Genomic DNA, 57,671 nt, shown 5'->3' on the forward strand with positions numbered 1-57,671 from the left:
GGAAGTTACGCTAAATAAAAACCAGACAAGCCTTTCAGATATCAGAGATGCTATCAATAAGGCTCAGGGGGGGGTAAGCGCGAGCCTTATTAAAGCCGATAACGGCACATATTATCTTTCTCTGACCTCACGTGATACGGGAACAGGCAGCGCAATGACTGTTTCCAGTAATGACAAAAAACTTGAAGGCTATCTTGGCTACGACGGTAATGCCTCAAACTCTTCCAATGCAATGAGTCAGAAAGTTGCTCCAACGGACGCAGTTATCAGCGTGAATGGTGTCAAAATTACCCGCAGTAGTAACACCATCACTGATGCACCTGAAGGCGTAGTCCTTAAGCTTAATTCCGTCACTTCAAAACCTGAACTTCTGAAAATTGAGAAGGATAACAGTCAGATGGTGAAAGCTGTTCAGGACTTTGTGGACGCCTATAACTCCTTTCAGACTACTGTCGCTTCGCAGACAAAATTTACCGTGGCCAAAGCGGGGAGCTCACAACAAAACAGCGATAACGGCGCACTGGCAGGCGACAACGCATTACGTAATATCCATACGCGCATCCGAAGCCTTTTGTCTGTTCCTCAGACCGGTGGGGGATTGTCTCTGCTATCTCAAATCGGGATCACGCAGGACGTAAACGGTAAACTCACTGTTGACAGTAAAAAACTTGAGCAGGCGTTAAATGATAAACCGGAGAGTGTCACTAAACTGCTGTCAGGGGACGGCAAAAAAACCGGCTTCGCAACGCAGATGAATGATTTCCTCACCAAAGTCCTTGATACCAAAGGACCACTGAATACAGCTCAGGACGGTATAAATTCGTCTCTACGCCAGCTCGATAAGCAGGCCAGTGCAGTCAATTTGAGTATTGCTTCTAACCTGGCACGCTACAAAGCGCAGTTTACCAAACTGAGCAGCCTTGTATCTGCCATGAATAATACCTCGATTTATCTCTCCAGCCAGTTTGCAAAATTGTGAGAAACAAAGTTGTTCAGTTTCTCTATCCAAATGTAAGTATTCATAAAAGCGTGTGCGTTGGGTTGTTTTTATCGGTCAATGATTCGGGCTATATACCGTCTCAGGTCAGCCCCCTTAATGGAGAATAATGATGAGTATTGCTGTAGGAATTAATGAAAATCTGAAACCCTCTGTACTCACCACTAAGGGAAACTCAGACAAAGGGAATGATGCGCAGTCGCTGCAGAACAATTTCCTGACCATGCTGGTTACGCAACTCAAGAATCAGGATCCCACCAATCCCATGCAGAACAGCCAGCTCACGACTCAACTGGCGCAGATCAGCACGCTGAGCGGAATCGAGAAACTCAACTCCACCCTGGGTTCGATTTCACGCCAGATAAGCAGTTCTCAGTCACTCCAGAGTTCGATGCTGGTAGGTCATGGCGTTATGGTTAATGGCTCTCAAATCCTGGTGGGTAAGAAAGTGACCACTCCGTTCGGTGTTGATCTGTCAGGTGCATCGAACTCAACCCTGTTTACCATCAAAGATTCACGTGGACAGATTGTCCGTACCATTGATGCCGGCCCCCTGAAAGAAGGCATTCATACATTCACCTGGGATGGGACTATGCAGGATGGCAAACCTGCTCCCGACGGTAAATATTCTTTTTCCGTCTCTGCTGCCAAAGGAACCACTGCTGTTGCAGCCAGACCACTTAACTATGCCTGGGTTAACGGAGTTAGCACGGTTAACAACACAGTGATGCTGGATTTGGGGACGCAGGGATACGTCAACCTGAATGACATCCGGAAAATTTGCTGATTATGGCTGCCGGCAGGTAAAGGACTGCCGGGTTTTATCAGGTGCTGTATGTTGGAAACATCATAATACTGACGGGGCGGGCAGGAAAATGACAAAAATAATAAATTCGGCCATGAGCGGTCTTCTGGCCGCACAGGCTGCGCTGAATAATACCAGTAACAATATAAGTAATTATACTGTGTCGGGATACTCCAGGCGAACACTTCTGTTAGCTGAAGCGAATACAACCCTCAACGGTAATGCTAATTACGGTAACGGTGTCACCATCTCAGGAGTACAGAGGGAATATGATGCCTTCATCATTTCACAGCTCCGGGATACATCAGCCGCATACAATGCTGCTAACACTCAGCACTCTCAGATTTCCCGCATAGACGATTTACTGTCCCGTACAGCTGGAAATCTCTCCTCTTCTTTACAGATTTTTTTCGCAAATGTGCAGAACGTTGTCAGCAATGCTGGTGATCCGGCTGCGCGTCAGTCCCTGCTGAGTAATGCCCACAGTCTGGTGAACCAGTTTCGGGTCACAGGGCAGTACCTTTCCGGATTACAGGACAACGTTAATGCTGATATTACCGCTCAAGTTAATCAGATAAACACCCTCACCAGCCAGGTTGCAAACCTTAATGTTCAGATTTCGAAACTCTCGACGTCAGGCGGGGCAAAACCCAACAATCTGCTCGATCAACGTGACCAGTTAGTGAATACGCTCAACAACCTTATTGGTGTAAAAGTTTCTCAACAGGATGGAAAGTATAATGTGTCTACGGTCAGCGGCCTTTCCCTGATTAACGGTAACAGTGATAATTCCCTGGTGGCTATGCCATCAGAAAGCGATCCCAGCCGTATCTCAGTGGGTTATGTCGATAAACAGGCCGGAAAGGTTCTGATTCCTGAGTCTCAGTTGGGTATGGGCTCCTTAGGAGGGCTTCTGAATTTCCGGAATCAGGATCTTGATCTCGCGCAAAACCAATTGGGTCAGCTGGCTGCGGTCTTTACCTCCCGTTTTAACACCATCCATAAACAGGGCTTTGACAGTAAGGGGAACCCCGGCAGTGATTTCTTCACAATCGGTAACCCGACCACTCAGGGCAACAGCAAAAATACTTCTTCAGCGACACTGACAGCCACCTGGAACAACTCTGGCGCACTGAAAGCTTCGAATTACACGGTCAGCTATGATGGCAATAAATGGACCGCAATTCGTGCCTCGGATAATGCGAAGATAAACCTGGCCCCCGTTACGTCAGACGGCAAGACTACATTCAATCTGGACGGGTTGACCCTGACCGTTAGTGGCAATCCTGATGCCAGAGACAGCTTTCTTGTTAAACCATTACAGAATGTAGTGAGCAGGATGTCGGTGGCGATCACAAATGAATCGCAGATAGCAGCGGCGGGAGCAAAAGTGGGGGAAAGCGACAACCGGAATGCCCAAAAATTACTGGCAATTCAGGATGCCCGCTTAGTTAACGGAAATTCTACTCTTTCTCAGGCTTATGCTGGTATGTTGAGTGAAACAGGTAATAAAACCAAATCACTTGAAACATCTGCCAAGACTGAAAAAAACGTAATGACTCAGCTTATAAAACGTCAGCAGTCTGTGTCCGGTGTGAACCTCGACGAGGAGTACGCAAACCTGACACGATACCAGCAGTATTACATGGCAAACGCGCAGGTCCTGAAAACCGCCAGCAGCCTGTTTGATGCTCTGCTCAGTATACGCTGAATTTGAAAATTTCGCAGGAGCGGTCCCGAATGTCACTACACTGGTTGAGCGCCCATTATACCTCACGGGCTGCCTCAAGGTTTAATGTTAAAGGAATCGTTACAGGCTCTGGAAAGAGGGCAGAGGCAAGTCAGTTCCACCGGTTAAAGTTTTATAATTAAATAAAGAGGGAAGATCTATGTCAACAGCAAAAATGGTTATGGCGAGCATGATGATGGTTATGGCTGTTTCGTCTGTAGCATCAGAAAAAGTCACAGAGATTGAGGGAAAACAGGGTAAAGAAGTCAGTTTCTCTGTTGAAAGTAATCCCACTACCGGTTACAGCTGGATGATTAAGAGGCTACCGGAACAACTGATGCTTGTGTCCAGTAGTTATGAGCAGTCTGCAGACTGTAAAAAAGGGGCTGTGGGATGTTCAGGTAAAGAGACGTTCACTTTTATCGCACAGAAACCCGGTAAAGGTGAACTGAATCTGATACACGGACAGGCTTTTGACAAGAGCTCCTGGAAAGAGACCATCGTAAAAGTAAATATAAATTAAACAAAGTGGCGGGCCGGGAAATATTGGTGACGAAGGTCCGTTGCATTAAGCGATAAGTCAGACATGTAAACTTACTGAGGGCCTGCACGGGTTACTTTGCGAGCCAAGTGCTTATTATATTCAGGGCATACACTGAGCACATTACAGTTAAGCCAGGCGTTCAGGCCGATGGCTGCCAGAGCTCTCATGTAGTTCACCCTTCTGTAAGAACATGCTCATGACATGCAGGCGATGAGTTATCTCAACAGCGCCACGCTTAATCTGAACACTGCGTGTGAAATGAATCCAGAAATGTTGTGCCATCGAAAAGCAAATACTGCTTCAGCTTAAGCTGAATGGCAAGAAAGGCGATTCCCACTTTAAACCAGATCAAGCTTTTTCTGGCTGATGACACAGAGCCAATTTGATACGAAGTAATGACAAGGGAAATTATGTATCTTTTAAAAACCACAAAAGCAGTAAACCGCCGGCCCGGCGTTGCGCTCTGGGCTGGGTTGTTGGGTGGAAATATTGCAAGCTTCGTTAAGTGGGGTACAGAGATACCGTTACCCCCTCGCACGCCTGATCGTGCCATTCCACCGGCAGAAATATTGCAGGTATGGGGATCACTGTCAGCCGTCTGACTTATGAATATTCCGGTCATGTAATTAATTGGGGTGTTGCAGGTGTACATCATCTGTTTTCTTTGATTTTTGCATTGTTTTACTGCCTTGTTGCTGAATATTTACCAGGCATAAAACTTTGGCAGGGAGTGGCATTTGCCCTTGTAGTTACGGCAGGTTTTCATGGTGTTTTACTTCCGCTGGCGGGCTGGGCTCCGCCGGTGTGGAAACTGCCGCCTGCCGAGATTTTCTCCGAGACGCTCGGGCACATTCTCTGGATGTGGACAATTGAAGTATTCAGGCGCGATATCCGCAGTCGCCTGACGGGAAGATCTGACGCGGAATTTACGAACGCATAGACTGGCGTATTTATATTCGCCAGAGGCACGTATACCCGTATGGTATACGTGCCGGACAGCCCTTATCTGCGTGGTTCTGCCCCCCGGACAGCCCTTTGCCGGCTTCGCTGACTTTAACCGGCTGGTGCATCACCAGATTAGCCGCGGTGACATACAGCCACTTTCTACTGTCTGTCCCTTTACACAGCGCCAGGTTGCCGGTGTCTGAATTGTCACTTGAATCGCCACGGATAATCTAGATGACTTCTAAGTCGTTGATAATAATATTTTTAATATTCTGTCGGTGACATCTGTTCGCCCGAACCATGCCGACGTTTACTGTTATAAAACATTTCGATGTAATCAAAAATATCACTGCGGGCTTCTTCCCGCGTTCCGTAGATTTTTTTCTTTATCCATTCGCGTTTCAGCAACTGGAAAAAGCTTTCTGCAACCGCATTATCGTGGCAGTTACCGCGACGGCTCATGATGCCTTCCAGGCCGTGTGATTTCAGGAACGACTGCCGCCCATGGCTTGTGTACTGGCTGCCCTGATCCGAGTGAACCAGCACCTTTTTTTGAGGATTACGCCGCCATACAGCCATCAGCAATGCGTTCAGGACAATGTCCTTTGTCATCCGGGATTGCATTGACCAGCAAATAATTTTGCGTGAGAACAGATCAACTACCACAGCAGGATAAAGCCAGCCTTCGTGGGTCCTGATGTAAGTTATGTCCGTTACCCAACGCTCATCCGGAGCATCCGGATTGAACTGTCGCCGGAGCCTGTTGGACGACACGATACTGGCCTCGCCTTTATGTGCCCGCGGGATCCGGTAGCCGAGCTGAGCCTTTATTCCGGCACGTTTCATCAGTCGCCAGACTCTGTTGACTCCGCACTGTTGCCCGCTGTCCCGCAGATCCAGATGGATTTTGCGATAACCTCAGACACATCCCGATTCCAGCCAGAACTGTTTAATCTGTCCTGTCAGTCTCAGGTCTGCCTGATGGCGTTGTGAATGCGGCTGCTGAAGCCAGGCGTAAAAGCCACTGGGATGCACATCCAGAACCCGACAGAGCAGACGAACAGGCCAGCAACAGGTGTGTTATCACGGATAAAGGCGTACCTCAGTCGGACAGCTTTGCGGAGTACGCCGCGGTTTTTTTTAATATGTCCCGTTCGTCGGTAACCCGCTTCAGCTCTTTCTGGAGACGGCGGATCCCGGACCCATTCGCGCAGTGGCGCCACAGTCAGTTCTTTTTTGGCAGCATATCCTGCATCATGGCCTTGTCGGGGCTCAGATCGGCAACCCGCTTCATCAGCCTGAGATTCTCTTCCTCAGGCTGTCGCATGTCCTTCAGTTCAGATGGAGAAATCCCGCCGTACTTCCTTCGCCATGTACAGAATGTGGCATCGGAGATACCCAGCCTGCGACAGACCTCCGGTACTGATGTACCCGGTTCAGCCTGCCTGAGGGCAAAGGCAATCTGTTCTTCAGTGAATCGTGACTTTTCATCGGCTCAACCTCCGCCAGGGGGAAGTATTAATCATGCCGGAATTCTGTTTCTGAACGGAGCAGGATCTTGGGGCAGGGTCAATCAGATATAAACTGCCACTGAGAATCCTCATCCTGTGGGCACGTCCTGTAAGGCATCCTGGCGATGAAGCGTGAAAATGTCCCTTTCACGGTGGCAGCCATCGCTCGCAGCTGATAAGTCCGGACAGGCCGGTTCTGATATCCGGGGGTATTACAGCCTTCATGCAGAAACGTTGATCTCATCGCTTATTCGTTTATAGTTAAGCACCAGCTCTGATAAGAGCTGGTTTCGTTGCCGGCACACACCATGCGTTCCAGCTGGCTTATTTCAGTCCTGAAGGTGACCTGTTGCCGTAAAGGAGAATTTTAAAAATCATGCGTCTTACGCCACCCTGAGTCGTAACCCTCCCCGTCGCACTGAGTAATCTCAGTCGCGCATCCTTAAACATCCCGTCTGCGGATGTGCTTTTTCGCACCTGAAATTTTTGCCCTCACGGGCTGACTGTATTCAAAATCTGAGAAATTATTATGCTGCTGTCCTCGACGCGTAAGGACTGGCTCGGTAACGTCCGTGGTGACGTCCTTGCCGGTATTGTTGTCGCGCTCGCGCTGATTCCCGAAGCGATCGCTTTTTCCATCATTGCCGGAGTCGACCCACAAGTCGGCCTCTACTCGGCGTTCTGCATTCCCGTGGTGATGGCCATCTTTGGCGGACGCCCGGCCATGATATCCTCGGCAACCGGCGCCATGGCGCTGCTGATGATCACTCTGGTCAAAGACCACGGCCTGCAGTATCTGCTGGCGGCAACAGTGCTTACCGGCCTGCTGCAAATTATCGCCGGTTACCTGGAGCTGGGCACTCTCATGCGCTTCGTTTCGCGCTCGGTTGTGACGGGCTTCGTTAACGCGCTCGCCATCCTGATATTCATGGCGCAGTTGCCTGAACTGACCAACGTCACCTGGCATGTCTATGCGTTAACCGCCGCAGGCCTCGCCATCATCTACCTTTTTCCGTATCTCAATAAAACCCTCCCCTCGCCGCTGGTCTGTATCGTGGTGCTGACGGCCATCTCCATGTATCTGCATCTGGACGTGCGCACCGTGGGTGATATGGGCAAACTGCCCGACAGCCTGCCGGTGTTCCTTATTCCGGACATTCCGCTGAACCTGGATACGCTGCTGATTATCCTGCCTTACTCTGCCGGCCTCGCCGTGGTGGGGCTGCTGGAGTCAATGATGACCGCGACCATCGTCGATGATATGACGGATACACCCAGCGACAAAAACCGTGAGTGCAAAGCGCAGGGTATCGCTAACGTCTGCACGGCGTTTATCGGTGGCATGGCGGGCTGCGCCATGATTGGTCAGTCCGTGATTAACGTAAAATCCGGCGGCCGCGGGCGACTTTCCACCCTCACTGCCGGTGTGGTGCTGCTGTGTCTGATCATCTTTCTGCGCAGCTGGGTATCACAGATTCCCATGGCGGCCCTGGTTGCGGTGATGATTATGGTATCGATCGGCACCTTCTCCTGGCGCTCCATTACGGATCTGCGTCGCCATCCGCTTTCGACCAGCGTGGTGATGCTGGCAACGGTGGTCATGGTGGTGGCGACCGACAACCTGGCGTTTGGCGTGCTGACCGGCGTGCTGATTGCCTCATTAAATTTTGCCACCAAAGTGGCGAGATTTATGACGGTCGAATCAGTCCTTGAGGACGGTGTCCGGACCTACACCGTAACCGGGCAGGTCTTTTTCGCCTCAGCGAGTCGTTTCATGAACTGTTTTGACTTCCGCGAAGCTACTGAGCGCGTGGTTATTGATGTCACCCACGCTCACTTCTGGGACATAACCTCCGTCAGCGCGCTGGATAAAGCCGTGATTAAATTCCGGCGCGAAGGCTCTGCGGTGGAAATACGCGGCATGAATGATGCCACCTGCACGATCGTCGACCGGTTTGGCGTGCATGACAAGCCGGAAGAAGTGGAAAAACTCATGGGCGGACACTAACCGAAAGGAGCAACAGTGATGAAAAATAACGTTATTGGATGCGTGGATGGCTCACCATCAACCGGGGCGGTCTGCGACTATGCAGCCTGGGCTGCTGCCGGCCTCTCGGCACCGCTGACTCTGCTGCACGTTGTGGAAAAAGACGGCCATCCGGCCGTCTCTGACCTGAGCGGCATCATCGGCATTGACAGCAAAGAGCTGCTGACCGAAGAACTGGTCCGGGTCGAGGGCGAACGCAACCGGCTCCTCAGGGCACAGGGAAATGTCATCCTTTCAGGGTGCGCCGGGCGGCTGGCGCTTGCAGGTCATTCAGCGGTGCGCCAGCTGCAGATGCACGGTGTTCTGGATGAAATCCTGACGGAGCTGGACGATGTCAGGCTGATGGTGATGGGCCGTCGTGGATCTGAACACCAGGTAGGCAGTCACCTGGAAAGCGTCATCCGCCTGCAGAAACAACCCGTTCTGGTGGTGCCGGAAACGTTTACTGCGCCCTCGCGGGTGCTCTTTGCCTGGGACGGCAGTGAGGCAAGTCGCAAAAATCTGACCAGACTGACTCTGAGTCCGCTGCTGCGAGACCTGACCTGCCATGTCGTGATGGTTAACGGCGACGAGGCTTCGCTTCTTGATGCCCGGTTGATTCTTGAAACGGCGGGTATCCCTGCAGAAGCCCGGTTACTCAAAGACGATTCTGTCCCGCATGCCTTAGGTCTTTACGCGGAAGAGAATGAAATTGATTTCATCGTGATGGGAGCATGGGCACACACGCGGCTTCGTCAGTTCTTCATCGGAAGCAACACTTCTACCATGCTGGCTGAGAGTCGTCAGCCCTTACTGATGCTGCGTTAAACCACACTGGCCTGCGACCGCGGGCCGCTTTAATCATTATGCTACGGAACCCGGATAGAGGCTTCGTAGCAACGGCTTAGCACGGTACCTTCGTAAACCGTGCTCAGGGAATATCATGCGTCAGTTGTTTCGCTTTATACATCAGCACGGCAGCCATCTCGGCTTTGGCGCCATACTGATGGCCATGTCGAGTTTTGGACAGACTTACTTTGTGTCGCTTTACGGACAGGACTGGCGGCAGGCTTTCGGGCTCAGCGACGGTGCGCTTGGCGGCCTTTATGCAGCCGGTACGGTGATGAGTGCCCTCACCCTGACGTGGGCCGGCCGGCTGATTGATTACACCACCACACGGAAGTTTACGCTGGCCGTCACCTTTCTGCTGACGGTGGCCTGCTTTCTGGTTTCAGGTGCTCAGACTACATGGATGCTCTGCGCCGGCTTTTACCTGCTCAGGCTGGGTGGGCAGGGGCTGATGGTTCACACCGCCCTGACCGCGACTGCCCGGCAGTTTCCACTGGACGCGGGCAAAGCGCTGGGCGCCATCGCACTGGGCCTGTCGCTGGCGCAGGCGTTTTTTCCTCTGGCGGCCGTGCGGGTCGGCCACCTTACTGGATGGCGCACGGCCTGGCTCATCAACGCGGTGATACTCATCGTGGGCGTTGCGCTGGCGATATCCTGCCTGCCACGCCGCGCCGAAAAACCACTCCGTACGTTCAGAAAGTGGGGAGACAGAAAAGTCCGAGCCCCCTCCATATGGAAAAACCGTAACCTGCTGCTGGCCCTGCCGGTGGTGCTTGCATCACCCTTTATTACCACCGGCTTCTTCTTTCACCAGGCGCGCCTCGCAGAAGAAAAGGGGTGGGCACTGTCATGGGTTGCCGCATGGTTTATCGCCTACGCCCTGACGCAGGCAGTCTCGCTGCTGTCATTCGGCCCGCTGATTGACAGACTGACGCCACGCAGGCTGCTGCCCTGGTTCCTGATGCCGCAGGGGGCTGGAATGTTTGCACTGTGGTTCAGCAACGGCCTGTGGGTGACGCCGTTCTACCTCATCATGACCGGTATCTCGTCGGCCATTTCCTCCACGCTGGCCACCGCGCTGTGGGTCCAGCTCTTTGGGCCGGCCCTGCTGGCAAAGGTGCGTTCGGCTGTTGAGGCCGGTACGGTTATCGCCAGCGGTGCCTCACCGGTCATCATGGGCGTCCTGATTGACCATCATGTCTCTGTGCGGTCGCAGGCGTTGATGTGTCTGATATTCATCATTGCAGCCAGTCTGACAGCAAGCCGGATTAAAACGGCAAAACAGAGCCTCATCAGGCATGAGAACGGGACGGCTGACTGATTCAGAAAGCGCCCCGTATGAAAATACTGTTGAGCGAGACGGCCTGCCGTTATGGCCCAGGAGTCGTCTCGCTGAAATGGTAAACTGTAAACACATCGTTTTGTGGAGATTTCATGGGTTCCATTGAGGACACCAACGAAAACGCGCTTGAGTTGATTGGCAGTATCACCCGCCATATTTTACTTAACTCGCCCAAAGTCAGTAAAGAAGACCTGATAAATGCACTGAATAAGCTCAGCAGTGATACCGACGACTGGTACGTAAAAGCTGCCTGCCTGAGGGCACTGCAGATGTTGAAACACCGGTTACACTGACCTAGGGCAGGGTGCTGTGTATGTCAGCCCGATTGTTTTAATACCGGAGCTTTCTTTTGTGACGACGTTTTTTTGTGATGAGGGCCCGCAAGGTTGCCTTGTCATAACTGAGCCATCCGGGGAATATACTGCCCTCCCGAAAAGCCGGTCAAACTGTTCGACTGCCTGTCTGATTGTTCTGCGACGGGACTCGTCAGTCTCAGCTTGCAGCATCTGATTCAGTTGTTTCGATATCATTTCATTACTGACGTCAGTGTCATTACGAATCAGCGCCATGATTGCTTCGCCAGTCACAATATTCACTTTTTCTGGTTCGCTCCTGAACATGTAAACCTTCTTTTTTCCTGGGGGTAAAAGTCCGTTGTAACGGACAAGAAGTGCTGTCTTGTTGCGTTGGTGTCTTTTTGTACACGCTCTCAGTGTAGTCTCGCATCAGAGGAAAAGCACAGCTAAAACATGCTATGTAACCATATAAATTATAATCGCTTTGGTCTGATTTAACTGCACGGTTTTGTGTCTATCCCCCTGCAGTATCCTTCTGTCTCAGGTGCTGGTTTAATCGCGCAATGCACACCGCTGAGCCATTATGTTTTTATCCTGAGACGTATTTTGTGTTTGTGCCTTTAGCGGATATTAAAAGATGTGCTTTGCTTTGCCGTGCAACTCATCCGTCTGAGGTCTAAAACGACTTCCCGGATTAACCCGGGTAAAGGAAATGTTTATTTCCTTTATTTATTGCAGAATTAACGTCAGTTGCCGATAGTTTTTATAGTGGATGCGGGGGAGCCGGACACGCCGACACCAGGACAAAACGCTCCGGTTCCCCTGCGGTGCTTCAATACCGCCAGCAACCACGTTGAACAGGCCGTCGCCCGGTTGGTCTGATTACGCCAGTTCCTGCGATTTGCTGAAACGCGCCATGCAACGGTCCTCACACAACGATTGTGGCTGTTACGCTGAAATTTATATTGTGTTTAGCGCCGGGCGGGGCGTTACACCTTCCCTCAGGGCGTTGTTCTGCACCCGCGCCGTCCGGCCTGTTCGGTAAACAATGTTAAGCTCCGGCTTTCCCAGATGAGATTTTGCGCCAGCAGCATTTTTGACCCTGCTTTTTAAAGAGTTCATCAGGGCAAAATTTTTATTAATATCAAGGTAATGTCCGCTCCTCGCTCGAAACGATCATTGCGGCATAGACATATCCGCGCGTAATAAACTGTTTGTCTTATCTTCTGTCACCTGAGGTATATCTGTTCAGGAAAAGCCGGAAGGACCAAGGGGCACGAGGTTAAGTCAGATCCGTTTATCCGGAACACACTGATGCGATGAGCTGTGACGGGCCTGAGGGGAATTCCGGGTTTTGTCATTGTGCCGAGAAGGCAGCGAGGTAATGATGCTCCTGGCTGTACAAAAGCCACATAAAAAATAGCTGGCGGCTTGGTAAAGCCGCCAGCATAAAGTAACTAGTACAACTTTTTCTCAGAAGTTAGTGCGCGTTACAGAGACAGTTATCGTCTCGCTTATCCGAAACTTTATATGTTACGTATCTCAATACAGAGGATCCGAATCAGCCCCATCTTTTTCCGCAAACTCCTTGAATCTCCAGCCAAGTCCGCTTTGTGCCAAAACCCGACGTGGATGCTTTGAATTAATACGGATGTCGGTGTTGCTATCAGGCGCGCTGTACGCAAAAATCACTCAGCAGGACGGCTGATATTTTAGCCATAATGGCATCTACCATTTACTGCAACCAGTACTATCAATTTAACCATCCCAGACTCGCTTCCAGGCATAACAGGTAATACAACTTGAATATCAATAAATATAGTCAGCCTGTAGGTTTCCCTCTTCCAGACTGGCAGCCTCTTTGCTTTCCTCCCCGGAGTCAGTTAAGCGGCCTGCACTGTAACCTTTTGCCTCTGGAAATTAGTCATTGCGAGGCATTGTTTCAGGCATATTCGCTGGCCAGAGATGACAGGGACTGGACCTGGCTCGGCGCAGAAAAGCCCGTCGGTTTGCAGGACATGATGCTTTGGATTACCAGTAAAATCAACGATCTCAGCCTGGTTGCATGGGTCGTGACAGACATAAAAAATAACCGTCCGGTCGGAGTGGTCTGCTACAGCAATATTGATCCAGTAAACGGGGTGCTGGAAATAGGGCATGTTACCTGGTCGACGCTAATGCAGAAAACCAGCATGGGAACGGATGCTCTCTTTATTCTACTTAGAAATGCTTTCAACCTGGGTTACAGGCGAGTTGCATGGAGATGTGACTCGCTCAATAGGGCATCAAGAAACGCCGCTGAAAGAATAGGATTTACTTTTGAAGGGCGATTTCGTCAGGCCATGACCCGCAAGCAACGCAATCGAGACACCGACTGGCTCTCAGTCATTGACACAGAATGGCCGGTTATTGAAAAAGCCTTGTTGGGGTGGCTTTCGCCGCAAAACTTCCATCAGAACGGTGTGCAAAAGCGCAGGCTTGAAACATTCTTCCTGAACGGTCAGCAGCAGGATTGCTAGCGGTAGCTAAGCAATCTCATGCTCAATTCATACCGATTACGCAAAGTATGTCTACATTTCGAAGCTGACAGACACACCATATACTGTCTGAACGTTGTGTCCGCTTCTCGCTCATAGCGGACATTGGCCTGACGCCAGTCCGCTTTGTGCCAGAAGCGGACATGGCAAACATCCCACCGTTAATCAATCGGGAGCAGGTCAATAGTGAGAGAGCTACATATACATTGATATCCTTCATTGCATTACACCGATACTTACAGTTCTGCCAGCAGTGATTTTAAGCGGTTGAGCCAGGCCTCGGTATCGTTCAGCAACGCACAACTGAGATTTTCAATGGTCATGTGTTGTGCCATTGAGGCGCGGCGCAGCAGGCTATAGGCATCGTCCTCGTCCAGACTGAGCGCATTCATAACCCGCAGCTGTGCGGAAAACAGAAACTTACGTGCCCGAAGTCGCTCCTCCTGCCGCCGGAGTTGCGCGTCGAGCTGGTTGATATGCGCGGCATTGTTAAGCGCCAGGGTAAACGCGGTCATCACGCCATCAAAGCGCACCGGTTTACGCATGTAGCTGTCGATCTTCTGTTCGGCAATCCACTGTAAGCGCGAGGGCGTTTCAACGGCGGTAAGCGCAATCTTAGGTAACGCGGGCCAGGGGAGCGGGTTTGTGGGGTGAAACAGGGTTGAGTTATCGCCGTCGAACACCAGTAACTGCCGATCGGCAAGTTGATGCTCGTCCGGAAACATGGCACAGAACAGGCCCTCAATCCCTATGCGGCTGAACTGCTGTGCCAGATGATGGTTATCGCGGTCGGAACAGCCGATCACACACACTTTTAATCCGCGTAACTGTACGTTTTTTCGGCTCATGCGCCACCTCCGCGCGGCATGAGGCTCGCAAGATCCACCCTGGCCAGCCAGGGATCGGGTTTCACAGCGGCATCTGCCTGCCAGAAACTCTCCAGCCTGCCGTTGTGGCATCGTGCCAGATGCGGGGTCAACCAGCAGTGATTGTTGTCGGCGTCGAGGCGGATCCGCCCGGCTGGCGAATCCATTTCATCCTGCAATACCGCATTGCGCACACCTTCAACATCCCCGTTACCGTGGCGCGCAATGGCTCTCGCCAGCAAATGTCCGGCCAGCCAGGCACTCTCGCTGTCCACTGACGGCGAAACATGCTCCCCAAAGCGCTGATGATAGCTGCTCAGAAAGCGCCGGTTGGCGGCGCTGTCAATCGACTGAAACCAGCTTGCAGAAACCAGGTATCCCTCTAACGCCTCTGCGCCAATTAACTGAACTTCCGGTTCACACAGCGTCAGACTGAGCTTCAGCACCTCGTTTAACCACGGTTGCTGCTGGCAGGCCTGGTGCCAGGCGCGGTAAAAACTGTAGGCACTTTTGCCGACCATGGTATTGAGGAGGACTGTCGGGCGGCAGGCGATAATATCCGCGATTAACGTCTCCACATTTTCGTCACCCATGGGCAGTAATTTACTCTGCAGCACGCTGCCGCCCGCAGGGATCACAGCTTCACGGGTGATGCGATCCATCTCCCATGACCAGACATAGTTAGAACCGATGTGATAGATCTCCGCCGCCTGCTGCTGTAACAGCCAACTGAGCATCGGCAGAATGTGCTGGTTGGGGGAGGCACCAAGGTAAATCACGCTATTACTGCTCTCAAAGCCCTCATAGCGTGCAGAGTGCCACAGTAGCGCGTTGGCGCCTTCGATCAACGGAAGAATGGTCTTCCGCGCTGCAGACGTATAGCAGCCAATCACATGACGCACACCATGGCGATAGAGTAAGTCGTGGCAATAGTCGTAATAGAGGTCCAGCGATCCCTGCGGATCGCGGATCACGGGCGCAAGGGTAAATTGATGGGCAGGATTGGCGTTTATCTCCTCAATCGCCAGCAGAATGCCGTTGAGCATCTCGCGCCCGATAACCGCATAATCGCCTGAAACTGAATAGAGAATACCGACCGGAATAACGCGTTTAGGCAGCGGTTGAGTGGCAGTCATCATAGCTCCTGAATCAACGCGGCCCGCAGGCCGCGTCTGTGGCTCATCGTGGTGGCTGAGCAATCAGCGCAGTGTAGTAATGCGGCTGACGCATCAGCACCAGGTCTTTACGCCTTACCACATGGCCGGGATAAGGGGTTCCGGCTGAACCCGTAGAGATAGCCAGCACCGCCAGCCCTTTCGCACCGATCGCTTTCGCTTCCTTACGCGGAAAAGAAAAGGTTTCCGGACCAAATATCCCACTCAGGCCAAAGCTTTCGCCTTCCGCAGCGGGCCAGTTGGCAAAAGCCAGCCAGACATTATTCTCCCCCGCACGGACGCGCGGCAGCAGCCAGTGGTGAGGATCGGCGCCGCGCGGAATCGGCCAGACATGCGGTATCGCCGTGCCCGCGTGCGCCATTGGCACAGGGGAATAAAGCTGCGCCGGGCAGGCAATGATGTCGCAGCCTTCCAGCGCCAGAATCCGGGCGGCTTCCGGCACCAGCAGATCTTCACCCAGCAAAATACCAACGCGTCCGCAGGGCAGATCGCATGTCACCCACTGATTGCCTGCGCAGGCCCAGTGCCGATCCTGTTCGCTCAAATGAATCTGGCGATAGTGCGCGTTGACCCCTTCACTGCTCACCAGCACCGCGCTGTTATAGCACCGCTCGCCTTCCCGCTCGGCGAACCCTGCGAGCAGCGCGATATTCAGTTCTATCGCCAGCGCGATCAGCGCCTGTACAGGCGCATCCTCCCGCGTCAGTGCAAAGCGGCTACCGTCACTACCGGTCAGCGCGCGCTCCGGCAGGACCAGCAGTTCCACGCCATCTGATTTCGCCTGTTCGGCCCAGTGCCGAATCTGTGCCAGATTGGCATTCACCTCGTTTTGCGGGCGAAACTGCGCCACCGCGATACGGGATACTTTGCCGTCGGGCAGGGGATCACGCCCATATAAGCCAAAAAAGTCCATTGGATTCCAGTGGTAAGTGTTGGTCATCAAACGCTGATAGAGCTCAGGCCGCCGCTTATTTAGCTGCGGATTTTTCTCAGGAAGGGGTAACTCAACGCTGAGTATCCGATCGCCACTGTCACAACTGGCCAGCACATTCCCCAGACTATCCACAATGCAACTGCCGCCGCTGAACTGTACGCCTCGCTCCCATCCCCAGCGGTTACTTTCAATCAGCGCACAGCCGTTCTCCCAGGCACGGGTGAGCCAGTAAGGCGCGGGCGTACGTTCAGCCAGCCAGTTACTGATGTGGCAGATAATCTGCGCGCCCGCCAGCGCGGCCAGCCTGGCGGTTTCAATAAAGTGAATATCCATACAGATCAATAGCGCGATATTGCCGATCTCAGTGTGAAAGACCTGATGTCCGCCATCACCGTTAGCCGCCCATTTCGGTTCCGAAATATAGGGGTGCGTTTTACGGTGCACGCCAATCACGCCCTGCGGCCCGACAAGAATAGCGCTGTTAAAGTAGAGATCAGTTACCCTGTCTCGCTCCGGCATGCCAAAGACCAAAAAGCAGTTAAACTCACGCGCAATCGCAGCAAATGCCTGGCTGGTAGGGCCGTCCGCCGTTTCTACATAGGGGGCGACTTCCGCGCGATCCAGCCAGCAGTAGCCGGTGGTGGCCATTTCCGGCATCACAATTAAGCGCGCGCCATCACGCGCGGCCTGGGTTGCTAATGCCAGTAGGCGAGCAACGTTTTCCTCTTTTCTGAACTGTGTGGGTTCAAACTGGATGGTGGCAACATTGATGCCCATTATTCTGCCTCCTTGCTCAGTAACGGATTAAAAACCGGTTTCGGCCCCTGGTAAGCATCGGCGGGTTTCCAGCGAGTTTGCATATCCTCCGGGAAGGTTTTGAAGTAATAGCTGCCGCGGGTCGCCATGCTGATAGCCACATGCAGCACAGGACCAACCAGCATGGCAATAAACGAGGCGTACACCATGGGATACAGACCCAGCACGCCTGCCGCCCCTGTCGCCACCGCGACGCACAACGCAATGACGCCTGACGGATTCCACATACGCAGATACTCTTTGCGAAATTCCACGAAATCGGAAGGCGCAAGGTGCAGCACTTTGCGACAGATAAAGTAATCTGCAAGGATAATAAATACCCAGGTGTTGGTGAGAATGCCGGTAATAGACAGGAAAGTGCCGGTGTACTGCAAAATGTTGCAGATATAGAACACCACGCCTAGCAACCAGACCAGCAACATCCACCACTGACGTCCCGGACGATAGTTAAAGGCCATATCCATGGTGTTCGACAGGGCAATCGAACCAGAGTAAAGATTGAGCACGTTAATGCGAATCTGGGTAATCACCGCAAATAACACACCTGTCAGACCAATAACCAGCGGGAAGACAAAGCCCGGATCCAGCGCCAGCGACCAGACATCTTCGCCCTGAATATGTGGCATCAGGGTATAAGCCATAAATGCGCCAAACAGCATGACCACGACAATCGGGAGCAGCATCCCCAGCATGATCGTTGCGGTGCCTTTATGCGTGATCCCCGGACGGGCAAAACGACCATAATCGGTGGCCATCAATCCCTGAAAAACAATTTGCCCGTTGGCCATGTTCATGACCAGCCACAATGCATGACTGTCGACTTCCCCTTTGGGTTGCCAGCCGCTGAAACTGACCGCCTGATAGTGGTGTGTTAATTGCCAGATACAAAAGCCAAACAGCGCAATGAAAATGGGAACACCCCAGGTTTGCAGAAATTGCATTGATGACATGCCTTTCCAGACAAACCAGATGGCGGCCAGCCCCATCAGCGCAAAGATGGCGATACCGGTAATGGAGTTGACCGGCACGCCCGCATAGTTGGCGATGGCGTGAGAAACAATGGTGCCTTCAAACAGAAAATAGAAGATGAAGTTGACGGCGTAAATCAGCGAGGTGAAGGCTGAGCCCATATAGCCAAAACCCAGCCCGCGCGTCATCAGATTAAGTGAGAGCCCCTCTTTACTCGCCATCTTCATAATGCACGAGCCAATCAGGGTGGCGAACAACACCATATAACCAATCGGAAGCAGCAACATTGGCCAACCGACCTGGTAGCTCATGTCCGCGCCAAGGCTGAACCAGAACATCGCGGTAGAGTTGCCCAGCAACACCAGAATAATAGCCGGGATGGGCCAGCGATAGTGCGATGGTACACGGCTTACCGCGTAATCCTCAACGGCCTCTGCTTCGGTAATATCCTGCGGCCCCTGAAACCATGCTTTTAACTTATTCATAGATTTACTCCAAAAAAAAGCCCCGCCGACAGCATTGCCGGTAGGGCTTCTTCGCCTGAAATCAATGTAGTGGAGTGGCTGCTCGCCACAAGCCGCTTGCCAGGCTACAGTGCCTGTTCCTGTACGGCAGGATGCGGTAACAGTTAGAAAGCAATTAATGCGCCAACTGTTAAGTAAACGGAGGAAGGCGCTATACAGGCCCGGTGGCGGGAGTAGAGTGCATGATGTCAGTGCAGCACGCACCACGGTGATACATATGAGCTGAGCGTTTTTTATGACCCGTCTTGATTAACGCACGATGAGACTTGAGGCAACTGTCATTGCAACGCAATTGCTTATTCGATGGATACTGGCCTGATCCCTGCTGGTTCATCCAGAATGCCGCCAGCAATATCACCAGACCGCGCAAACAAAACATTGCAGGGCAGAAATGACGCGTCAGGTTCAGTGATTAACTCGGTTCCTGAGCTCGTCAATGACCTTCTCACCCTCTTCTTTGGTAAAAGCCCCCTGCTGCGGGTCCGGCAGGAGGTCCAGAACCGCTTCTGACGGACGACAGAGTTTTGTACCAAGAGGCGTTACGACCACCGGACGGTTAATGAGGATAGGATGATCCAGCATAGCATTCAGCAGTTCATCATCGCTGAACCGGTCCTCTGCCAGCCCCAACTGCTCATAAGGTTCCGTATTCTTGCGCAGCAGGTCGCGCACGCTGATCCCCATATCCGCAATCAGCTTTTTCAGTTCGTCGCGCGCTGGCGGCGTTTCAAGATACAAAATCACTGATGGTTCTGCGCCGCTATTACGTATAGGCGCCAGGGTGTTACGCGAGGTTCCACAAGGGTTGTTATGTTTAATGTGGCAGAGCTTCCCTGTGCCCATCATTTGAAGTCCGCTTCTCGCTCATAGCGGACTTTGAGCGCCGACTGTCCACCTTGTGCCAGAAGCGAACGTTGCAAACGAACTTCTATGTTAAATATTGGACGCCGTCACTGATGAAACATTATGTTAGGTTCACTAGCTAAAAATTAATCGAGGGTATCGAATGTTTAGCATTTCAGAAGTAGATAAAAGTGATTCTGATCTGGCCTTGCTGGTCAGCGAGCTCGATGCCTTTCTGAGCGAATTGTATCCTGCAGAAAGTAATCACTGCCTTGACCTTTCAACAGTAAGTGACGAGCAGCTCCGTTGCATCATTGTGCGTGATGAAGGGGGGATTCCGTCAGGTTGTGGTGCTTTACTCTTTCTGAAAGATGGCTCAGCTGAGATCAAGCGGGTTTATATTCGACCGGAATACCGGGGCAGAAAGCTGGGAGAGCAGATAGTCAGTACAATCGAGATGATTGCTTCGGAACAAAATTTGCCCTTATTACGGCTTGAAACAGGGATTCACCAGCAACCAGCGATAGCACTGTATCGCAGATGCGGTTACGAGATATGTGATGCATTTCCGCCGTATGAAGCAGATCCGTTGAGTGTTTTTATGTTTAAAGAGCTTCCTAAAATGGCGCCAGGAAAGAACGGAATAAATCGATAGTGGTTCGCCGCCGGGTTGCTATGTTTAATGTGGCAGAACATCCCTATCGCTATCATTTTGACGTCCACTTTTCGCTCATAGCGGACCTCAAGCTCAGTCATCCTGTCCGCTCTGTGCCAGAAGCAGACGTTGGTACATTATGACAATGTGCCGCTAATCAAAAATAACGGGCAAAAACTTCTAACTGGGAACGCAGGTACGCCAAGCTTTTAAGCTGTTTCATCAACGGAAATTTTCCGAAAGTATGGATCCTGTAATCAGGCAATCTTCCCGGCAGTATAATGTCCAAGACTGTTTCCCAGCCCGTGAAGCAGGGCGAGTCCTCCCTGACGGTCACCGGCAATGTTCAGAATGAAGCTTTCTCTGTGGAGATATGCCTCAAGCGCTACGCCAGCGTCTCTGTCGTCTTCAATCATCAGAATCTTTTTCAATAGCATTGCTCACCTTAACCGTTTCTTCATAAAACCCAGGCTGTTTATTGACAATCCGCTGCGATGCTGGACGTCCTGAAACTACAGCCTGCGTGATAGGTATGCTTTCTGCTACCGAGGGATGCAAAGATGATAAATAAAATGAGTTCACTGTATATGGCCGGACTGCCTCTGCTTTTCAGTTCATATGTTCAGGCTGATGACAGCGCCGTACAGGATGGCGTAACTGTTGGCATCGGGGGCCAGTATGCGCCCCGTTACAGTGGCTCTGACAAAATGCGCCTGCAGCCCGTACCGGTCGTGCAGGCACGAAAGGGGGCTTTCTTTTTCGACTCCCAGAAAGGCCTCGGCTATGACCTCCAGAGCAATAACGGTATTTATCTGGAACACACGCTTGGCTGGGGGCTGGGCCGGGCGGACCGTGATTCGGACTGGCGGGATGGCTCTGACAGGCTGAAAGGGATGGGCAACATCAAGGCCTCCGTCAATACGGCTCTGGCACTGGGATGGTCCGTCACGCCCTGGTTTGTCATAGAGGGCAAGGCGACCCTGCCTCTGAGCGACAGCCAGGGCGTTAACTACCAGACCTCACTGACGTTCCTGCCGGTGCAGGACAAAACTGACACTGTTGCCCTGCAGACCGCAGCGCTTTTTGGCGATGCCCGTTATATGAACACCTGGTACGGCGTAAGTGAGTATCAGAGCCAGCGCAGTGGCTATGCGCGTTATCAGGCGTCAGGTGGATTTTATGGAATAGCATCAACCGTAACCTGGGGGCATCAGTTTAATGAACACTGGGGCAGCGCCATTACTGCTGGTTATACCTGGCTGGGAGACCATGCCGCTGAGAGCCCGGCTGTGTTTCGTCGTGACCAGGCGATGGGCGTAGTGGCTGTGACTTATACATTTTAAGGGAATTTACGAAGTGTTGGTTCAGTACCAAGAGGGCGATATGGCTGACGAATATCTTATCAACGCGCGGCTTATCTGGATAAAGAGTCACAGTGACAGGCAGACTACCGTTGATGATGTGGCCAGAAAATCAGGCTACACAAAATGGTATCTGAACCGATATTTCAGGAAGCACACCGGAAAAAGTATTGGCGTAATCATCAGAACTGAAAAATGAGGTCAGCGGCGTTTTTGCTTGTCTTTACTGATGAAAAAATCGCTGTTATCTCCGAAAAGTATCACTTTGAATCTCAGCAGACGTTTACACGGGCGTTCACTTGTCATTCTGGCATCTCCCCAGGTGCATGGCGGCAGGTCCATGGGGCTGAATGCAGGGAGAATTAACGCCTTAAGCTAACATCTGTTTAAAAATCGCTCTGCCAGGTTAATCGGCTGAGAATCTGAACTGACTCTTTTACGCGTTACGGAAAGGGGAGCATAAGATCAATTCAGGAGGGGCCTAAATAGACCGACGGGATACGTAACTGTACACCTTATTTAACATAGATTGTTCGTGTTGTTCATTTCCCAGATACGAACCAGGCACGTCTGCTTCATGCCCATAGCGAACCTCTCTCTGTCAGCCTGTCCGATTTGTGCCAGGTGGAAATTATGAACGCTGAGGTTTGCTTTTATTCCAGGGATACAGGCAGCCTGTCATCACATCAATAACAGGCTGTGTAATACGAGCTATAATATTATTACTTCACAATAGTGACCGGGCCGTGATTGTCACAATGATTCCCGTGTGGATGGTGAAGATGACCATCGACCAGATAATCGATATGGTCGCCATGAGGCACAGCTTCATGTCCGCAGTCCGGTCCATGCACATGGCCTGGCTCATGACCGCTGCAATGGTGGTCTGGCGTACATAAATCCGGGTTAGTGGCATTCACGGGTAACACGTGCTCATCTACATGGTCACCATGTGGATGGTGGAGATGCCCGTCATGCAGATAATCTACGTGATCGCCATGTTGAATTGCTGTGTGACCGCATCCTGCACCATGTTGATGCTCATGATGCGCATGATGTTTTTCATTGCAGGTAGACATAAATTACTCCCGGACGGTTAATGATCTTCGTTAATGTGTTCACATGCGTTGCGAATAATATCGGCGACATGGTTGTCTGCGAGACTGTAAATCATCTTTCTGCCCTCACGCCGGCGCATCACCAGACGGTGATAGAGTAATTCTCTCAGCCGCGCAGAAACATTTACCATCTTCTCGCCAGACAGCTCTGTGAGTTCAGTAACACTTTTTTCTCCATTCTCCAGCAACATCAGCAACTGAAGACGACCTTCATCAGCTAATGCACGAAAAAACCGTGATACATCCTCTAAGTCACTATGCACATCACTCACCCTGTTATTCTATAGATAGACAGAATAACAGTCTGTCCAGAAGATTCAAGCAGTGATTCTCCCTGGGGTGATATTCAGAACGGCAGCAAGCATCGCCAGGATTTCGGACGAGGCCGTACCTGCTATGAGGAACAACTACACACAGGCAGAGATGCCAGGCCTGACGGGGACGTTAGGCATTGTCGCCAAGCCGGTGGAAAACGATTCCAGAATGATGCGGTATATCAGCAAAAACATTCTTCGCTAACCAGCGCTGGAGACAGGATCGGTAAACCCTCAGGCGACACTCTCCAGGTAACCGAAGACGGCTCTGCCTACGCGCGAGCTAAGAGCGTCCCGATCCTGGTGGCAAGCGGGGCGAATGCCGCAAGCATTGCCAGGATGATAATGAGGCGGCTTTGGCTTACAGCCCTCGACAGTGACATTCAATGTTCCTTGAAGCAAGGCGGTCTATCCACTGACTGCTTGCGGTAGATAGAACCCTTACCACTGCCTTTTTGTAAAGTTTGATCAGGCAGTGGATGAGATTTGAGCCGAATGTTATACCTTGCTGTAAGGTGTCACCCTTTGCCATTCCAGCGTGGCATCGATTTCGACACCGCCAGAGCGAACTGGCTCGACTGAAGACAGAAAGAGACGGTCGCCTTCAATGCGTGCCCTGCGTAACTGTCGCTGGCCGCACCAGTTTGGGAAAAGCGACACATCCATGCCGTGAATGATCGTTCCGTCCTGTTTGCCAGGCTCCCATGGCCCGCTGTAAGCGATATATGTGGTTGCTTCCGCCTCGAATTCTTCTGGAGAAGCGATGAACCAGTCTCCGGATGCGAAACGGGGGCGGTCAGGAGAACAAAGTTGTGCCGACATGTAGCCATCTGGCGTGTAAAGGATTAATCCCTGAGGCCGGTCGGTCATGGGTTGGCGTTGCGGAGATCCGTCCCGTGGCTGTTCAATGTAGCTTACGAGGCGCCACGCCCCGGTTAACTGTTCACGAAGAATCTGAGTCATATGCAATTTATCCTCTTCAGGCGTGGTGACCATTAATTCTGGTCGGTTTAAAGGCGCTTCAAAGGCACAAAGAGATAACTGTCATGGTCTGCCCCAAAATGAATGCGATGAACGCCCTTGTTGCGGGACGGCGGCATCACCTCCTGGGCCTTGGCCCATGCCGGCATTGTGGCCGGTCCACCGCCGGCCAAATGTAACATCTCGGGCTTTTCCCCGGGTTCGAACGTAAAGCTGTTCTTCGGAAGGTCGATAGCCGCAAGCCCGAAGGGCAGATTAACGGGAGCGTTACGGAAGGGTTCGATGGTGAGTTTCAGTTGCTCGCCAGGGTGGAACTTCATTGCCAGCGGCCAGATGCCTATCTCAACAGGTACAACCTCTTTTGGTGACAGCCGCTGTTCACCCTGTAGAAGAAGTACTGGGTCAATATCAGTGGAACGGACAGGGTCCAGAGCTCGACGTGAAACCCTCAGGTAGCTGGCTGTACGGGTTGGTCCGGCGCCTCCGGGGTATGTCTCGCGAATAATCGCTTGCCCTGCAGAATCCACCTTCTCTATGTTAACAGTCAGGTCCATGTCATCTGCCCCGTCGGCTTCGACATACAAACGGAGTTTGCTATAGCCGATAAGTTCCGCCTCATAATTGATCGGCAGTAAGAAGGTGGCTGATCCCCCTTCCACCTTGTAAGAAACGACGCCTGATTTCCCGGAGGGCGAAGTTGACAGTAAGGAATCATTTACGAGATGAAGCTTTATGTGCTTATAACCGGCTGGAGGAAATGCCTCGACAATACGGTTAACTTCATCCTGGTGCCCGGGGTCGAGGACCGAAATACGGACTGTTGGCGTCTCTTCCCAGTCGTTGTTCTCATCTTTCAGGAACCGGTCGAAAAAGCGCTTAAGCTCGGCCTGATTCGCTGGATCGTAGAAGTCGGGCCACTCCTGCTTGTTATGAACGCGCAGCCATTTCTTACTTGATGAAATTCTGCGCCAGGCATCGAATGTTCCATGTGTGTGTGCGACGTTGTCATAGCTGGCAACAATGTAGGCAGGGATTTCAATGCGCTCCAGGCGCGCGACTTTGTCTGCCCAGTAAGGCGTCATATCCTGCTCAGTCGCAGCCATACGCGGCATATCTTCAAGGAGGTGTTCACCGGCAAAGCTTTGGATGAGAGCTTCCGGGAATGCAGTACGTGGAATACCGCCGCGGAGAAAATCATCGCGGGCAATATCGGTTGCTCCCTCCCACGGTGCGATGGCGGCCAGGTGCGGTGGTCTTTCAGCTGCGATAAACCATTGTGATACACACAGCCAGCTATTACCGGCCATACCCACTCTACCGTTGGACCAACCTTGATCTGCTATCCAGGCAATCACATCACAGCCGTCCTCGGCGGTTTGCCGTCCCCAGCCAACGATATTTCCGCCGGAACGGTAGGCACCGCGGATGTCGGGGTTGATTACGGCATAACCAGCACTGACCCAGTAAGCCGGGTCAGGCCCTTCCCACTTCATCATTTCTGACGTCATGCCCAGCTTGACGCCGTAACGCTCTGGAATTTCGTCCAGCCACTGACCGCCTATCTCCTTGCCATACGGACTCCAGGCGAGAATTGCAGGATTGGCCGCATCACCGACAGGGCGGAAAACGTCTGTATAAATCACCGTACCATCGCGCAGTGTGACCGCAACATCGCGCTCAAACAAAATGTCGCAGCGCAAAGGCATCGCACCCTCTCGCCGAATGGTTCCTTTGCGCAGGACTTCCGACCCGGGCTTGAACCCGGGATAACGCACCCGGGGTGCATCCAAAGGCAGTGGGCGACGGAAGTAGGTCGGGTAAGCATCGTTGCCATAGATGCGAAGAGGCAGCTTTTCGGACACAGGAACCTCGTTTTGTAATGACGCTGCAAGCGCTGAGTCAATAGGATTTTTCATGAATGGCAAAGCAACCTGGCTGGCGACAAGAACCCCGCCCGTTACACCCGCTGTGATAAGGAAGCGGCGGCGGCTGTGAGACTCGGGAGTATCGACAGAAGCAGGAAGGATTGCTGGAGACGGCTTCGATTTGGTCATGGTCGATCCTTTCTTGAGTGTCTTTTGCTATCGACAAAAATAAAATTCGATACTTATAATGTCCAATGACATTAAGTTCCCTCTGTGATTCCCAAAGGTGATAATGGAACTGCGCCACCTTAACTCTTTCGTCGTACTGGCGGAGGAACTGCATTTTGGAAGAGCGGCAAAGCGCCTGCACATCGTCCAGCCGGCGCTGAGTAAGCAAATCCAGCTCCTTGAAGAAACCGTTGGATGCCGCTTACTGAATCGCAACCGTCGGGGCGTGGCACTTAGCGAAGCGGGTAAGGTCTTCCTTGAAGAGGTCAAACTGGCGCTCGAACTTGTCGAGCGCGCGACCGAAGCAGCCAGGCGTGTTGGCAAAGGGCAATTGGGACGCGTACGGATCGGCTATTCCGCCAGCGCGGTTCATTCCGGTACGCTGGCATCGGCTCTCGCGCGGATCGAGGCAGCTATGCCGGAGGTGGAAGTGCTGCTTCAACAAATTGAGCCATGGGAACAGGAAGAGCGGCTCATGGCTGATAGGGTCGATTTTGTGTTCGGCCCGGTTCTAGACAACACCCGGGAGGCTTTTCGGGTTCATCATCTTGCAGAATTGCCAGTCGTCGCGGGCATATCGACTAATCATGCGCTTGCTGCCAAATCTGTCGTTGAAATTGAAGACCTTAAGGGCGAAGTGTTCATCGAATTTGCGAATAGCGTAGATGAGGGCCTTGCCGTGGTAAAAAGTCTCATCGGACATAGCCCCCAGACAGTCATTGCAAAATCCGATCCGATCGCAGTCCTGGCACTGGTTCAGGCGCGGCGCGGTATCTGCGTTCTACCCTCTGTCCTTCAGCTACCGAATTTTCCTCAGGTCATATATAAGCCACTGACAACAAACAGGGCTGTCCGGCTGTCACTTATCAGCCGAGGCAATGACGATGATCCTTTACTTCTCAAAGTCGAGGAGATTTTGACCACGCCAACTGACCGGACAGGTGGCTGATTACTATCGGCAGTGATTAAAGAATGTTCATTCTGAATGTACCAGACCTGAAAGCCGGGGAGAGCGCATGGCTGTTTCGGAGCCATCGTTAAACTGGGCTGAGCAGCGAAAGGAAAGGCGGTAAGCACTGCTTTCAATCTTACAGGCAGGAAGAAGACTGTAATGCCCACATTTCACGTATTGCGGATCTTCCGTGACAAACATGTCCGCTTTGTGCCAGAAACGGACATTTAGCTTCGCACAAATTTAAGGTTATGCAAAATTTAAGGGCAAGGAATTGGTGGCCATATTACTGGAGCCACCTAAAAAGCAGACAGTGAACGTGGATTTGAGCAATCAACTCTGTCTTCGATTCCAAATACCAAGGATTTATATTAGAAGGTGGGGTTCCTCTAATACTGAAAAGTATATAACCATCCGTACGGCTTGATTGCTCTGCACATGAATGCCAGTAAAACTTCACAGACAGTGTTTTGCTTGCCGGATAGAGGCTGGCAACAAACCATCATTCGCTAATGAAATTATTCTTTTATTATTTTTTCAACTGTTTCGCCTATTGCCAGAATTTTCGCATCATTTCCCGGAAGTCCGTCTATTTCCATACCTACAGGCATGTGTGACTGTTTTCCAAGGCCGGCAGGAATGCTCAGGCCAGGTAGACGCACATTACTTCCCGGATCAGTATTATGTATAAGTCTGGCAAACTCAGGACCGGAACTGACATTCTTACTGGCGAGTGGAGCTATAACTGGTGATGTTGGAAAAATGAGTCCGTCAAGGTGATTGAGGTTAAATGCTCTTTCGTAAATACTGAGCAGATGCGGTACCCCGTCGTTTAACGCTTTGTAATAGATTACGTCTGCTGACCTGGTTCCGCCATCCTTGTCAACAGTGGTTTGTGGTATTATTGCATGAGCGAATATAGCTTTCACATCGGGGCTGGATATGTTTTTAGCTAACTGTTCGAAAGATACTCCTGTATGGTTTTCACGGAGATAATTAATCAAATCATGCTTACCTTCGTAAATCACCAAAGGTAAAGAAACAGCTGCATTAGCCTCCTCAAGGCCTGGCATTTTTACAGTAAAGATCTCTACGCCAGCCTTTCTGAGTTTATCTAAAACTATATGAGCCCTCTCACTAACGTCTTTATCGAGATCCTGCCAGAAATAAGGCGTTATGCCTAAGCGGATATGCTGTGCTTCAGGAGGCGTCAGAATTCTAGCCCCAGTAATAACATGATCAATCAATGCAACATCCCCTACAGTATGCGCCATTGGGCCAGCAGTATCTCGGGTATGCGAAATGGGGGTAATCCCCTGCTGACTGTATCGCCCGGTCGTAGGACGAAATCCTACGCAACCGTTCAGTGCACAAGGCTGACGAACCGAAGCGCCAGTATCGGTACCCATAGCTACCGGCGCCATACCTGCAGCAACAGCGACAGCACTTCCGGATGAGGAGCCCCCCGCAATTCGGCTGGAATCATGTGCATTACGGACTCCAACAATCCCCGGAACGTGCATTGCGGTGTTATAACCGGTGGCTCCATATGCAAGTTCATGCATATTGGTTTTACCTATAATAATTGCTCCTGCATTCATCAGTTTCAGAATAACCGGTGCACTGGTTTTGGGCATAAAGTTTGCCAACGAAGGTGTTCCGGCTGTGTTTGGAAAACCTATAACCTGGGTATTGTCTTTCACTGCCACCGGCACGCCGCCAAGAGGAAAACAGTGACTGCTTCGCGACTGTTTTTTATCCCACGCAATAGCTTCTGCTATTGCTTTGTCAGGCTTTACAGTAATGAAGGCATTCAGATTAGGATGTGACTGGATATTACTCAGATAAGCCCGCATTAACTGCTCACTGGTAATTTGTTTATTGCATATCATCTTAGCTGCATCACTTGCAGTCAGTTTTGTCAGATCTACAGGTAAACCGTCTGAGGCATGAGCGTATCCGGCATTCCACAAAACAGTTGCAAAAACAATAATTTTTTTTATCATTTTTTATCTCCCGGTTAAAAAATTCACACATCCAGTAATACCAACCGGAAACAGGAAAGTGAATCCTCATTATTGAGGAGTTAATCAAATTTCCTGTAGGCTAACTCGGTACGATTCGCGCACTCAAGTTTACGAAGTGCCTGAGTTAAATGGGTTCTCACCGTGGTGAAGCTGATATCCAAAATTCGAGCCACTTCCTTATCAGTCAGCCCTTTACTGACCAGCCCAGCAACCTCACGTTCTCTGCAGGTTAATTGATTATTCTTGAGAGAAGGGTGTGGTAATGCCTGGCTAAAATAGGGTTGTAGGACCGCGAGAAGTTGACTTTCTCTGTGTGAAAATGCCGGGCGTCTGTCAGAACGCCAGATTCTGAGGTCTCCCAGATCGGTATGATTTCTGGTGAAAAAAACATTTATTCCATAGCGCAGGCCATTAGGCTTGAGAAATTCCTGATAGTAACGTGTTTTTGAAAGCAGTGAGTGAGGCATCAAATCACATACGCGCGTTGGATTAGTTTTTCTACTTAAAAGTGGTGTAATTGGATCAATGTACTGAAATTCAGTGTCGTGCTGGCGAATAGCAGACTCATCGATATTGATGATAATGCCATCACGAGACGTCTGACTTATCGAGTCCCAGACATAGGAAGCACCATAATCTGCGCGAAGCAAATCCATAATCTGAGGCAACAGTGAACACCTCAAACCGAATGAGTTTTTTTCCGATGCCAGTCTCCATAATATTTCACTCACTGTGTTCATTTCTTCTAAAGTCAATTCAAGCATTCTAGGCATAAATCCTCCCGCTGCTATAAACAAGCAAACTTCATGCCAAAAATTGACTATAAAATCACGATGTTGCGTAGCAGCAATGAAGGGGCGAATAGCCCTGGGATTCCATTGAGTTATCAATACTGGCTGAGTTTAAAGACGTCAGTATCTTTGCATTAAAGCCCGCAGACAAGGCTCAGATGTATAGGTTTCTGTTATTTACTGACCATCGATGGTCGTGTTTAGACCTGATCCCTTTTAATGAATACACGACTAAGGAAACAAATTCTCTACGAGTAATGACAGCTACGGATGTCCGCTTTTCGCTCATAGCGGACCTCCAGCTCAGTCAGCCTGTCCGCTTTGTGCCATAAGTAGACAGTGACAGCATCGACATGTACACATATGCGGGAAGCAGATCATCTGCTGAGCACCCGGGCCGGCATGTCTTAAGCCCGGAATATAGCCGGGAATTTACGAGGTCGTGTGGTCTGGTTGCGGTTTACCAGATAAGCATAGAGGCTAAACCACGAGCGAGTTTCTGGCCAGACTAGATGCAAATCCGCCGCAATGGGCAGGGGGACGATTGGTGCCTGAGACGACAGCCGGCTGCGACTGCACGGCAGATTTCTTAAACGCCATTACAGGGCTAACCCCTCCCGATGCTCCCCTGAGCCATTAGTAAATAGAGTCGCGTTTGGTAAACGGATCACCGTAATGGACGTGAGCCTCCACCGCGCAAAACACCTCATAGTCAGCATGCTCTTTCATGGTTCTGAGGCACCGAACAATCCGGTGCCGGCTGACAGCATTACTACTCTTCACCACGGGCTGCCGCATGAATCTGACTGAAAAGACGTTTTGTCCAGGTATCAGTGACGTGCTTCGGATCGGATGAGATATACGTTGATACAACAAAGCTCCCCGCTCTGGTGCCGGTGGCACCCGTGCCTTTGAATGTCCGGCGAAGCTCAATCGTCAGCCTGTCATTTCCCGCCCAGTTTCTGGACATGCGGTAATAACTGCCGGGCTCTGCTGACCAGCTGGTGCCCTCTGAAATGGCCGAGGCTGACCAGCCCGCATTCCCCTGGCCGCTGTTGCGTGCGGCAGCCACATCCCCGTCTGATACGAAGCCAAACTTTTCTTTCAGACGCATCGCCACGGTATCGGCCGGTATGGCAATGGGGCCGTAGACATCACTCACCTGATTACGTTTTTGCGCTGTTGTCTGGTCTTTTACGTCTGAAGGCATTGGATGGTCGTCATTAAGCGAACCAAACTGGCCGATACCGCTCATGAAGCTGCTGCAACCTGTAAGCGTGGTCGCCAGCACAATAGCAGACAGATTAAGGGCTTTTTTTTGACATGCTATTCTCCGGTTAACAGGCGGGCTGCACCCGGCAGCCCGCGTTGTTCATAATCAGAAAGTGAAAGAAAGCTGCGCGGCAGCGCCAAAGCTGCGGTCTGTACCGGCCATGCCGGTCAGGTCGAGATGCACGACGTTGAAGGGTGAAATCCCCACACCGGCGGTAAACATGCTCCGAGCGCTGTTGCGCATGTCTGCGCGGTAACCGGCACGCAGTTGCGCCCAGTTCCAGGCATTCAGCTCGGCGCCCACGCCGGCATACTGTGCTTTTTCATCCGACGCAAAACCGCTGGCCGGTGTCAGGTCAACGTCTGTGGCCAGCGTGACAAAACCGTTGCTCCACGCCGTGCCGGCAGTCGCCTGCGGGCGGATCTGGAACGTGTCCGTGATGCCGTTGATTTCACGCGTACTGATGTTACGCGCCACAAGGTTCTGTCCTGTCAGTCCGACGGTCCACTCAGGCGTCAGCTGAGCCGCAATGCCGACATCGACGTTTGCGCCGCTTTCAGAACGCTTCCAGTCACCGCTGCGAAAATCTGACGCGCTGTAGTTACCGACGGAAACGTTGTAGTTCCAGGTATCCACGCGCTGGACCTTTGGCGTAATACCGACAGAAACCGGCGTGCCAGCCAGCGTAAACTGATGCGCTGCGGCGATACCGTATTCCGTGACCAGTGCGGCGACGCCCTGCGCCCGGGAGGTCATCTGGTCAATATCCGTCTGAGTCGGCGAGAAAATGCCGCTCTGTGCCGCATCAAGATATGCCAGATCACGCTGTGTGATATCGGTGCGTACCTTCGCCTGTCCCCAGCCTTTGGCCACAAAGGCGATAGGGAGGGTGTCATTGGGAATGGCAATCACCGCAGAAAGCCCGGCGCTGGCATGCCCGCTGTTGCCGTCGACGTCCTGCAGGGCCTGTTTAAGCGCTGCCGCCTGTCGTGAGCTGTTGCCGGTGCCCGCTGAATCGCGGAAGTCGTCAAAGGTGCTTTTTACCCTGTCCAGTCCGTCACGCAGGTTGTCCGGATCGCTGATTTGTGCCCCCACGCCCGGCAGGATAAGCCCGACGTCGTCACCGGCATCGTGGCGTGTCATCAGCGCGGGGTTGGCCAGTGAAGCGGCCAGATAACCGGAAGAGGCCACGCCGGTTCCCCCCATGGCGTCGTTACGCGCTTCGGTCCAGGTTGTTGCGGCATTCACTGACGGCACGGCTGAAGCCAGTAATGCCAGAAGGATGCTGTGGGTTAACAGTTTTGCTTTCATCATTTATTTCCTTTTCTTGTTTTTGACAAAGGGGTTTCCCTGGTGCTGACGCACCATTTAAATAAACAGGTCTGGTTTTTATTATTTAAATACGTTTAACCGAAACTCATGACTTCTTTCAGATAATCCTCCCATTCAGGCGTAATATGAAACTCCGGGTTTATGAAAGGTATCAGTTCCTCCCCGTTCCACATGAAATTTCGCCCTGGTCTGAGCTTGCCCATAATACTTTCATCAGTGACGGATGAGACCGAAAACGGCAACTCAGAGCCCTCTCTCAGACTGTCAAATATCCTGCCCGGTAATTTGCGACATGAAATTTGAGCAACCCTTCCTTTTAACCACAGTAATTCACAGAAAGAAAGAAAGGCATTTGTCTCTGATTCATTGCTGAGCGTAAGAGGAACCACGCCGGTTAAATAATTACTTTCAAAGGACACGCCATTAATATATTTATCCCGGGTCGCTGTGATTACCATCTCGTGGCTGAAATTCAGTGCAGGCTCACCTGTGTCATGCTGACGTCTGTAAAAACGTAAGGACTTAATCACTGTATCTTTATGCGGCAGAAGGCATTCAACTGCCTGCCAGAAGTCACGCAGTATCACGGTCGGAACCGGAAGAATATCTTCTCCGGCGAGCCAGCCGGACTGAACACAGAACCATGACGCAAGCTGTTCCAGCACAGGCAGGGTAAGGTGATCAAGTGTGCGCTCGCGGTTTTCAAGCACACTCATGCCGATGTTCAGCTCAGAGAGTATTGTGGCCACCTGCACCACATCAAGGCTGTGGCGGTCCATCAGGTGCCAGAAGCGCTCATAAACGCGGTTTACGGAGGCTTTGCGGGGCGCCGTGGTTTCTGTCATGACGCCTTCGACAATCACATTGACCAGCTCTGAAACGGAGATGCCGAGCTTGTGTGATACCTGATTCAAAAATTCTCTTGATGCCGGCCGGAAACGAATGGTTACTGGCGGACTTACTGTTTTCTTCCCTTCCGCAAACTGCTCAAGCAGCTGCCTCTGCTCATCGGTCTGCTCTAAGGCGACGCGGGACAGAATTTCTGTCAGGTTCATGCGTTTCATAAAGGCCCTGGTGTTGGCTGAATGAGAAAATATTTTGTTAATCTTTTCTGTATTCGGTGTGAATACAGTACCTGGCGAAACCGCGTGTTGTATAACGCGATATTTCGATCGTTCAGATCGAATACATGTGTGTAATCAGTGTGAACATTGCCTTCGTGACTTAATACCCCAAATTATTTTTCCGGTTCAGAAGTTTTTTTCAGCAGCATCACCGGCCACCGGGTCCGGGACGGACAGCGCCAGTGCCACTGCCGGAAGAGGATTTCCAGTTGCATCAGCGCGCGGGCTGAATCCCGGAAAGGGACGCTGGTCAGCCTGCTGCGGTAAAACCATCCCCGCGCCTTCAGGTATGTCCTGAGTCTGGCCGCACGGGCTGGCGTCAGAAGGTGCGAAGCAACAACAACGGTTTTTCCCCCGGCTAACGCGGCTTCAGCTGACTCAAAAACCCCCGACCAGAACCAGCTCACGCGCTCAGGCGTGAGCCCGACGGTTGGCTGCCAGGGAGACAGATGAACGGTGATGCGTTTTCTGCGACTCAGTATGCAGGGCTTCCTGAGCAGCTGACGGGTCAGCCAGTCAAGGGGTCTGAGCAGAAACGGAGAGAGAGCCGTAAGCAGCCACATAAAAAAGAATGCATCACGGCCGGATGAAATAAAAAGGCTGATGCTGCCGGACAGAGTCAGCCACAGAAGAAGGTACAGCGCTACCAGACGTTGCTGCATGAGTGAGTTCAGATTAATTAAAGGAAGGTTGCGCAAGAAAAGCACGGGACGTTAAAGCCGTCCGCCGTTAATCCTGAATCCGTTCCTGAAAATTAACGCAAGCAGAATATCTCTCTGCATTAAATCCAGGATTAACGTTGCAAATGTAGCCCCGTCTCTTAGCGTTACGTCATTTCAGATAAAGAGCGGGTGTCGATGGAGCGGGTGATGAAGTGGCTGACGGGGCGGGGAAACAACAGGCATTCAGGGCAGCCGGTGGATACGGTCGTCAGAGAGGTGGCGTTTCGCCCGGTTCTGGAGGGCAGCACGCTAATGCAGACAGAGGAGCGACGCAGGCTTGTCAGAATGCTGGCGGATAACAGCCCGCTTTCACAGTCCGTTACCGGGGCATGGTGGCTGAAGCCTGCGCAGACGATGCTTGAGCGTGTGCAGGACTGCCCGGCCGCATGGAAGGGAGCATATTCGTCGCCGGGGGGTTTTGGCGACCTGAGCCTCGGAGTGGCAGTGCGGGCAGTCAGGCTCGTCAGGGGAATGATGCTGCCGCCCGGCGCCACACCTGAAGAGCAGTCTACACAGGCACCGGGCTGGGTCTGTGCGGTATTCTGGGCAGGCCTGTTTCATCATCTGCCCTGGCTGACGCAGGTGGAAGGCGCGACGCAGTCCGGAAAAATCTGGTATCCGGGGCTGCACAGGCCTGACGGCCCGTGGCGGGTCCGGCCCGCAAAGAATGACCGGGCTGCGACCCTGACAGGTCAGTATATGGCGGCAAAGCTGCTGCCTGAGACCGGGATGCTGTGGCTTCACCAGTGGCCGGAAGCGTCACGCTGTCTTCTTCAGTTTCTCTCGGGTGAGCGCGCCGGTGCCGGAGTGCTTTACAGCATCATCATGCAGGCGCGGGAGGGAGCGGGTCTGGAAACAGGTGGTCTTTCAGATATTACTGGCACGCCTTCTGTAAACCCGGCGCCGGAAATGCAACATGCTGATAACGCCCCAAAATTAGCAGATAACGCACCTGTCCTTTTGTCGAGTCACATCATTTCAGCAAATGTTTCAGGGCCAATTGAAAATAAAGTATCGACTTATACTCCCCCACAGGCAGGCGGAGAGGAGACGGCTCCAGGAACAGAAAAACCTGAATTACCGGTACTGAACTCCGCGCTGCAGTCTGCAATCGGCGGGCGCGAAGCGACTGAGTATGGTTCAGAGAGTGAAAATGAAAAGGAAGATTCAGAAATTAAACAGGGAGTGGATTTACTTTCGGTACTGGACCTGATGGCTAAAGGGGAGGCACCCGTTTTATCAGCCGTACAAACTGCTGAGTCAACGAAGCAGGAGCAAACGGAAGACGGGAAGCCGGCAGCGGACAGTGAACCCTCTGAGGGCAACGTTTTTCTGGACTGGCTGCGGGAGAGCGTGGAGGCCGGAAAAGTTACCGTCAATGAGTCCGACAGTCTTCTGCATATGCTGTCCGGTTTTATTTTTATGATATCGCCTGATGTGTTTTTCCGGTTTATTTCCTCGCAGCCAGAAAATAAATACGAAAAAAACAAGCTGCAGAAAAACTTTGAATCACTGGGCCTTCATCACTCACGAAATGGTAAGGGTCTTTACTCCTACCATAAATATGACTCGCCTGATAAACGCGGTCAGTTCACCAAACTGTCGGGCTACATGATTAAGTCTGACATTATTTTAAAGAAAGGAAGCTGTCTTTCAGACAGCAAATGGCTCTTTCCCAAAAAAGAGTAATTACAGGGTTAATAAAATACGAGGTTACCATGTCTGAAAAAACGACCTTCGATGACATTCTGAACGACTATTTTTTCAGTAAGGTTCTCCGTCCAGCCAGTGAATGGAGCTACAGAAAGGTTGTAAAAACTTTCACAGAATTCAGTGAAGGTAAAATATTGCCTGAAAGTATATGTCGCCTTGATGTTCTTAAATGGCGACGTCACGTTTTGAACGAACAAAACTGCAGTAAACGGACATGGAATAATAAAGTTGCACATATGAGAGCGCTGTTTAACCACGCTATAACGCACTCTCTCGTTACTGCCCGGGACAATCCGTTCAATGGCGTGGTCGTTAAGCCAGACCGTAAACGAAAGAAAACGCTTACCCGGGAACAAATGAAGAAAATTGATCTCGTAATGCATCGAAAAATTGAACAGGAGCAGATCGGTATTCATGATCCCCGGCCGAACGCGCTTGAACCCGCATGGTTCTGGATGACAGTGATTGAAACGCTAAAGTTTACAGGCATGCGTCAAAACCAGCTGCTGCATATAAGGCTGTGCGATGTGGATCTTAAACAGGGTGTTATTGAGCTGAGACCTGAAGGCTCAAAAAATCATCGTGAACACCGGGTGCCTGTCACGGACAAGCTGAGGCCTCGCCTTGAAGATCTGTACCGTCAGGCTAAACAAATGGGCGCAAGGCCGAAGGATCAACTGTTTAATATCAACCGTTTTAGTCGTTTAAAAAAGAAAACCGTCACAGGCGGTAACATGGATCATCCCCCAATGCGGGCGTTTTTCAGGCGGCTTTCACGCGAGTGTCAGTGTGATATCAGCCCGCACCGTTTCAGGCATACCATCGCTACAGACCTGATGAAAACACCGGAACGAAGCCTGAATGACGTGAAAATGTTGCTGGGGCATTCAAGTGTTGCGGTCACTCTGGAGTATGTTGAAGCGAATATGGATCATCTTCGAAGGAATCTTGAAAGCGCATTTATGCTCTAGGACTATTCCTAAGTCAAATTTCTAACGGATTGATATAAGTGGAGGAAAATTAGCGCGGTTTCATTTACAGATCGTTGACACAAACCTTGTGAAAAGGTAAAAACCTGTAATGGAAATACTCGGGATGTGAGAAATCCGGATGATGCAGGAACATCATCCGGATTCTTAATCCCATAATCTTCAGGTGCAGAACGAATGTGACTCATCCTGCACGATGACGAAAAGGGATCTCTGTCTTGCCCGTTAAGGATCTCATCTCTTAACGAACAGGCTCTGAAGAATGGTGCCCGAACCCGGAATCGAACCAGGGACACGGGGATTTTCAATCCCCTGCTCTACCGACTGAGCTATTCGGGCAACGGGGCGCATTAAACCTTAAGCAGGCCCCAGCGTCAAACGCTTTTCACAAAAATGAAATCAACTGACGGGTTTTCCATCAACAGGAAGGGGAACGGGCGAAAATTTAACAATCCGCCCAATCAACCGCCGGATTTTCGCGCTGCAGAACGCCCTCTGGCAGGCTATTTTTCGCTGCAATTTTGCTTTAACTGCGATTTATCGGCCCTCTTTTTACCAACCGTTTTTTTGCCATAAATCCGTCATCTGCGCTCATTACTCTAAGATTATTCCTGGACAATCAAGAGCCGCATCATGCAGTTACCCGCCTCTGTGAATACTGTGGTTTCCGCCTCAAGCCTTTATGACGCGCGGGTGTTATGCATTGAGGTCCCTTTCGTCAGTCCGGAGACAGATAACCGTGCCGTCATGGCACTCTTTGCCGAACACAAAGATCTGATCGGGTTGCCCGTAGTGGAAAACGGCAAGCCGTTCGGCATGATCAACCGCCACATCTTTTTGTCGCAGATGGCGCGCCCTTTCTTTCCCGAACTCTATGACCGCAAGAGCTGCATTGCCTTTATGGATAAGTTCCCGCTGGTGATTGACGTGGAAAATACGCTGGAAAGCGTTGCGCAGCAGGTCGTGGCCAACGGGGATAAGTCCGTCGCCGATGGGTTTATCCTGACCGAGCACGGGCACTATATCGGCATTGGTTTAGGGATCGATCTGATTCGCCGCGTCTCCGATTTACAGGCGCGCCAGCATCAGCAAATTTTACAAAGCATTGATTACGCGCGGGTCATTCAGGACGCGATGCTGGATCGGTCCAACCAGCTGATTGCCTCCCTGCTCGACGACTGGTGTTTGTACTGGCAGCCCCGAGACGGCGTGGGCGGCGATTACTACGCTTTTCACCGCCATGACAATGGCTGGCTGGCGGTCATCGCCGACTGCACGGGCCACGGAATTCCAGGCGCTTTTATGACGGTGATTTTGCAGTCTGCGCTGGAAAACGCGCTGCGCGAGGCCGATCTGCAGGCACCTGCCAGCATCCTGCATGCCCTTAATCACCATATTAAACAAACCCTGGGCCAGCTGAACGCCTCCCAGCAAACCTCACTCTCTAACGACGGCTGCGATGCCATCGTTATGTCAGTTGATACCGGACTGCATCAGCTGCGCTGGGCCAGCGCCCGAACCCAGGCATTTATGCTCAGCAACATCAGCAATGAAATTATCTCGCTCAGTCAGGATCGCGTCGGCGTCGGCTATACCGATACGCCGGAAGACTATCACTGGCCTGAACAGAGCCTGACGTTTAATCCGGGCGACATGCTGTTTGTCCTCACGGATGGCGTCACCGATCAACCAGGTGGCGAACGGAATATCATGTTTGGCAATAAGCGTATTCAGTCTCTGCTGATGCGCTATCAGCATTTGCCTATGGCGGAGTTATCGCTGGCGTTTCAGCAAGACTATTTAAGCTGGCAAGGTAATCAGGCGCGACGCGATGACGTCACCTGGTTTGGCTTTCGCTATTGACTGCACCGGGAAGAAAATGAAAAACGAGTCACTACGGGGTCTGCCCTTTAATACCGAATCGCAGTCCGGCCTTATTGCATTGCAGTATACCGGCTTTTTTTCACCGCAGAACATCACGGCGATGGGCGAAGTGGTCAAGCTGTTTCTGGAGAATCACGAGCAGTCGCAAAAAGTCAGGCGGCGGCTGTTCTCCAGCTTTGTCGAGATTGCGCAAAACATTCTGCGTTACTCGCAGGACAGCCGGGCGCTGAGCCACAACGATCAGCTGTATCGCTTTGGTTCATTGAGCCTGCGTTACGATGATGGCCGCTACTATCTGGAAAGCGCAAACCTGGTCGGCAGCGACGCCACTCATCAACTGCGCGGGGATCTGGATTCGCTGCGGGTGATGAATGCGGATGAAATTAAACAAGCTTACCGAAACCGGTTACGCGCTGAGAGTCCGGTCTGGAGCAAAGGCGCCAATATCGGCTTGCTTACCCTGGCGCGCGACGTCAGTGAACCGCTGGAGTATTGTTTCCAGCCACTGGAGGCCAGCGAGCTCTCTGCCTTTTGGCTTAAGGCCACTATCTGCCATGACTGAAGAAGCCCCTATGCAAATCATTCAACTTACCGCCACTGAATGTACGCCCGCCGTAGAGTTTGACTTTGCGGCGCACCGATTCTCCCTGCGGGGAGAATCCTGGCCAGAGAATGCCGCCGCCTTTTACCGTCCGCTGCAAAGCGCGCTGGAAAGCTGGCAGCCTCAGGCCAGCCAAGCGGCAGAGGTGAATATCGACCTGAGCTATTTCAACAGCTCAAGCACCAAGATGCTGTTTGGGCTGTTTGATCAGTTCAACAGGCTCGCGCAGAGCGGCTGCACGATTGTACTGAACTGGTTTTACGATGCCGAAGATGACGTGTCAGAAGAGTTTGGCGAAGAGCTGTCTCTGGATTTCACCGCGTTAACCGTGAAGCTGCATGCGGAACAGCGCCAATGACGCACCTCAATGAGCTGTTTCTGGAAGAAACCCAGGCACTCAATCAGGCCAGCCATGTCGCGGCGCAGCATAGCCTGCAGGCTGAAGAGTATCGGCAGGCGCTGCTACAGCTCAACGGACACTACCAGCGGCTGATGCGTGAAACCTATCGGTTAATCTCACGCAGCGATCGGGCAGAGCGTGAGCTGAACCGGGTTAATGAGCAACTGAACGAGCTGGCAACGGAACTGGAGTACAAAGCCACACACGATCCCCTGACGGATGTCTGGAACCGCAGCGCCATTATTCAACGCATCAGCGATACGCTGGACCAGGCGCCGGCGGCCTTAATCATTCTTGATATCGACTTCTTTAAACGCATCAATGATGAATACGGTCATCCCGTCGGGGATAAGGTGATTTGCGAACTGGTACAACGTATTCAGCGTAATACACCTGCCATCGCCAGCATTGGTCGAATCGGCGGTGAAGAGTTCACCATCATGCTGCCCAATACCTGGCTGGGCGATGCGGTTATCGTCGCCGGAGCCATTCTCGCCTCGCTGAACGCCTCGCCGTTAAATGCGCTGCCGGAGCGGCTGGTCACGGCCAGCCTCGGCGTCAGCTGGGGCGCAGCAGGCACCCGGTTCGAAACGCTTTACACCCAGGCAGATGCCGCGCTGTACGATGCCAAAAAGCACGGGCGTAACCGGGTATTCTTCCGCTAGCCTGCCTGATGCTGTGCCACCTCAACGGGCGGCGGGGTGGTCGGCGGCAGGAAGATATGGTCAAGCAGCTTGCGCATCACCGGCGCGGCAACCACGCCTTCACTTCCGCCGTTTTCCAGAATCAACGCCACCGCAACTTTGGGGGCGCTGAAGGGCGCGAAGGCGGTATAAAACGTATGATCGCGCAGCCGTACCGGAATCATTTTGGCGTTGTAGGTCTGGTTTTCTTTCAGACTGAACACCTGAGATGTCCCACTTTTCGCTGCAATGCCGTAAGGCGCGGTATGGAAATATTTATAGCCCGTTCCGTTCGGTGCGTTGGCCATGCCAAACATAGCGTGGCGCACTAATGACCAGTAGGGAGAATTCGGATCGCCAATCTGCGCCTGTGGCAGTTTAGGCTGATAGAGCTGGACCCGGGTGCCGAGCTGGGATTTTTCCAGTAAGTGCGGCGTAATCACCCGGCCATTATTAATCAAGGTTACCAGCGCCTTCACCATCTGAATCGGGGTCGCAATCCAGTAGCCCTGACCGATCCCCACCGACACCGTGTCCCCCTGATACCAGGGCTTTTTATGGACTTTCATTTTCCAGTCGCGGCTGGGTAGCAGGCCGCTGTACTCTTCGTTCAGGTCGATGCCTGTGGAGCGGCCGTAACCAAATTTGCTGAGCATGGTGTGAATGCGATCGATGCCCATCATAAAGGCCACCTGATAGAAGAAGGTATCTGCAGACTCTTCGATCGCTTTGGTGACATCGAGCGTGCCGTGGCCGCTTTTTTTCCAGTCACGGTAGCGACGGTCGGTGCCCGGCAGCGTCCATGTTGGGCCGCCAAAAAAGGTGGTTTGCGGCGTAATCACATGGGTTAACAGGGCAGACATCGCCATATAGGGTTTGACGGTGGAGGCCGGGGGATACAGGCCCTGGGTGACACGGTTAATCAGCGGCAGGTTTTTATCCTGCAGCAGCGTCTTGTAGGCTTTATAGCTAATGCCCTTCACAAAAGGGTTGGGATCGTAGCTGGGGCTGGAAACCATCGCCAGTACGGATCCGTCATGGGGATCTTCCACCAGCAATGCGGCACGCTGTCCGGCCAGCAGGCTTTCCGCATACTGTTGCAGATGCAGGTCCAGCGTCAGGGTGATGTTTTTGCCTGCTACCGGCGGCACTTCTTTCAGCACCCGGACAATGCGGCCATGGTTATCCACTTCCACTTCCTGATAGCCCGGCTTACCGTGCAGCAGGGATTCGTAATAGCCTTCAATCCCCTGCTTACCGATGTTGTGGTCAGCCGCGTAGTTTTCAGCAATGCCTTCGGCATTCAGCCGCTTATAGTCGTTATCATTGATTTTAGAGACGTAGCCAACAACATGCGCCAGATCGGCCCCATAGGGATATTCCCTGTCCTGATAGGTATCAATGCTGACGCCGGTAAACCGGAACTGGTTGACTGAAAAGCGCGCCACCTCTTCGTCGGTAAGTTCCTCTTTGAGGATAACCGGTTTGTAGCGGCTGTTCTGCCGGAGATCGTGCTGAAAACGCGCAATGTCGTCCGGTGTCAAATCGATAAGCGGCGTGAGCTGGCGCAGCACGTCCTTCATATCGTCCACTTTATACGGGGTGATAGTGATGTCGTACCAGGTCACATTGCGCACCAGCGGAATCCCGTTACGGTCGAAAATCAGCCCGCGCGTGGGCGCGATAGGGATCATTTTGATATCGTTTTGGTTTGAGCGCGTCTGGTAATAGCTGTGATCGCGTACCTGCAGGCGATACAGGTTTAAACCCAGGATGGTGAAGCAGATGCAGACCAGCACAAATGCCATGGCGGCACGGCGTACAAACAACTTCTCTTCAGCGTCGAAATTTCGAAAATTCATCAGGCAGGTATTTTCAGTCTGGCATGTTGTTATTTATTGTTCGGCTTCATGATAGTGGCATAAGCGGTCCTTGCCAGTAGCAAGATGCACAAGCCTGATGAAAAGTGTGTCATTTGATGAGAATGTTGCGAAATGAGCGGGAAGCGTAAATCTTCTGACGCGCTCACCCGGCAACGTCGCGCTGCCGGGTGAGCAAGAGCATCAATGAGCGTGGAGATTAATCGCCCAGCAGCACAGATTCCAGCGCAATCTTAATCATGTCATTAAAGGTTGTCTGGCGCTCTGCGGCAGTCGTCTGCTCATGGGTACGGATATGATCGGACACGGTGCAGATCGTCAGCGCTTTCGCCCCAAATTCAGCAGCCACGCCGTAAATGCCGGCGGCTTCCATTTCCACACCGAGAATGCCGTACTTCTCCATTACGTCAAACATCTGCGGATCGGGCGTGTAGAACAGGTCGGCAGAGAAGATATTCCCTACGCGCGCGTCAACACCCAGATTTTTGGCCGCATCGACAGCGTTGCGCACCATATCGAAATCCGCAATCGCGGCAAAATCGTGATCCTTGAAACGCATACGATTCACTTTGGAATCGGTCGATGCGCCCATGCCGATCACGATATCACGCAGTTTCACGTCGGGACGCACGGCACCACAGGAACCCACGCGGATGATTTTCTTCACGCCGAACTCGGTGATCAGCTCTTTGGCGTAAATGGAGCAGGAGGGAATGCCCATGCCGTGGCCCATAACGGAGATTTTGCGGCCTTTATAAGTGCCGGTATAGCCCAGCATGCCGCGCACGTTGTTCACCTCAACGGCATCTTCCAGAAAGGTTTCTGCAATGTGCTTCGCACGCAGCGGATCGCCCGGCATCAGTACGACGTCTGCGAAATCACCCATTTCTGCATTAATGTGAGGAGTTGCCATAATTCTCTATCCTTTTTAAAAATTTCGCTGTTTTTACAGCATGTTCTTGCCGTAGTCCATGGGGGACAGGTCAAAATAGTGTGCGATCGTCTGGCCGATATCGGCAAAGGTGTCGCGATAGCCCAGCGATCCCGGCTCAACCTTCGGTCCGTAAATCAGGATCGGAATATGCTCGCGTGTGTGTTCCGTGCCTTCCCAGCTCGGGTCACAGCCGTGGTCGGCGGTGAGGATCAAAATATCATCCTCTTTGACCAGTTCCATGAGCTCTGGCAAACGGCGGTCAAACAGCTCCAGGCCGCCCGCATAACCCGCAACGTCGCGGCGGTGGCCCCAGGTGGAATCGAAGTCGACAAAGTTGGTGAACACAATCGCCTGATCCGGCGCAGTTTTCATTTCCTGAATGGTCGCATCAAACAGCGCGTCCAGACCGGTGGCTTTCACTTTTTTAGTGATGCCCTGCTCAGCATAGATATCGGCAATTTTACCGACCGAAATCACATGACCGCCCTTCTCGTCCACCAGCTTCTTCAGCATGGTCGGCGATGGCGGCTCAACGGCCAGATCGTGACGGTTGCCGGTGCGCTCGAAGCTGCCTGCTTTGTCGCCCACAAACGGCCGGGCAATCACGCGACCAATGTTGTAGCCGCCTTCGGTCAGCTCTTCACGCGCAATTTCACAAAGTTCATACAGCCGCTCCAGCCCGAAGGTTTCTTCGTGGCAGGCGATCTGGAATACGGAGTCCGCCGAGGTGTAGAAAATCGGCTTGCCAGAGCGCATGTGCTCTTCGCCCAACTGGTCGAGGATTACCGTACCGGATGAGTGGCAGTTGCCGAGATAGCCGGGTAAACCGGCGCGTTCCACCAGTTTGTCCAGCAGCGCCTGCGGGAAGCTGTTCTGCTTATCGCTGAAGTATCCCCAGTCAAACAGAACAGGCACGCCGGCGATTTCCCAGTGGCCTGACGGCGTATCTTTGCCCGATGAAAGCTCACTGGCGTAAGCATAGGCGCCCGTGATCTTCGCCTCAGGATCCAGCCCCGCAGGAAAACGACCAGTAGACAGCTCAGCCGCTTTGCCCAAGCCCAGCGCGGTCAGATTAGGTAAGTGCAGCGGCCCTTTACGGCCCTTATCCGCCTGACCGTTAAAGCAGGCTTCTGCGATATGACCTAACGTATCTGAACCTGCATCACCGAATTTATCGGCATCTTTGCTGGCACCGATTCCAAACGAATCCAGCACCATAATAAAAGCACGTTTCATGCCAGTCTCCTGCGCCAAAAGCGCGCGACAAGTCAAAAAAAAGCGATCAGATCAGTATACCTGAATCCGGGACGGTATAAAGGGGTTCCCTGCGTCAGCCTACGTCAGTGACGCGGCGATACACGACAGGCGTGGCTGCCGGGGCGCGTTCACCCAAGGTAATCGCGGCTTTTACGGCGGCAGCGGCCTGTTGCCAGTGCGCTTCGCTGCTGGCATGGATGACCGCCAGCGGACGTGAAGCATCCACCTGCTCGCCCAGGGTGATCATGTCGCTCAGGCCCACGCTGTAATCGATGGCATCACTGGCGCGCTGGCGTCCACCGCCCATCGCCACCACCGCCATGCCCAGCGCGCGGGTATCCATATGGGTAACACAGCCTGCCCGGTCGGCATAAACCGCTTTGCTCATCGTTGGCGCAGGCAAATAGCTGTCGTAGCGCTCAACAAAATCGGTCGGGCCCTTCTGCGCCGCCACCATGCGGGCAAACACCTCTGCGGCCTTGCCGTTATCCAGCACCGTCATGAGTTTTTCGCGTGCCTCAGCCTCATTTTCCGCCAGTTTGCCGGAGATCAGCATTTCGCTGCACAGCGCCAAAGTGACTTCCAGCAGGCGCGGGTTACGCTGCGCACCGGTCAGGAAGCGCACTGCTTCGCGCACTTCCAGCGCGTTACCGGCCGTGGAGGCCAGCACCTGGTTCATATCCGTTAACAGCGCCGTGGTGCGACAGCCCGCGCCGTTGGCGACGCCAACAATGGCCTGCGCCAGATTTTCAGAGGCTTCATACGTGGGCATAAATGCCCCGGAGCCGACTTTGACATCCATCACCAGCGCATCCAGCCCTTCGGCCAGCTTTTTCGCCAGAATCGAGGCGGTGATCAGCGGAATCGAATCCACGGTGGCCGTGATGTCGCGCGTGGCGTAAAAGCGTTTGTCCGCCGGAGCCAGGGAGTTGGTTTGGCCAATAATTGCCACGCCAACCTGCTTTATGGTCTGGCGAAAGTGGTCATCACTGGGGAAAATGTCAAACCCGGGAATCGCTTCCAGCTTGTCCAGGGTGCCGCCGGTGTGCCCCAGCCCGCGACCTGAGATCATCGGGATATAGCCGCCACAGGCGGCCACCATCGGCCCCAGCATCAACGAGGTGACATCGCCGACGCCGCCGGTGGAGTGCTTATCGACCACCGGCCCGTTCAGATTCAGGGATTTCCAGTTCAGCACGGTGCCTGAGTCACGCATCGCCATCGTCAGGGCAACCCGCTCCGGCAGCGACATATCGTGAAAATAAATGGTCATTGCCAGCGCGGCAATTTGTCCTTCCGAAACGCTGTTATCACGCACGCCGTTAATGAAGAAACGAATCTCGTCTTCACTCAGCGCGTGGCCGTCACGTTTTTTTCGAATGATTTCTTGTGCAAGGTACAAAGTCGCCCCCTTACGTCAGGGAAAGAGGAGAAAAGGCGGCAAGATGCCGCCCGGAGATATCAGTAGCCTGACTGACGGGTATCGCTGCTGTGTCCAAGGGTGTTCAGCAGGTTTGCCAGCAGGCTGGAAGCGCCAAAACGGAAGTGGCGAGCGTCAGCCCAGTCGGCACCCAGCGTATCTTCAGCCAGTTGCAGATAGATGGCGGCATCTTCAGCGGTACGCACGCCGCCAGCCGGCTTAAAGCCAACCTGCGCTTTCACACCTTTATCGCGGATCACGCTTATCATGATCTGCGCCACTTCGGGCGTTGCATTTACGGGCACTTTACCGGTTGAGGTTTTGATAAAGTCCGCTCCGGCATCAATGGCAATTTCAGAGGCCTGACGGATCAGCGCTTCCTGCTTCAGCTCACCGGTTTCAATAATCACTTTCAGCAGTACATCCGCTTCCGCACAGGCTGTTTTACAGGCTTTAACCAGATCAAAGCCCACCTGAGTATTGCCAGCCATCAGCGCGCGATAAGGGAAAACCACGTCCACTTCGTCAGCGCCGTAGGCGATAGCGGCACGGGTTTCAGCCAGTGCGATCTCGATGTCGTCATTGCCGTGAGGGAAGTTGGTGACGGTGGCGATACGCACGTCCGGCGTGCCCTGCTCACGCAGCGTTTTGCGAGCAATGGGAATAAAACGCGGATAAATGCAGATGGCGGCGGTATTGCCCACCGGGGATTTCGCCTGGTGACACAGTGCGATCACTTTCTCATCGGTGTCATCTTCATTCAGGGTGGTTAAATCCATCAGTTTCAGCGCGCGCAGAGCCTGCTGTTTGATATCAGTCATAACAATCTCCAGGACAAGGGGTGAGTTTTTATCCACCCGTATGTGATAATAATAACAATTCGGAGCCGGTGAATATGTGCCATTCGTCACATCGAAATATGAAACAACTGCAATATTTCAGATAAAAGTTGATTCAGTCACGAAATAAGGCGAAGCGAAGCCCGTATAAGCCCACGACGGGAATGTTATTATTATAACATTTTGTGAGAAGAAGGGTAAACGGGCGACATCAGGAAAGGCGAAAAAGTCTGTGGCTGTTGTGCCATAGCGCATCGGCAATGACCTCTGGCGCTTCTTCACGCAGCTCACACAGCACCTGCCACACCTGAAAAGCGCGCTCTGGTCGGTTGGGCTGCCCCTGAAAACCGTTCAGCGGCATATCGGGGGCATCCGTTTCCAGCAACAAGGATGAAAGCGGTAACTGTGCGATGGTCTGTCGGGTTTTACTGGCGCGCGGATAGGTAATGGTGCCGCCCACGCCAATCGCATAGCCAAGTTTGATAAAAGCCTGGGCCTGCTGCAGGCTACCGGCAAAACCATGAACCACGCCACGGCGCGAGAGATCGTGACGGCGCAGATGCAGCGCCAGCTGATCGTGCGTTCGACGCGAGTGCAGGATCACCGGCAGATCGTAACGTTTAGCCAGCTTCAGCTGCGCATCCAGAAAATGTTTCTGCTTGTCGAACTGCGGATCGTCCCGATAAAGATCCAGGCCGATCTCACCTAACGCTACCAGCTTAGCGGGCGACTTTATCAACCGGGCTTCCAGCTCGCTAAGATGCGATTCCTGATGATGTTCAATAACAATCGGGTGCAGCCCCAGCGCAGCATAAAGGGCGGGATGGGCGTGAGCCAACTGGCAGACCGTTGCAAAGCGTCCCGCGTCTACCGAGGGCACGATAATTTTTTCAACGCCGGACTGGGCGGCCCGGGCAAGACTTTCCGCCGCCTGCCCGACGAAGGGCGGAAAATCAAAGTGGCAATGGGTATCCACAAACCTCATGCCAGCGAGCCTTCATTCCAGGCGTCGTCATTGCCCGCCAGCGGCGTAACGATCGCCCCACTGTTGGGTTCATTCGCCACCGGCGCGGCAGGCGTAACGATATCCAGCCCCGTTTGCGGCTCGGCATCGCTCAGCCACTGGCCCAGCGTGGCCATAAAATAGCGGCCACAGCGGCGTCCCAGGTGGTAATCCTGGTTAAGCGAGGCGATCCGGCTGCCTAAAGCGTTACTGGCCAGCACGCGCGGTGGGAAAATTTCAATGATGCGTAAATCCCCTGGCGGTGACTCGATAAACTGCTGCGTTTCCCGATAGGTCTGCTCATGATGATGCAGGATAGTGAGCATCGGCTGCAGCGCACCGCCGCTAAACCAGCGTTCCATACGCGTTATCCAGCGTGGCGTATCGAACATCTGTGAGGGTACGGTACGGATCACCACGATCGTATCTGCGCCACGTTTGGCCGCCTCACGCACGGGTATAGCATCACTGACGCCACCGTCCAGATAGCTGATGCCTTCCAGATCCACCCCCAGGCGATAAAAGCCCGGAATGGCGCTGGATGCCTTAATGATTTCCAGCCAGTTATCACTGGTGGGCGCAAAATAACTGGGCGCATAGTCATCACTGCGGCAGGCACACATATAGAATTCGCGCCCGCTGGAAAACAGGGTTTCGGCACTGCTCATCGCCAGGGGGAATTCGCTTCGGGTGATGTCGATTAACCAGTCGAGATCGATAAGATTGCCGCCGCGTAAGAAACGCAGCGGATCGAAAAACTGCTTGCTGGTCGTATAGCGGGTGATCACCCGGCGCGCGTAGCCCGGCTGCGCGCAGACAAAGGCAGACAGATTCTGTGCCCCGGCAGACGTGCCAAGCAAAAGCTGGAAAGGGTTGAATTTAGCCCGCTGAAACTCATCTAATACGCCGGCGGTGAAGATGCCGCGTTGACCGCCACCCTCGCACACTAAGGCGATTTTCCTGGCTTTAAAAGGTGTGAGAGCAAGGGGTTCAATCGCCCCAAGCGTCACGGGAATACGTATACCCAATGTACCGACCTCAGATTGGGTTCCCGATAGGCAAATGTAGGGAATGCAGGGATTAGAATTGTGAAAGGATACTAGCACGGAGAACCAGCTACGTTGTCCATAAATTGTGCTATTGGCGTTGCGCCGTTTAACACATCGTTGCGAATATGAAGCATCCTTTGCCTCACAATAACATTCGCACAAATAACTGGTCTCCGTTTGATGCTGACTACGCCAGCATCAAACAGTCTGGGTCATCGCTATAGCTTTTTACGGCCAGTGAACAAGCTGATGAGGAACAGAATAATACCCACCACGAATACGACTTTAGCTGCCCAGGCTGCGGTACCGGCAAGGCCACCAAAACCTAATGCAGCAGCGATCAGTGCGATCACCAGAAAAATAATGCCCCAACGAAACATAAGCCTCTCCTTAACCATTTTAATATTGAACTGCTTGTTTCATCCCACGATGGGTATTTTTATCAGTGCGGCTTCCAAAAGAAGCCGCACCGGGTCGTGTTAAGACTTGACCTTCAGGTCATTTTTAACACTTTTTACGCCTTCGATAGCTTTAGCGATGCTTTCGGCACGGTCAGACTGTGCCTGATTCGCCACTTCACCTGAAAGCTGAACCACACCGTCGGTGGTTTCCACTTTCACGTTACGTGAAGGAACCATGTCATCTGCTAATAGCTTAGCTTTAATTTCGCTGGTTGTGGCAGCGTCACCGGCATAACCTTTCATTGACTGTTTTTTCGCGTCTTTCACGTGCAGCTTGTCGCTGACTGATTTAACGCCTTCAACTTTTTTCACCACGGCCACGGCTTTCTCAGCCTGATCTTGTGAGGTCACAAAGCCGCTCAGGGTAACAACGCCCTGATGGGTTTTGACAGAAATGTCGGTGCTTTTGATGGAGTCGTCATCAACTAGGGCCGCTTTTGCTTTAGCCGTCACGGCGCTGTCATCCATAAAGCCGCCCACTTTCTTCATTGAGCTGTCAATTTTTGCACCGGCGCTGTCAGCCGTTTGTGAGGCTTTCTGAGACGCGGATTCCTCTGCAAATGCGCTTCCGCTCAGCAGAGCAGTACCGATCATCGCAGCCATCAATGTTTTAGTAATCTTAGTTGTGTGCATCGATATCATCCTTCTATCTGTTAACTCGCCCAAAACTGTGGGCGCAAGAGCAGCAAACAGTGCTGCTGCGGCACTGGACGCGGGGAGAATAAGTCTCTTAAACCGTCCGATGAAGTAATCATAGTCGGGATTTAGGGTTTTGCTCGGGTAACTGGTTGATCGTGCGTCAAAAGAGAGGAAAAGGCGCGTTTTAGGAGGGTTCTGTATCCGTTGAAACAGGGCCATTCCGTGCTGGAATGGCCCTGAAAGCACGAATTAGTGCTCGCGGGTTTTACGGAATGTCACATCAGGATAGCGTTCCTGAGTAATATTCAGATTCACCATGGTGGGAGCGATATAAGTCAGGTTATCACCGCCATCCAGCGCGAGGTTCACCTCATTTTTACGCTGGAAATCTTCGAACTTTTTGGCATCGCTGCACTCGACCCAACGTGCCGTAGAAACGTTAATCGCCTCATAGATGGCTTCAACGTTGTATTCGCTTTTCAGACGCGCGACGACCACGTCAAACTGCAGGACACCAACTGCTCCCACAATCAGGTCGTTATTGTGAACCGGACGGAACACCTGAACCGCGCCCTCTTCCGACAGCTGGACCAGCCCTTTCAGCAGTTGCTTTTGCTTCAGCGGATCGCGCAGGCGAATACGGCGGAACAGTTCTGGCGCGAAGTTCGGAATACCGGTGAACTTCATGTTCTCACCCTGGGTAAAGGTGTCGCCGATCTGAATCGTGCCGTGGTTGTGCAAGCCGATGATATCGCCCGGATAGGCTTCTTCTACGTGCGAACGGTCGCCCGCCATAAAGGTTAACGCATCAGAAATCACGACGTCTTTGCCAGTGCGCACCTGGCGCAGCTTCATGCCTTTTTCATAACGGCCTGATACCACGCGCATAAACGCCACGCGGTCACGGTGCTTGGGATCCATGTTAGCCTGAATCTTGAACACGAAACCGGTAAATTTCTCTTCTTTTGCCTCAACCTGGCGGGTATCGGTCTGGCGCGGCATGGGGCGCGGCGCCCACTCCACCAGGCCATCCAGCATATGATCAACGCCAAAGTTACCCAGCGCAGTACCAAAGAACACCGGAGAGAGCTGACCGCTAAGGAAAGCCTCTTTTTCGAATTCGTGCGAGGCGCCCTGCACCAGTTCCAGCTCTTCACGCAGCTGTGCGGCCAGCTCTTCGCCGACGGCCGCGTCGAGGTCCGGGTTATTCAGGCCTTTAACGATGCGCACTTCCTGGATGGTGTGCCCTTTACCGGTCTGATAGAGATAAGTTTCATCGTTATAAAGGTGATAAACCCCTTTAAACAACTTACCGCAGCCTATTGGCCAGGTGATGGGCGCACAGGCGATTTTTAACTCGCTTTCCACTTCATCCAGCAGTTCCATCGGATCGCGGATGTCACGGTCGAGTTTGTTCATAAAGGTCAGGATCGGCGTATCGCGCAGGCGCGTCACTTCCATCAGCTTACGGGTACGATCTTCAACGCCTTTCGCTGCGTCGATCACCATCAGGCAGCAGTCAACGGCGGTCAGCGTACGATAGGTATCTTCAGAGAAGTCTTCGTGCCCCGGCGTATCCAGCAGGTTTACCAGGCTGTCACGATAGGGAAACTGCATAACTGACGTCGTGATTGAAATACCACGCTGCTTTTCCATCTCCATCCAGTCAGACTTCGCATGCTGGTTGGAGCCGCGGCCTTTTACCGTACCGGCGGTCTGGATCGCCTGTCCGAACAGCAGGACTTTTTCGGTAATTGTGGTTTTACCGGCATCCGGGTGCGAGATAATCGCGAAGGTGCGGCGGCGTGCCACCTCTTCTAAAAAGGGATTAGACATGAGTGAATTCTTCTCAACGTAGCCACGCGCTAACAGGCGCGGCAGATAAATCACGGTGGCCGGCAGAACCTTACCGGCGGATAAACGGTGCCAAATGCGACTTTATGTCGTCGCGGGGTGAGCGCAAAGTTACATTGGCGTGCTTCCGGTTACCTGGTCAACTTTAAGGCGGCATAGCATACAATATTTTGTGCTATTGGCCTACAGCGTACGGAAGAGAAAGTGGCGTCAGTCAGAAACGGCAGGCCGCCGCGCCGGTAGCGCGTCAGGGTGGCCAGGCGTTACCCCGAACGAAACCTGCCCCACAAAGCGTATCCGTGGGGGCGGTTACTCCTCAGGCCTCGACTAATCGACGAGTTCGATGCCCAGACTTTCCAGCAAACAAACCGCTTCCAGGCGAGAGAATTTGGCTTTATGGACCGTGTTATGGAAGATATTGATGGCGTAATTCCAGGATTCTGTGAGATCTGCGCCACGTAGCACGGTGTGATTGAATAAACTGCCCGTCAGGTCCGATTCGGTGAGCGTTGCGCCAGTTAAATCGCACTCCCTGAAATCCACCTCTGTCAGTTTGCATGCCTCCATTTTTAAGCCCTGCAACCGCAGCCCAAAAAAAGAGCCGCTGGCCAGAATACATTTCTGAAAATGCAGTTCGTGATCCAGATAAAAATCGGGCCAGTAGGCTGTCGTCCAGTCAATGCCGGTCAGCTTGCACTCATTGAAGTGAACGCCAAAGAAGCGGCTATTGGATGGGTTCAGCAGGCTCATATTGCAGTGATTAAACACACAGTTGATGAACTTGCAGGCCGAAAACACCGCAGAGGTAAAGTTGGCGTTATTGAATTCGCAGTCTTCAAAATGCGTTTCAGCGATCGTCAGACCGGTGAAATCTTCTTTTGAAAACTGGACGTCGTAAAATTCAGCATGGCTTTTGACAGATTGCATATTCCCCCTGAGGGTTAACGGTGGCATTTCACGAAAAGTTTATGCGATTTCTTCGCGATGAACCCGCATAAAATTCACCTTCACGCCTTGCCTCACAAATCTCTGGTCAGGCATTTCTTGCGCATGCGCTGCAGCCGGTTCATCGCCGGGTCACCCTTGCCTTCCTGCCAGGCCGCATCCAGCCTGACCTGCCGGTAAAGGAAGCCGCACGGAAGCCTGGTGCACCGGCTTAGGGAGTGACAACTGGCGACCCGAAAAGCTGACCACAATGATAATCGCTCGCATTCAACAGTTGAAATAATTCTTTTTAAATCAAACAGATAAATTGCAAATTTTTCAATAAAAGGCTTCCCATTCGTTACCAGCCTGTTGCATAATTCACCACTAATTTATTAACACTCAAAGGACGCGGCCATGCTGACTGCTGAAATGACTGGACGTTTAAACGACCAGCTGAACCTCGAATTTTTCTCCGCCAATCTCTATTTACAAATGAGTGCGTGGTGCAGCGATAAAGGCTATGAGGGCGCAGCGTCCTTCCTGAAAATGCATTCGCGTGAAGAGATGGAACACATGCAGCGCCTGTTCGACTATCTGAGCGATACCGGTGCTATGCCGGTGCTGGGCAGCATTGCTGCACCGCCCGTTGCCTACAATTCACTGAACGAAGTGCTGATTCAGGCGCTGGATCACGAGAAGCTGATTACCAGTAAAATCAATGAACTGGCGCACTCAGCGATGACAACGCAGGACTATTCAACCTTCAACTTCCTGCAGTGGTATGTTGCAGAACAGCATGAAGAAGAGAAGCTGTTTAAAACCGTGCTGGATAAACTGGCGATGGTTGGCGATAGCGGTAACGGTCTGTTCCTGGTCGATAAAGACCTTGGACGCATGAGCACCGAAACCCACTCCGCCTAAAATAAACCGGCCCACGCAGGTGGGCCGGTAGTGTGATTTGCGCTCTGGGTTACGCCAGTCGGTAACAGGTTGTCATTTCCCCGTTGACCCACAACGGACGCTTCTCGCCCGGCGGTAAGCTAATCGCCATATCACGCCACGCTGGCTGATAATCTCCCCGCTTTTCAATGATCAGCTCCAACCGTGACGCGCTGCTGGTTAACGTCCAGCTCAGCCAAAGCGCATTGCCCTTCTGCCAGCCATGCGTTTCTCCGTCGTCGTCAAACAGTTCGCCGGAGGTGGTCGCATTGCCCGGCGCAGGCCACAGCTGCAGTTCCCGTACGTTATCACGCTGCGCATCGGTGGTACTTTCACACTCTCCCAGTGGAATTGCGGCACCGGCACGGACCAGTAACGGCAGACGATCCAGCGGCGCATCCAGCATTACCGACTGGCCCCCCGCCAGCCAGCTACCGCTGTGCCAGTCATACCAGCCGTGGGCGTTATCTGGCAGATAGACCTGGCGCTGACGGGCGCCCTGCTCAACCACGCTTGCCACCAGCAAATCGCGCCCCAGCATGAAATCATCGCACTCGTCATAGGTGCGCGGATCGTGCTCGTGATCGAGGAAGGTTGGCCGCAGCATTGGCTCATCCTGCTCGCTGGCCTGCCAGGCCAGCGTATACAGATACGGCATCAGGCGATAACGCAGGCGAATAGCCTCACGAATCATTGATGTGGCTTCCGGATACATCCAGGGCTCGTTGACGGTGTGATCGTCATTCCATGAATGAATAGTAAAACGGGGATGCATCACGCCATTCTGTACCCAGCGCACAAACAGCTCCGCATCCGGTTTATCGCCGGCAAACCCGCCCACATCGTGCCCGACGTTAAACAGGCCCGACAGACTCATTCCCAACCCCATACGGATGTTATAGCGCAGGGTTTGCCAGTTTGTCCGGTTATCCCCGCTCCACGTCTGCACATAGCGCTGCATGCCTGCGCAGCCTGAACGGGAAATCAGGTACGGCCTTTTTTCCGGGGCAAAGCGCTGCTGAGCCTCCATCGAGGCGCGCATCATCAGCAGCGGCATCACCGGTCGGATGTGCTTAATCGCAATGGGTTGGCCAAAGCCATAGCAGCGTGCTTCGCCGTCCCAGACTTCATATTCGTTATTATCGTTCCAGGTCGAATCGATCCCTTTTTTCAGCAACTGCTCAGTGACGTTTTGTTGCCACCACGCCACCGTTTGGGGATGGGTGAAATCCAGATGCGAGCCTTCATCATCCCAGAATACGGAACGCTCAGGCCGATCCTGTTCCGAATCGCGGATAAACAGCCCCTGATCCGCCACTTCTTTATAACGTGGATGATCCTGTAACAGGCAGGGCTTGATGTTGGCCGCCAGCTTCATCCCGGCCTGATGGAAAGCAGCGCACATGGCATTGGGATTCGGCACCTTGTCATAGTTCCAGTTGAACACGTAGCGCTTGTTATTGATGGAGGTGTAGCCCGACGACAGTTGAAACGAATCGCAGGGAATCTCATGCTCGCGGCACAGTTGAATAAAGGACAGGAGCTGTTGCTGCGCATCAGGCGCATCCGTGTAGTGCATGGTGGAGCCGCTGTAGCCCAGGCTCCACTTCGGTTGAAAGAGCGTCCGGCCGGTGAGGCGAACAAATGCCTTGGTCACCTCCAGCAGCGTCGGGCCCAGCATCATGTAGTAATCCAGATCGCCCGCCTCTGCGCGGTAACGGCGATAAGGCAGATGATAATTATCTAACTCATTCCCCAGGTCCAGCCAGCTGCTGGTGAGGTTATCGTAAAACAGCCCGAAGCTGACGCCGTCACGCTGGGTCAGCGTGAAAGGAATATGTTTGTAGAGCGGATCGGTACTGGCAGCGTTATAGCCCATCGCATCCAGATTGCGCATTTCGAAACGGCGATTGACCCGGTTGAGATCGCCGCTCTTTTCACCCAGGCCGTAAACCCGGTCCTGCGGCTGACGACGCTGATAATGTTCCACACCATCGCCATGCATGTTCAGCAGGTAAGCCCCGGTATGGCGATCGACCGCCAGCGGCTGCCAGTCGGTGCCGTCAAAATGTTCCCAACTGAGGCAAAGGGGATAATGCACGGTAACCCGCAGCCGGTCCGTGGCCAGACGGATTTGTTGCGCCTCCTGTTGCAGGGTAAAGGCGGGCAGCGTAAAACCTTCCAGCGATTCGCGGTCGCGCCCCTCCCAAGGCACATCCTCTTGCGGGGCAATGCTCCAGGTGCGGTTCAGCGCCAGTTCCCCGTCGCGTTTCAGCAGCACGCGCATCAGGCCGTTTTCTAATACGTAAATCCGTAAAAAGTGACGCTGCTCGACTTTCAGTTCGACAAAATGCGGCGTTTGTTGATGTAGCGTCCATGTCTTAAGTGTTTTCATGAGATTACCCTCACTGTTTAGCAGTACGTTGGCGGCGTTCGGCAATAAACATCACCAGAAAAACCGCGCCAATCAGATCAAAAAAGCCCATGGCAATAAACAAGGGATTGAAGCCAATGGTGTCGGCGGTAACGCCGATAATCAGTGAAAAAATAAAGCTGGCTATCCAGGCGCAGGACCCGCGCATGCCGTTGACCGTCGCCATCTGGCGGCGATCAAAACGCTCAACCACCAGCGCGCTCAACATGCAGGAAATCACCTGGTGGCCGAAACCGCCGATGGAGATCAGGGCAATGGCAAGATAGGGATCTTTAACCAGCGTCATCAGTGCCAGCGAGATCATCAGCGCGGCCCCGGTGACGGAACTGGCGACGATGGAGTTCACGCGGGAGCAGCCAAACCAGCGCACGTAGAGTTTTGTCAGGTAACCGCTGGCGACGCTGCCGAAGTCAGCGGCCAGGAACGGCAGCCAGGCGAACATCACGATCTGCTTCAGATCCATGCCGCGTTCATTGGCCAGGTAGAGCGGCACCCAGAAGCTCAGGACCGCCCAGGCGGGCTCGGCTAAAAAAGCCGGAATAGCGATTCCGTAAAACTTCTTCTCTTTCCCAATCACTTTCATCGCAGTGAAAAACGGCAGCTTTTCGCCGATGACTTCGTTGTCCTGGGTAATAAACGCCCGCTCCTCATCCGAGAGGCGCGGATGGCGTTCAGGCGAGTGATAGCCCCACCACCAGAGCGCCACCCAGATCAAACCCAGCCCGCCGGTGAGCAGGAATGCGCCCTGCCAGCCAAACGAGATATGCGCGATATAAATAATGGGCGGAGCCAGCATCGCGCCGACGGAAAAGCCAACGCCCGCCCAGCCTGCCGCTACCGGCCGCTCCTTTTTCGGAAACCACTCCCCGATGGCCTTGGCATTCGCGGGCGTGGCTGCCGCCTCTGATGCGCCCATCACAAAACGTAACAGCGCCAGATGCAACCAGCTTCCTGCCCCGGCGTGCAGCAGACAGGTGACAGACCAAATAACGGCGCAGATCAAAAAGCCCACTTTCAGACCGATAACATCAATTAACCAGCCGCACACAGGCTGAAACAGCGTATAGGCCAGTTGGAAAGCCGCCACGACCCAGGAATACTGCTCCGTGGTCATATTCAGGGTGCTTTTCAGTTCCGGTGCCAGAATCCCCAGGGAGTTACGGGTGATGTAATTCACCGTGACGCCCAGCAGGAACATGCCCAGCATCCACCAGCGCAAATTTTTAATCATCCGCAGCGGGCGCGACGACGCGTGAGTGCGGGTGGTCGAGTCGAGACTCATGATGAAACTCCTGTAGCCAGTGATTGACGCGT

Annotated in this window: 50 protein-coding genes, 1 tRNA gene and 2 pseudogenes (1 of these 53 only partly in view); 21 read left to right on the forward strand and 32 right to left on the reverse strand. The window is 52.7% G+C overall.

Annotated elements, in window-relative coordinates; translation table 11 throughout:
* The 5 genes from fliD to NYE92_RS11060 form a co-directional block, all read left to right on the forward strand.
* A protein-coding gene (gene fliD, locus NYE92_RS11040) for a flagellar filament capping protein FliD (RefSeq protein WP_259018982.1) crosses the window boundary here: on the forward strand, positions 1-979 show its 3' portion. The gene continues 422 nt to the left of window position 1, outside the view; the window shows 979 of its 1,401 coding nt (coding positions 423-1,401); the start codon falls outside the window, past its left edge; it ends in the stop codon at positions 977-979.
* Between the two features lie 130 nt (positions 980-1,109).
* Positions 1,110-1,784, forward strand: coding sequence for a flagellar hook assembly protein FlgD (flgD, locus tag NYE92_RS11045; RefSeq protein ID WP_259019500.1), 675 nt, complete (start codon positions 1,110-1,112; stop codon positions 1,782-1,784).
* 88 nt (positions 1,785-1,872) lie between these two features.
* The gene (flgK, locus tag NYE92_RS11050) at positions 1,873-3,513 is read left to right on the forward strand and encodes a flagellar hook-associated protein FlgK (RefSeq protein ID WP_259019501.1); all 1,641 of its coding nucleotides are present in this window, start codon (positions 1,873-1,875) and stop codon (positions 3,511-3,513) included.
* 178 nt (positions 3,514-3,691) lie between these two features.
* A complete protein-coding gene (locus NYE92_RS11055) occupies positions 3,692-4,054 on the forward strand; it encodes a protease inhibitor I42 family protein (protein WP_259018983.1) in 363 nt (120 codons plus the stop codon).
* Positions 4,055-4,652: 598 nt separating this feature from the next.
* Entirely contained in the window at positions 4,653-5,015 is a 363-nt protein-coding gene (locus NYE92_RS11060; protein WP_409035020.1) for a DUF1440 domain-containing protein, read from the forward strand.
* Between the two features lie 269 nt (positions 5,016-5,284).
* Here NYE92_RS11060 and NYE92_RS11065 read toward each other — a convergent pair.
* Positions 5,285-6,215: pseudogene (locus NYE92_RS11065) on the reverse strand (IS3 family transposase); the annotation flags it as partial.
* Between the two features lie 36 nt (positions 6,216-6,251).
* Positions 6,252-6,509: pseudogene (locus NYE92_RS11070) on the reverse strand (transposase); the annotation flags it as partial.
* Between the two features lie 551 nt (positions 6,510-7,060).
* Between NYE92_RS11070 and NYE92_RS11075 the strand changes: the two are divergent.
* The 5 genes from NYE92_RS11075 (at position 7,061) to NYE92_RS11095 (ending at position 13,563) form a co-directional block, all read left to right on the forward strand.
* The gene (locus NYE92_RS11075) at positions 7,061-8,539 is read left to right on the forward strand and encodes a SulP family inorganic anion transporter (protein WP_259018984.1); all 1,479 of its coding nucleotides are present in this window, start codon (positions 7,061-7,063) and stop codon (positions 8,537-8,539) included.
* Positions 8,540-8,557: 18 nt separating this feature from the next.
* On the forward strand, positions 8,558-9,385 hold the full coding sequence (locus NYE92_RS11080) for a universal stress protein (RefSeq protein WP_259018985.1): 828 nt from the start codon (positions 8,558-8,560) through the stop codon (positions 9,383-9,385).
* A 115-nt stretch (positions 9,386-9,500) separates the two neighbouring features.
* On the forward strand, positions 9,501-10,727 hold the full coding sequence (locus tag NYE92_RS11085; RefSeq protein WP_259018986.1) for an MFS transporter: 1,227 nt from the start codon (positions 9,501-9,503) through the stop codon (positions 10,725-10,727).
* Positions 10,728-10,840: 113 nt separating this feature from the next.
* Positions 10,841-11,041 carry a hypothetical protein gene (locus NYE92_RS11090; RefSeq protein WP_259018987.1) on the forward strand — a complete coding sequence of 67 codons (201 nt, stop codon included), beginning with the start codon at positions 10,841-10,843 and terminating at the stop codon, positions 11,039-11,041.
* 1,805 nt (positions 11,042-12,846) lie between these two features.
* A complete protein-coding gene (locus tag NYE92_RS11095; RefSeq protein ID WP_259018988.1) occupies positions 12,847-13,563 on the forward strand; it encodes a GNAT family N-acetyltransferase in 717 nt (238 codons plus the stop codon).
* Between the two features lie 254 nt (positions 13,564-13,817).
* On the opposite strand, the gene NYE92_RS11100 is transcribed toward NYE92_RS11095, so the two are convergent.
* The 5 genes from NYE92_RS11100 to arsC form a co-directional block, all read right to left on the reverse strand.
* Complete coding sequence (locus NYE92_RS11100; RefSeq protein WP_259018989.1) at positions 13,818-14,429, reverse strand: ANTAR domain-containing response regulator; 612 nt, start codon at positions 14,427-14,429, stop codon at positions 13,818-13,820.
* Positions 14,426-15,586, reverse strand: a complete 1,161-nt coding sequence (locus tag NYE92_RS11105; protein ID WP_259018990.1) for a transporter substrate-binding domain-containing protein — start codon at positions 15,584-15,586, stop codon at positions 14,426-14,428. Before NYE92_RS11105 ends, NYE92_RS11100 begins: the two co-directional genes overlap by 4 nt.
* Before the next feature lie 40 nt (positions 15,587-15,626).
* A complete protein-coding gene (locus NYE92_RS11110; protein ID WP_259018991.1) occupies positions 15,627-17,333 on the reverse strand; it encodes a nitrilase-related carbon-nitrogen hydrolase in 1,707 nt (568 codons plus the stop codon).
* Positions 17,333-18,826 (reverse strand): cytosine permease, encoded by a 1,494-nt coding sequence (locus tag NYE92_RS11115; protein ID WP_259018992.1) that lies wholly within the window; start codon positions 18,824-18,826, stop codon positions 17,333-17,335. The genes NYE92_RS11110 and NYE92_RS11115 overlap by 1 nt, the downstream gene beginning before the upstream one ends.
* A 444-nt stretch (positions 18,827-19,270) precedes the next feature.
* Positions 19,271-19,708, reverse strand: a complete 438-nt coding sequence (gene arsC, locus NYE92_RS11120; protein ID WP_259019502.1) for an arsenate reductase (glutaredoxin) — start codon at positions 19,706-19,708, stop codon at positions 19,271-19,273.
* Positions 19,709-19,871: 163 nt separating this feature from the next.
* Between arsC and NYE92_RS11125 the strand changes: the two genes are divergently transcribed.
* Positions 19,872-20,363: a GNAT family N-acetyltransferase gene (locus tag NYE92_RS11125; RefSeq protein WP_210530837.1), complete on the forward strand. Its 492-nt coding sequence runs from the start codon at positions 19,872-19,874 to the stop codon at positions 20,361-20,363.
* A 257-nt stretch (positions 20,364-20,620) separates the two neighbouring features.
* On the opposite strand, the gene NYE92_RS11130 is transcribed toward NYE92_RS11125, so the two are convergent.
* Positions 20,621-20,800 (reverse strand): hypothetical protein, encoded by a 180-nt coding sequence (locus NYE92_RS11130; protein WP_210530846.1) that lies wholly within the window; start codon positions 20,798-20,800, stop codon positions 20,621-20,623.
* A gap of 123 nt (positions 20,801-20,923) precedes the next feature.
* Here NYE92_RS11130 and NYE92_RS11135 point away from each other — a divergent pair, with 123 nt between their 5' ends.
* A complete protein-coding gene (locus NYE92_RS11135; RefSeq protein ID WP_210530845.1) occupies positions 20,924-21,706 on the forward strand; it encodes a MipA/OmpV family protein in 783 nt (260 codons plus the stop codon).
* Positions 21,707-21,919: 213 nt separating this feature from the next.
* A complete protein-coding gene (locus NYE92_RS11140; RefSeq protein ID WP_246874780.1) occupies positions 21,920-22,090 on the forward strand; it encodes an AraC family transcriptional regulator in 171 nt (56 codons plus the stop codon).
* A 356-nt stretch (positions 22,091-22,446) separates the two neighbouring features.
* Here NYE92_RS11140 and NYE92_RS11145 read toward each other — a convergent pair whose 3' ends face one another.
* From NYE92_RS11145 to NYE92_RS11160, 4 genes are all read right to left on the reverse strand, one after another.
* On the reverse strand, positions 22,447-22,803 hold the full coding sequence (locus NYE92_RS11145) for a hypothetical protein (RefSeq protein WP_210530844.1): 357 nt from the start codon (positions 22,801-22,803) through the stop codon (positions 22,447-22,449).
* A gap of 17 nt (positions 22,804-22,820) precedes the next feature.
* Positions 22,821-23,105, reverse strand: coding sequence for a helix-turn-helix transcriptional regulator (locus tag NYE92_RS11150; RefSeq protein ID WP_259018994.1), 285 nt, complete (start codon positions 23,103-23,105; stop codon positions 22,821-22,823).
* A 549-nt stretch (positions 23,106-23,654) separates the two neighbouring features.
* Positions 23,655-24,119 carry a lipocalin-like domain-containing protein gene (locus tag NYE92_RS11155; protein WP_210530842.1) on the reverse strand — a complete coding sequence of 155 codons (465 nt, stop codon included), beginning with the start codon at positions 24,117-24,119 and terminating at the stop codon, positions 23,655-23,657.
* A 47-nt stretch (positions 24,120-24,166) separates the two neighbouring features.
* Positions 24,167-26,191 (reverse strand): CocE/NonD family hydrolase, encoded by a 2,025-nt coding sequence (locus NYE92_RS11160; protein WP_210530841.1) that lies wholly within the window; start codon positions 26,189-26,191, stop codon positions 24,167-24,169.
* 103 nt (positions 26,192-26,294) lie between these two features.
* On the opposite strand from NYE92_RS11160, the gene NYE92_RS11165 reads away from it, so the two are divergent.
* Entirely contained in the window at positions 26,295-27,179 is an 885-nt protein-coding gene (locus NYE92_RS11165) for a LysR family transcriptional regulator (RefSeq protein ID WP_210530840.1), read from the forward strand.
* 521 nt (positions 27,180-27,700) lie between these two features.
* Here NYE92_RS11165 and iaaH read toward each other — a convergent pair.
* The 6 genes from iaaH to NYE92_RS11195 form a co-directional block, all read right to left on the reverse strand.
* Complete coding sequence (iaaH, locus tag NYE92_RS11170; protein WP_210530839.1) at positions 27,701-29,188, reverse strand: indoleacetamide hydrolase; 1,488 nt, start codon at positions 29,186-29,188, stop codon at positions 27,701-27,703.
* An 80-nt stretch (positions 29,189-29,268) separates the two neighbouring features.
* The gene (locus NYE92_RS11175; protein WP_210530838.1) at positions 29,269-29,982 is read right to left on the reverse strand and encodes a LuxR family transcriptional regulator; all 714 of its coding nucleotides are present in this window, start codon (positions 29,980-29,982) and stop codon (positions 29,269-29,271) included.
* Positions 29,983-30,772: 790 nt separating this feature from the next.
* On the reverse strand, positions 30,773-31,255 hold the full coding sequence (locus NYE92_RS11180) for a hypothetical protein (protein WP_259018995.1): 483 nt from the start codon (positions 31,253-31,255) through the stop codon (positions 30,773-30,775).
* A 123-nt stretch (positions 31,256-31,378) separates the two neighbouring features.
* Positions 31,379-32,584: a conjugal transfer protein TraF gene (locus NYE92_RS11185; RefSeq protein ID WP_409035026.1), complete on the reverse strand. Its 1,206-nt coding sequence runs from the start codon at positions 32,582-32,584 to the stop codon at positions 31,379-31,381.
* A 95-nt stretch (positions 32,585-32,679) separates the two neighbouring features.
* Positions 32,680-33,669, reverse strand: coding sequence for a conjugal transfer protein TraE (locus tag NYE92_RS11190; protein ID WP_259018997.1), 990 nt, complete (start codon positions 33,667-33,669; stop codon positions 32,680-32,682).
* 173 nt (positions 33,670-33,842) lie between these two features.
* Complete coding sequence (locus NYE92_RS11195) at positions 33,843-34,391, reverse strand: pili assembly chaperone (protein ID WP_259018999.1); 549 nt, start codon at positions 34,389-34,391, stop codon at positions 33,843-33,845.
* A gap of 195 nt (positions 34,392-34,586) precedes the next feature.
* On the opposite strand from NYE92_RS11195, the gene NYE92_RS11200 reads away from it, so the two are divergent.
* Both NYE92_RS11200 and NYE92_RS11205 read left to right on the forward strand, forming a co-directional pair.
* Complete coding sequence (locus tag NYE92_RS11200) at positions 34,587-36,140, forward strand: conjugal transfer nickase/helicase domain-containing protein (RefSeq protein ID WP_309600950.1); 1,554 nt, start codon at positions 34,587-34,589, stop codon at positions 36,138-36,140.
* A gap of 29 nt (positions 36,141-36,169) precedes the next feature.
* Entirely contained in the window at positions 36,170-37,135 is a 966-nt protein-coding gene (locus NYE92_RS11205) for a site-specific integrase (RefSeq protein ID WP_022622363.1), read from the forward strand.
* Between the two features lie 281 nt (positions 37,136-37,416).
* On the opposite strand, the gene NYE92_RS11210 is transcribed toward NYE92_RS11205, so the two are convergent.
* A tRNA-Phe gene (locus tag NYE92_RS11210) sits at positions 37,417-37,492 on the reverse strand.
* A gap of 294 nt (positions 37,493-37,786) precedes the next feature.
* Between NYE92_RS11210 and NYE92_RS11215 the strand changes: the two genes are divergently transcribed.
* From NYE92_RS11215 to NYE92_RS11230, 4 genes are read left to right on the forward strand one after another with little or no spacing between them, the layout of a single operon-like run.
* The gene (locus tag NYE92_RS11215; RefSeq protein ID WP_259019001.1) at positions 37,787-39,016 is read left to right on the forward strand and encodes a SpoIIE family protein phosphatase; all 1,230 of its coding nucleotides are present in this window, start codon (positions 37,787-37,789) and stop codon (positions 39,014-39,016) included.
* Positions 39,017-39,032: 16 nt separating this feature from the next.
* Positions 39,033-39,599 (forward strand): SiaB family protein kinase, encoded by a 567-nt coding sequence (locus tag NYE92_RS11220; protein ID WP_019106825.1) that lies wholly within the window; start codon positions 39,033-39,035, stop codon positions 39,597-39,599.
* 10 nt (positions 39,600-39,609) lie between these two features.
* Positions 39,610-39,996, forward strand: coding sequence for a DUF1987 domain-containing protein (locus tag NYE92_RS11225; RefSeq protein ID WP_202945045.1), 387 nt, complete (start codon positions 39,610-39,612; stop codon positions 39,994-39,996).
* On the forward strand, positions 39,993-40,703 hold the full coding sequence (locus NYE92_RS11230) for a GGDEF domain-containing protein (protein WP_013027166.1): 711 nt from the start codon (positions 39,993-39,995) through the stop codon (positions 40,701-40,703). Before NYE92_RS11225 ends, NYE92_RS11230 begins: the two co-directional genes overlap by 4 nt.
* On the opposite strand, the gene mrdA is transcribed toward NYE92_RS11230, so the two are convergent.
* From mrdA to NYE92_RS11285, 11 genes are all read right to left on the reverse strand, one after another.
* Positions 40,700-42,583: a penicillin-binding protein 2 gene (gene mrdA, locus NYE92_RS11235; protein WP_014605069.1), complete on the reverse strand. Its 1,884-nt coding sequence runs from the start codon at positions 42,581-42,583 to the stop codon at positions 40,700-40,702. The two genes, NYE92_RS11230 and mrdA, sit on opposite strands and share 4 nt — an antisense overlap.
* A 217-nt stretch (positions 42,584-42,800) precedes the next feature.
* Positions 42,801-43,514 carry a purine-nucleoside phosphorylase gene (deoD, locus tag NYE92_RS11240; RefSeq protein ID WP_014594584.1) on the reverse strand — a complete coding sequence of 238 codons (714 nt, stop codon included), beginning with the start codon at positions 43,512-43,514 and terminating at the stop codon, positions 42,801-42,803.
* A gap of 33 nt (positions 43,515-43,547) precedes the next feature.
* Complete coding sequence (gene deoB / locus NYE92_RS11245; RefSeq protein ID WP_019104810.1) at positions 43,548-44,771, reverse strand: phosphopentomutase; 1,224 nt, start codon at positions 44,769-44,771, stop codon at positions 43,548-43,550.
* A 94-nt stretch (positions 44,772-44,865) separates the two neighbouring features.
* Positions 44,866-46,194, reverse strand: a complete 1,329-nt coding sequence (deoA, locus tag NYE92_RS11250; protein ID WP_078829053.1) for a thymidine phosphorylase — start codon at positions 46,192-46,194, stop codon at positions 44,866-44,868.
* Positions 46,195-46,253: 59 nt separating this feature from the next.
* The gene (gene deoC, locus NYE92_RS11255) at positions 46,254-47,033 is read right to left on the reverse strand and encodes a deoxyribose-phosphate aldolase (RefSeq protein ID WP_072138297.1); all 780 of its coding nucleotides are present in this window, start codon (positions 47,031-47,033) and stop codon (positions 46,254-46,256) included.
* 229 nt (positions 47,034-47,262) lie between these two features.
* Complete coding sequence (locus tag NYE92_RS11260) at positions 47,263-48,036, reverse strand: TatD family hydrolase (RefSeq protein ID WP_028715793.1); 774 nt, start codon at positions 48,034-48,036, stop codon at positions 47,263-47,265.
* Positions 48,033-49,082, reverse strand: a complete 1,050-nt coding sequence (locus NYE92_RS11265) for a patatin family protein (RefSeq protein WP_014605064.1) — start codon at positions 49,080-49,082, stop codon at positions 48,033-48,035. The genes NYE92_RS11260 and NYE92_RS11265 overlap by 4 nt, the downstream gene beginning before the upstream one ends.
* A gap of 239 nt (positions 49,083-49,321) precedes the next feature.
* On the reverse strand, positions 49,322-49,483 hold the full coding sequence (locus NYE92_RS11270) for a DUF1328 domain-containing protein (RefSeq protein WP_003848537.1): 162 nt from the start codon (positions 49,481-49,483) through the stop codon (positions 49,322-49,324).
* A 99-nt stretch (positions 49,484-49,582) separates the two neighbouring features.
* Positions 49,583-50,197 (reverse strand): molecular chaperone OsmY, encoded by a 615-nt coding sequence (osmY, locus tag NYE92_RS11275; protein WP_014605063.1) that lies wholly within the window; start codon positions 50,195-50,197, stop codon positions 49,583-49,585.
* Between the two features lie 255 nt (positions 50,198-50,452).
* The gene (gene prfC / locus NYE92_RS11280) at positions 50,453-52,039 is read right to left on the reverse strand and encodes a peptide chain release factor 3 (RefSeq protein WP_014594591.1); all 1,587 of its coding nucleotides are present in this window, start codon (positions 52,037-52,039) and stop codon (positions 50,453-50,455) included.
* A 345-nt stretch (positions 52,040-52,384) separates the two neighbouring features.
* The gene (locus tag NYE92_RS11285; RefSeq protein WP_110015343.1) at positions 52,385-52,984 is read right to left on the reverse strand and encodes a pentapeptide repeat-containing protein; all 600 of its coding nucleotides are present in this window, start codon (positions 52,982-52,984) and stop codon (positions 52,385-52,387) included.
* A gap of 414 nt (positions 52,985-53,398) precedes the next feature.
* On the opposite strand from NYE92_RS11285, the gene ftnA reads away from it, so the two are divergent.
* The gene (gene ftnA / locus NYE92_RS11290) at positions 53,399-53,905 is read left to right on the forward strand and encodes a non-heme ferritin (RefSeq protein ID WP_013027178.1); all 507 of its coding nucleotides are present in this window, start codon (positions 53,399-53,401) and stop codon (positions 53,903-53,905) included.
* A 49-nt stretch (positions 53,906-53,954) separates the two neighbouring features.
* On the opposite strand, the gene NYE92_RS11295 is transcribed toward ftnA, so the two are convergent.
* Positions 53,955-56,318, reverse strand: coding sequence for a TIM-barrel domain-containing protein (locus tag NYE92_RS11295; RefSeq protein ID WP_028715794.1), 2,364 nt, complete (start codon positions 56,316-56,318; stop codon positions 53,955-53,957).
* Between the two features lie 10 nt (positions 56,319-56,328).
* Complete coding sequence (locus tag NYE92_RS11300; RefSeq protein WP_013027180.1) at positions 56,329-57,639, reverse strand: MFS transporter; 1,311 nt, start codon at positions 57,637-57,639, stop codon at positions 56,329-56,331.
* Between the last annotated feature and the right edge of the window lie 32 nt (positions 57,640-57,671).

It is taken from the genome of Pantoea sp. B566 (assembly GCF_024793925.1).
In the GTDB taxonomy this organism is placed as follows: Bacteria; Pseudomonadota; Gammaproteobacteria; order Enterobacterales; family Enterobacteriaceae; genus Pantoea; species Pantoea ananatis.

What these genes read in the sequence shown, in the direction of transcription:
- NYE92_RS11090 (WP_259018987.1), top strand. Translation starts at nt 10,841, where the DNA reads ATGGGTTCCATTGAGGACACCAACGAAAACGCGCTTGAGTTGATTGGC.
- NYE92_RS11085 (WP_259018986.1), top strand. Translation starts at nt 9,501, where the DNA reads ATGCGTCAGTTGTTTCGCTTTATACATCAGCACGGCAGCCATCTCGGC.
- NYE92_RS11130 (WP_210530846.1), bottom strand. Translation starts at nt 20,800, where the DNA reads ATGCTATTGAAAAAGATTCTGATGATTGAAGACGACAGAGACGCTGGC.
- flgK (WP_259019501.1), top strand. Translation starts at nt 1,873, where the DNA reads ATGACAAAAATAATAAATTCGGCCATGAGCGGTCTTCTGGCCGCACAG.
- NYE92_RS11180 (WP_259018995.1), bottom strand. Translation starts at nt 31,255, where the DNA reads ATGAGCGGTATCGGCCAGTTTGGTTCGCTTAATGACGACCATCCAATG.
- NYE92_RS11260 (WP_028715793.1), bottom strand. Translation starts at nt 48,036, where the DNA reads ATGAGGTTTGTGGATACCCATTGCCACTTTGATTTTCCGCCCTTCGTC.
- iaaH (WP_210530839.1), bottom strand. Translation starts at nt 29,188, where the DNA reads ATGATAAAAAAAATTATTGTTTTTGCAACTGTTTTGTGGAATGCCGGA.
- NYE92_RS11220 (WP_019106825.1), top strand. Translation starts at nt 39,033, where the DNA reads ATGAAAAACGAGTCACTACGGGGTCTGCCCTTTAATACCGAATCGCAG.
- NYE92_RS11195 (WP_259018999.1), bottom strand. Translation starts at nt 34,391, where the DNA reads ATGCAGCAACGTCTGGTAGCGCTGTACCTTCTTCTGTGGCTGACTCTG.
- NYE92_RS11295 (WP_028715794.1), bottom strand. Translation starts at nt 56,318, where the DNA reads ATGAAAACACTTAAGACATGGACGCTACATCAACAAACGCCGCATTTT.
- NYE92_RS11105 (WP_259018990.1), bottom strand. Translation starts at nt 15,586, where the DNA reads ATGATGACTGCCACTCAACCGCTGCCTAAACGCGTTATTCCGGTCGGT.
- NYE92_RS11175 (WP_210530838.1), bottom strand. Translation starts at nt 29,982, where the DNA reads ATGCCTAGAATGCTTGAATTGACTTTAGAAGAAATGAACACAGTGAGT.
- NYE92_RS11055 (WP_259018983.1), top strand. Translation starts at nt 3,692, where the DNA reads ATGTCAACAGCAAAAATGGTTATGGCGAGCATGATGATGGTTATGGCT.
- NYE92_RS11230 (WP_013027166.1), top strand. Translation starts at nt 39,993, where the DNA reads ATGACGCACCTCAATGAGCTGTTTCTGGAAGAAACCCAGGCACTCAAT.
- NYE92_RS11165 (WP_210530840.1), top strand. Translation starts at nt 26,295, where the DNA reads ATGGAACTGCGCCACCTTAACTCTTTCGTCGTACTGGCGGAGGAACTG.
- deoD (WP_014594584.1), bottom strand. Translation starts at nt 43,514, where the DNA reads ATGGCAACTCCTCACATTAATGCAGAAATGGGTGATTTCGCAGACGTC.
- ftnA (WP_013027178.1), top strand. Translation starts at nt 53,399, where the DNA reads ATGCTGACTGCTGAAATGACTGGACGTTTAAACGACCAGCTGAACCTC.
- NYE92_RS11080 (WP_259018985.1), top strand. Translation starts at nt 8,558, where the DNA reads ATGAAAAATAACGTTATTGGATGCGTGGATGGCTCACCATCAACCGGG.
- NYE92_RS11200 (WP_309600950.1), top strand. Translation starts at nt 34,587, where the DNA reads ATGGAGCGGGTGATGAAGTGGCTGACGGGGCGGGGAAACAACAGGCAT.
- NYE92_RS11185 (WP_409035026.1), bottom strand. Translation starts at nt 32,584, where the DNA reads ATGAAAGCAAAACTGTTAACCCACAGCATCCTTCTGGCATTACTGGCT.
- NYE92_RS11225 (WP_202945045.1), top strand. Translation starts at nt 39,610, where the DNA reads ATGCAAATCATTCAACTTACCGCCACTGAATGTACGCCCGCCGTAGAG.
- mrdA (WP_014605069.1), bottom strand. Translation starts at nt 42,583, where the DNA reads ATGAATTTTCGAAATTTCGACGCTGAAGAGAAGTTGTTTGTACGCCGT.
- prfC (WP_014594591.1), bottom strand. Translation starts at nt 52,039, where the DNA reads ATGTCTAATCCCTTTTTAGAAGAGGTGGCACGCCGCCGCACCTTCGCG.
- NYE92_RS11215 (WP_259019001.1), top strand. Translation starts at nt 37,787, where the DNA reads ATGCAGTTACCCGCCTCTGTGAATACTGTGGTTTCCGCCTCAAGCCTT.
- NYE92_RS11060 (WP_409035020.1), top strand. Translation starts at nt 4,653, where the DNA reads ATGGGGATCACTGTCAGCCGTCTGACTTATGAATATTCCGGTCATGTA.
- NYE92_RS11205 (WP_022622363.1), top strand. Translation starts at nt 36,170, where the DNA reads ATGTCTGAAAAAACGACCTTCGATGACATTCTGAACGACTATTTTTTC.
- NYE92_RS11160 (WP_210530841.1), bottom strand. Translation starts at nt 26,191, where the DNA reads ATGACCAAATCGAAGCCGTCTCCAGCAATCCTTCCTGCTTCTGTCGAT.
- NYE92_RS11075 (WP_259018984.1), top strand. Translation starts at nt 7,061, where the DNA reads ATGCTGCTGTCCTCGACGCGTAAGGACTGGCTCGGTAACGTCCGTGGT.
- NYE92_RS11140 (WP_246874780.1), top strand. Translation starts at nt 21,920, where the DNA reads ATGAGGTCAGCGGCGTTTTTGCTTGTCTTTACTGATGAAAAAATCGCT.
- NYE92_RS11125 (WP_210530837.1), top strand. Translation starts at nt 19,872, where the DNA reads ATGTTTAGCATTTCAGAAGTAGATAAAAGTGATTCTGATCTGGCCTTG.
- flgD (WP_259019500.1), top strand. Translation starts at nt 1,110, where the DNA reads ATGAGTATTGCTGTAGGAATTAATGAAAATCTGAAACCCTCTGTACTC.
- NYE92_RS11270 (WP_003848537.1), bottom strand. Translation starts at nt 49,483, where the DNA reads ATGTTTCGTTGGGGCATTATTTTTCTGGTGATCGCACTGATCGCTGCT.
- osmY (WP_014605063.1), bottom strand. Translation starts at nt 50,197, where the DNA reads ATGCACACAACTAAGATTACTAAAACATTGATGGCTGCGATGATCGGT.
- NYE92_RS11300 (WP_013027180.1), bottom strand. Translation starts at nt 57,639, where the DNA reads ATGAGTCTCGACTCGACCACCCGCACTCACGCGTCGTCGCGCCCGCTG.
- NYE92_RS11100 (WP_259018989.1), bottom strand. Translation starts at nt 14,429, where the DNA reads ATGAGCCGAAAAAACGTACAGTTACGCGGATTAAAAGTGTGTGTGATC.
- NYE92_RS11145 (WP_210530844.1), bottom strand. Translation starts at nt 22,803, where the DNA reads ATGTCTACCTGCAATGAAAAACATCATGCGCATCATGAGCATCAACAT.
- NYE92_RS11135 (WP_210530845.1), top strand. Translation starts at nt 20,924, where the DNA reads ATGATAAATAAAATGAGTTCACTGTATATGGCCGGACTGCCTCTGCTT.
- NYE92_RS11110 (WP_259018991.1), bottom strand. Translation starts at nt 17,333, where the DNA reads ATGGGCATCAATGTTGCCACCATCCAGTTTGAACCCACACAGTTCAGA.
- NYE92_RS11190 (WP_259018997.1), bottom strand. Translation starts at nt 33,669, where the DNA reads ATGAAACGCATGAACCTGACAGAAATTCTGTCCCGCGTCGCCTTAGAG.
- deoB (WP_019104810.1), bottom strand. Translation starts at nt 44,771, where the DNA reads ATGAAACGTGCTTTTATTATGGTGCTGGATTCGTTTGGAATCGGTGCC.
- NYE92_RS11155 (WP_210530842.1), bottom strand. Translation starts at nt 24,119, where the DNA reads ATGACTCAGATTCTTCGTGAACAGTTAACCGGGGCGTGGCGCCTCGTA.
- arsC (WP_259019502.1), bottom strand. Translation starts at nt 19,708, where the DNA reads ATGGGCACAGGGAAGCTCTGCCACATTAAACATAACAACCCTTGTGGA.
- NYE92_RS11285 (WP_110015343.1), bottom strand. Translation starts at nt 52,984, where the DNA reads ATGCAATCTGTCAAAAGCCATGCTGAATTTTACGACGTCCAGTTTTCA.
- NYE92_RS11115 (WP_259018992.1), bottom strand. Translation starts at nt 18,826, where the DNA reads ATGAATAAGTTAAAAGCATGGTTTCAGGGGCCGCAGGATATTACCGAA.
- deoC (WP_072138297.1), bottom strand. Translation starts at nt 47,033, where the DNA reads ATGACTGATATCAAACAGCAGGCTCTGCGCGCGCTGAAACTGATGGAT.